We start from the raw sequence: 56,576 nt of genomic DNA on the forward strand, positions 1-56,576 counted from the left end.
CGACTGGTCTCCGCCGCGGTCGCGGCACCGTCCATGCACAACGGGCAGCCCTGGCGCTTCCGGTTCCGTCCCGAGACCACCACGCTGGAGGTCCGGGCTGTTCCCCAGGGGACGCTGCGGGTCACCGATCCCGCGGACCGCGGGATGCACATCTCTGTCGGTGCGGCAGTGTTCAATCTCCGCGTTGCCGTCCGCCACCTGGACCGGGAGCCCGTCGTACGGCTCCTGCCGCATCCGGCGGAGCCGGACCTGTTGGCCGCCGTCCGGCTCGCGGGCCCGTCCCGCACTTTCGCCGATGACCGGCCGGACCTCTACGCGGCGATGTGGCGTCGGCACAGCAGCCGCCTGCCCTTCTCCGACCACCCGGTCCCCGCCGCCGTCCTCACCGAACTCGCCGAGGCCGCCCGCACGGAGGGCGCCGAGCTTGACCTGCCGGACGAGTCGGAGGCCCACCGGCTGCTGGAGGTGACTGCGGAAGCCGAGCGGCGCAACACGACCGATCCCCGGCGCAGTGCTGAAAGTCGCCACGCGATCCAGGGAGCAGCCGACGACCCGTACGGGATTCCTGCTGCGGCCCTCGGCCCGCAGGACGCCCACGGCCGGCCGTCGGTACGGGACTTCTCCGCCATCCGGCCCGCCGAGCACCTGCCCCCGGCCTCCTTCGAGGCACATCCGCGCATCACCCTGCTCTCCACCGCGCGCGATGAGCCCGCCGACTGGCTGCGCGCAGGCCAGGCACTCCAACACGTCCTGCTCCTGGCCACCGCGCGAGGCCAACAGGCGTCCCTGCTGCACCAGGCCATGGAATGGCCGGATCTGAGGTGGTCCCTGCGTGACCCGCGCCACGGCCCCGGCCACCCACAGATGCTGATCCGCCTGGGATACGGGCCCCAAGGGGCCGCGACGCCCCGCAGGCCGGTGGCCGATGTCCTGGAAGGCGGACCCGATGACCCCGCCTGACGCACCGGAGCCGGCACCGGTCCTTACAGGGCTACGGAGTGAACTGGCGGGCAGCCGGACCGGGGACGCCTGCACCCGTGCGCAGAGTCTGGACCTGCTGCGTCAACTGGCGGTCGGACGTCTCATCCACACCGAGGACGCGCTGCCCGCCGTCACCCCGACCTGTTACGTCCTGGACTCCGCCGACGCGGTGGTCATCCCGCTGCCCGCCGGATCCAGGCTGGCCACCTCGCTGGAGAACGCGGTGGTGGGCTTCCAGGCGGACCTACTCGACGGACAGACCCGCCGGGGCTGGACGGTACTGGTCATCGGCCGGTCCCACCTGCTCACGGAGCCCGCCCGGCTCGCCGACCTGCACCAGCACGGCCCGCACCCCTGGGGCCACAGCGATGCGCACTCGTACCTGCGCATCGACCCCGAACTGGTCACTGGCACACGGCTCGGAGCCTGAGATGAACCGACACGCAGTCGCCGCACCCGAAAGCCTTGCCCCGGAGGACGCCGTCGCCCTTCCGACACTGGGCCCCGTGAGGCTGCTCGGCACGTGACAGCACCACGGGTACTCCCCGCCACCGAGCACAGCCACCCAGCGTCCTGAGCTCCTGACCGAGGAGACACGCACCATGCCCCCCGCATCCGCACCACACGGGCGTCCTGCCACTCGGACGACCCTGCGGCACCACCTGCGCCGTGCCCTCGGCAGGGAGACTAACGCGCTGTGCCGCCGCAGCGACCGGGCTCGCAGCCGACTCGTCCTGACTCTGGCGCTCTCGCTCGTCGGATCGCTCGTACTCGCTCTGCTGGCCGCCCTGCTGGTGCTGCACCGCGAGCAGGTCGGTGCGCTGCACGACGCACAGCACCGCCACCACCTCACCGCGACCACCCTCACCCCGGCAACGCAGGACAACACCCGGGGCGTCGGCGACCCCAACAGTGCCCAGGCGCAGGCGACCTGGGAGTACCCACCGAAGGTCCACGACACTGGCCAGGTCGACGTCCCACCCACCACAGGAGCCAGCGCGACCGTGGCCATCTGGGTGGACGACACCGGCCGGCCTGTCGCCCCGCCCCGCCCGGGCACCGCCATCATGGCGAACGCCGCCTTCGCCGGACTCGGAAGCCTGGCCGCCCTGTCCACGACCACCCTCACCCTCTACACCCTTCGACGCCGCACCCTCGACCGCCGGGCCGATCGGGCCTGGGAGCCGGCCTGGGAGCGGGTGGAGCCACTGTGGTCCGGACGGACCGGCCACCGGCCCGGCGGCGGGGACCAATGAGAACCGCCCCCCGACCGGCCACCAGACGTCTTGAGCCGGCGCTACTCATCACCACCTCCGCCGCCCTGGTCGCAGGAGGGATTTCATTCCTCCTCGGATCCCGCAGCACAGCGGACCTCTGCTGGGCGCTCGGGACTGCGGCCGGAATCGGACCGGCCGCGGTCTGGGTCATCGCCGCGCTGCGCCGCAAGCACGCCGGAGTCGATCTGATCGCCGTACTGGCCCTGGTCGGCACGCTCGCCGTGGGCGAGTACCTGGCCGGGGCACTGATCTCCGTCATGCTCGCCAGCGGCAGAACCCTGGAATCGGCCGCCCAGCGCCGCGCCTCGCACGACCTGCGCGCCCTACTGGAACGCGCGCCGCACTCCGCCCGCCGCCGCGAAGGCGGGAGCGTCCTGACCGTCCCGCTGGAGGAGATCACGCCGGGCGACCTGCTCGTGATCGGCCCCGGCGAGGTGGTCCCGGTCGATGGCCAGGCCGCCGGCACCGCGACGCTGGACGAGTCCGCCCTCACCGGCGAGCCCGAGGACGTGGAGCGGGCGGCCGGGGAGGACGTACGCAGCGGCGTGCTCAACGCGGGCCCCGCCTTCGAACTCCGCGCCACCGCGACCGCGGAGAACAGCACGTATGCGGCGATCGTCCGCCTGGCCCGCGAGGCGGGTGCCGAGAACGCGCCACTCGTCCGGATCGCCGACCGAGCGGCCGCCTGGTTCCTGCCGCTCTCCCTTGCCACTGCCGTGCTGGGCTGGGCGATCGGCGGCACGCCCGAGAGGGCGGTCGCAGTCCTGGTCGTCGCGACCCCCTGCCCCCTGCTGCTGGCGGCCCCCGTGGCCATCGTCTCGGGCCTCGCCCGGGCCGCCCGCAATGGCGTGGTGATCCGCGACGGCCGGGCGTTGGAGGTCCTCGGGCGGGCCCGGACCTTGGTGCTCGACAAGACCGGCACCCTCACGGCAGGTAGGCCCCGAGTACTGTCCGTGTCGGCCGCCCCCGGCCGTACCTCGGCCGAGTTGCTGCGCCTGGCCGCCTCCCTGGACCAGGTGTCCCCCCACGTGCTGGCCGAGGCCCTGGTCCGCGAGGCCCACGCACGCGGCCTGTCGCTGATCGCACCACTGGACGCGGCCGAGGAGCCGGGGCGGGGCATCACGGGCCTGGTCGACGGACACCGGCTGGGGGTCGGCCGGGTGGAGCTACCGGGCGATCTGCCGGCCTGGGCACGCGCCGCGTCCAACCGGGCGGCCCTGGATGGCGCGGCGATCGTCTGGCTGACCGTGGACGGCGAGCTGTCCGGCGTCGTGCTGCTGCGCGACCCCGTGCGCCACGACGCACCGCGCACCCTGACGCGCCTTCACGAGGCGGGCCTGACCCGGCTGGTCATGCTCACCGGCGACCACGAGGGGGCAGCCCGGGAGGTCGCCGCGGTCCTGGGCCTCGACGACGTCGCGTCCCGGCAGAGTCCCTCGGACAAGGTCACCGCAGTGCGCGCCGAGCGGGCCCGCGCCGTCACCGTGATGGTGGGCGACGGCGTCAACGACGCCCCCGCGCTCGCAGCCGCGAACGTCGGAGTGGCCATGGGCGCGCGCGGCTCGACCGCCTCCTCCGAAGCTGCCGACATCGTGCTGACGACCGACCGGCTGGACCGCCTCGCCGACGCCATGGAAATCGCCGTCCGGTCACGCAAGATCGCAGTACAGAGCGCAGCAGGCGGAATCGCCCTCTCCCTGGCCGCCATGGCCGTAGCCGCCCTCGGCTACCTCCCGCCGGCCGCCGGCGCACTACTGCAGGAAGCGATCGACGTCACCGTGATCCTCAACGCGCTGCGCGCGCTCGGCGCAGGCCGGGCCGCCCGCCAGGCACTGAAGCCCGACACAGAGGACCTACTGAACCGATTCTCGGCCGAGCACGACGACCTGCGAGACGCCCTCGACATCCTGCGCGACGCCGCCGACCAGGTCGCCACCGGCGACCGCACCCAGGCACTCGCCACCGTACGGCGGGCGCACCACTTCCTTACCGACCGGATCCTGCCGCACGAGGACGCGGAGGAGCACCAGCTCTACCCCGCACTGAGCGAACCACTGGGCAGCACCGAGGCCACCGCCACCATGAGCAGAACCCACGCCGAGATCGGACGCCTCGCCCGCCGGGTGGCCACCCACCTCGAGCAGGCCGACGCGGGCGGGGGCCTGCAACCGGACCAGATCGACGACCTACTGGGCAGCCTCTACGGCCTGCACACCGTGCTGCGCCTGCACTTCACCCAGGAAGAAGAGAACTACTTCTCGCTCGTGCGGTGAGAACCAGGTGGGACACGGTTCCGGTACGGCGCGGCCACCGCCTCGCACTCCGCCGCGCCACGGCGGGGCCGTCGGACGACCGTACCGGCAGGCAGGTACGGCCCTACAGGGAAACAATCATGCGTACCCGTACGGGCAAGGATCGATCAAGGAGGAACCATGGAGTACGGCCGGACGGTGACGGTGGCGACATCCTTCGAGGACACGGTGACGCGAGTGCGTCAGGCTCTCGCCGGGCACGGGTTCGGCGTGTTGACGGAGATCGATGTGCAGGCGACGTTGAAGGTGAAACTAGGCGAGGAGATGGAGCCGTACCTGATCCTCGGCGCGTGCAATCCTGCTCTGGCGAAGCGGGCGCTGGCCGAAGACCGGTCGATCGGGTTGCTGCTGCCGTGCAACGTGGTGGTCCGAGGCAGCGAAGGCCGCACGGTAGTGCAGGTGCTGGATCCACAGACGATGGTGCAGCTGACCGGCCTGTCTACCTTGCAGGTGGTGGCGGACGAGGCCGCTGAGCGGCTTGACGCGGTGCTGGCCTCCCTGCCACAACACTAGCGGGGGCCGTTCGGCGCACTCAAGGGGCCGCTCGGCCCCTGCCGCCCAGCCTGACGTCGAGCCATGCTCGATATCAGGCATGGCCTACGTCCTCGAAGTCGTTCCAGCGACCCGCTCCGGCAGATACGGGACGTTGCATCAGGCCACATACAGAGCCCGGCAAGCGGAACCGGTGCTCCGCCGGCGCATAACTGGACCGCGCGCGGGAGCGGCGGGGTCATCATCCCGAGGAGCAGCACATGAAACTTCTGATCATCCTCTTGGTCATCTTCGTCATCCTGGGCCTGTTGGTATTCGCCATGGCAGTCAGGGTTGTCAAGCAGTACGAAAAAGGGGTGCTGTTCCGGTTCGGTCGGCTCGTCGGAGAACGGCCCCCGGGGTTGCGGATCATTATCCCGGTGGTTGATGTCCTGCATCGGGTGTCGTTGCGGATCGTCACGATGCCGATCCAGTCCCAGGGCATCATCACCCGCGACAACGTGAGCGTCGATGTTTCGGCGGTCGCCTACTTCCGGGTCGTCGACGCGGTGAAATCGGTCATCGCGATCGAGAACGTGTACGCCGCGACCGACCAGATCGCACAGACCACCCTGCGGAAGGTCGTCGGCCAGCACACGCTCGACGAGACGCTGTCGGAGACCGACCGCATCAATCTGGACATCCGCGAGATTCTCGATGTCGCGACTGTCGAGTGGGGCGTTGAGGTCACGCTGGTCGAGCTCAAGGACATCCAGTTGCCCGAGAGCATGAAACGCGCGATGGCCCGCCAGGCCGAGGCGGAGCGGGAGAAGAGGGCGAAGATCATCAACGCTGAAGGGGAATCGCTCGCCGCCGCTGCACTCGGCGACGCCTCGGACACCATGATGGCCCACCCGCTGGCACTGCAGCTCCGCAATCTGCAGAGCCTGGTGGAGATCGGTGTGGACAAGAACACCACGGTCGTCTTCCCCGCTCCCCTCATGAGCACCATCGGCGAACTCGGTTCCTTCCTCGCCCGGGAAACGGCAGCGGCCACATCCTCGGCAGCGCCGATCGACCTCGCCAAGGTGACTGCCGGCCCGGTGCCGAACGGAGCAGCCGAGCCCGCCGAAATCGCCAAGCTGCTCTCCCGATCGGTGGAGAACGGAGCAACCGAGCCCGTCTGATCAGCGTCCGCCCGTCGTGGCCTGCCCGTCCAATGGGCGGGCCAGGACCAGCTGCAGGAGATGCCGACCGTGATCGCCAGTGAGCACAGCAGTCAGTGGTCGGCTTGTGCAGTGGCACGTTGATCACGAAGATCGAGGCGGTCAGCGCTCCGGCGAGGTAGACCAGGCGTAGCGAGAAGCGGCGCGACCTGGAACTCGGTTGCGAGCTGGTGGGTGCTCAGCCCGGCGGCGATCTCGCCTAACGCGGTACGAGCTCCGGTGGCCACCCGGCCGCCTGGTGCCGGGGAGGATCGGTAGGCTGGAGAGGTGCCCCGAAGGGGGCGCGTGCAGCTTGGGACACCCGGATTTCGCCCGTATGAGGCTGAGAAATGATGGGCGTCGGTGAGATCCACGGAGAGTGATTTTCGCAGCTCAGCGATCATGGCGCCGCATCGTTGCAGGTCAGCGGCCCGGCCGAGGAAAACTCCTAAAGCTGGTGTCGCAGGTTCGAATCCTGCCTGGGGCACGTCGCACCGGAGGCCCCCTCGGAGATCGTCCGAGGGGGCCTCAGACGTCTTCCCGGACAACCCTCTCCGGCTCCGGACGTCCCCCGGTCGGGTCGGCCGGCGGGCGGGCGGCGGTGGGGCGGGTTAGACCTGGGACATGGACCATCCCTTGCTGAACGCGTTCTGGATGATGCTCTGGTTCTTCCTCTGGATCATGTGGCTCTTCCTGCTCTTCAAGATCGTCATGGACATCTTCCGCAGCCACGACATGGGCGGCTGGGGGAAGGCCGGGTGGCTGGTCTTCGTGATCGTGCTGCCGTTCCTGGGCGTGCTGGTGTACCTGATCGCCCGGGGCGGGTCGATGGGGGACCGGGACGCGCAGGAGGCGGCCCGGCGGGAGAAGGCGGCGCAGGACTACATCCGGCAGGCCGCCGTAGGCGGCGGTGGCGGGAACGGCGCCGTGGACCAGCTGACGAAGCTGGCCGAGCTCAAGGCCAAGGGCGAGCTCACGCAGGAGGAGTTCGACCGGGCGAAGGCGAAGCTGCTGGCTGCGTGAGGGCCGGGCCCCGCTCCCCGGCAGCCCGGGATACGGGGCCCTGACGCGTGGTCAGGCCACGGTGACCCGGGTGCGCGGGCCGGTGGCGATCGCGGCGTCGCGGGCGGCGAGGTCGGGGACCATGGTGAGCTCGGCACGGACGGCGGCCAGCACCGAGGGCTCCAGGTCGGCCACCGCGAGCCCGGCGTCGGTCCCGCCCGCGTCGGCGAGCAGGGCGGCGTCGGGGCCCCAGACGGCGCTGCCGCCGCAGCCCTGGAGGTCGCCGGCCGACCCGACGTGGTTGGCCAGCAGCACGTACATGGTGTTGTCCATGGCCCGGGCCGGGAACCAGACGGCCCGCTGCCGGCGCCCGACGCCGGTGCCGAACAGGGCGCCGACCAGGTAGGCGTGGCAGCCGTCCAGCGCGGCGGCACGGGCGTGCTCCGGGAAGCCGGAGTCGTAGCAGATGCCCAGGCCGAGCCGCCAGCCGTCCAGCACCAGGGTGAGGCCGGCGCTGCCCGCAGCGAAGACGGCCGGCTCCATGCCGTACTGGTGCTGCTTGTCGTACCGGGCCAGCGGGGCGCCGTCCGGGCCCAGCACCAGGGCGGAGATGCGCAGCACGCCGGCCTCGTCCCGTGTGGCCGCGCCGAGCACGGCGGTGACGGCGTGCGTGCGGCAGGCGGCGGCGATCGGGGCGAGCCGGGGGTCGTCCGCGGTGACCGTGTAGCGGACCGGGTCGGTGGCGATCAGCTCCGGGTCGTACCCGGTGAGGAACTTCTCCGCGAAGACCACCAGGCGGGCGCCGGCCGCCGCGGCCAGGTCGACCAGCTCGGCGGCGCGGGCCGCGTTGGCCTCGACGTCACCGGGCAGCACCGGCGCCTGGGCGGCGGCGATCCGCAGCACCCGGCTGGGGAGGGCGGACGGGACAGGAACGTGCTGAGCGACGGTCATGTCCGGTCAGACTACCGGCGGCGCCGCCGGCTCGGCTCGGGGGCGGTCGGGTACGGGATGCGCAGCTTGCGGGCCAGCGGGGCGACGGCGCCGGCCACGCCGAGCGGCTTGGCGAGCACGAAGAGGGAGGCGAGCGTCAACAGCGAGCCGAGGCCCAGGCCGAGGAAGCTGCCGATCCAGCTGCTGCCCAGGGCGCCGGCCAGGAAGTGGCCGACCAGCGCGCCCGGCAGACAGGCCAGCAGCAGGCCGACGTGCAGGCCGAAGACCCGCCGCCCGTCCAGGCCGCTGTCGGCCGGAGCGCGCATCGCGGTGCGCAGCACCCGGGCCCGGTCCTCCGGGTTCTCCGGGGCCGCGGGCAGCGAGCTGAGCCGGCGGGAGAGCGCGATGCCGGTGACCGTCATCGACACGACGCAGGCGATGCTCTGCGCGGCAGCCATGCCGACCACGCTCCACCGGTCGCTGAGCAGCAGCCAGGCGAGCCAGGAGAAGAAGACGTTGGTCCCGGAGGCGACCGCGGTCAGCCAGAACGGGGTGCGGGCGTCGCTCATCGCGTAGAAGCCGCGGGCCAGGCCGTACTGGGCGCAGAAGAACGGCAGGCCGAAGGCGAAGGCGAGCAGCGCCTCACCGGTCAGGGTCAGGCCGATGCCGTCCTTGGCGTGGCCGTAGCCGTAGGCGACCTGGGTGATCTGGGCGGAGAAGGCGGCGAACAGCACCATGGCCGGGATGATCATCGCGGCCGAGTTGCGCATCACGCCGGCCAGGTCGGTGCCGATCTTGGTGAGGTTGCCCTCGGTGGCGGCCCGGGACATCTGCGGCAGGATCGCCGTCACCAGCGAGATGGTGATCACGCCCTGCGGGACCACGAAGAGCTGGTAGGCGTTGGCGTAGGCGTAGTTCGCGGACTTGTTGCTCACGCTGGTGGTCAGCGCGGTGATGGCGGTGAACGCGAGCTGGGTGACCACGACCAGCAGCAGCGCCCAGGAGGCCGCCCGGATCGGGGCGCTCAGGCCGGCGCCGCGCCAGTCGAAGCGCGGCGTGTAGCGGAACTTGGCCGCCCTGAGCGAAGGCAGCAGGCCCAGCGCCTGGATCACCACGCCGAGCGTGGTGCCGATGCCCAGCAGCATGGTCTGCCCGGGGGTGACCTTGTCGATGTGCCGGGCCTCGCCGCCGATGCCCAGGTACAGGGCGAAGACGCCGATGGCCACCACGTTGTTGAGCGCGGGCGCCCACATCATCGCGGCGAACCTGCCGCGCGCGTTGAGCACCTGGCCGAGCAGGGTGAAGAAGCCGTAGAAGAGGATCTCCGGCAGCAGGAAGCGGGCCAGTGCCACGGCCAGGTCGCGCTGCGCGCCGGTCCAGGTGGGGCCGTAGACGGAGACCAGCAGCGGGGCGGCCAGTACCGCGACCAGGGTCAGCACCACCAGCGCGATCCCGCACAGGGTCAGCAGGCGGTCGGTGTAGGCGACGCCGCCGTCCTTGTGCGTCTTGGCGGCCTTGACCAGCTCCGGCACGAAGATCGAGCTGAGCGCGCCGCCGATCAGCATCACGAAGACGATGTTCGGCAGCGTGTTGGCGACGTTGAAGGTGCTGGCGATGTCGCCGGAGCCGAGCGCGGCGCCCAGCATCGCGGCACGGACGAAGCCCAGCCCGCGCGAGGAGAGCGTGCCCAGCGCCATGATCAGGCCGTTGCGCCCGGTTACCGCCTCCTCGGACGGCTCGCCCTTCGCGGGCTCGCGCTGCTGGGGCAGGGCGGCCGGCGGGGCCGCGGGCGGGGCGGGGTAGCCCTGGGCGGGGATCGGGCGCAGTGCCATGGTCGGCGGGTCGGCCTGCACCGGGGGCGCGGCGAACTCGGCGGCGGCGGCCTGCGGCTGGGCCTGCTGCGGGCCCGGGTAGGGCTGGTAGTACTGCTCGTCCCACGGCCGGCCCTGCTGCGGCTGCTCGGCCGGCGGGTAGGCGGGCTGGACCGGGGGGTACGGCTGCTGGGCGGGCTGGTACGGCTGCTGGGCCGGTTCGTACGACGGCTGCTGGGGCTGCTGGTACGGGTCCGGCTGCGCCTGCTGCTGGTACGGGTCCTGCGGGTAGCTCTGCTGCGGGTAGCCCTGCGGCTGGTACTGGCCCTGCTGGTACGGCTCCGGCGGATACGAGTCCTGCGGGTACTGGCCGTGGCCCTGGCCGTACGGCCCCGGGTCGGCCTGACCCTGCGGGTACCCCGGCTGCTCCTGATACCCCGGCTGCTCCTGGTACCCGGGCTGCGACGGGTGGGGCGCACCGTACGAACCGTAGGGCTCGCCCGTGGTGTGCGTGGTCATCCGGACCCCCGTCGCTCGGTTGGCAGGGCAGTTGCTGCTGCGGGGCTGCTGCAGAGCGGGCGCTGCTCGGTTTCCCCGAGCTAGGCAGGACATGCCCAGCCGAAGCAGTCTGCCCTACCCGGGCACCCGGTGGGGAGCCGGGTGCCATGTGGTGGAGATCTCCGCTGGTCGAACCGCACCTTTTCGGGACAGCGGGACTGACCGAAACTGATCGTCCGTCAGCGCGGTTTGCCCGCGTTTGCGCCTGTTCGTAGCGGCTGGCGATGGATCGGGTCGGTGTGGGTGGAGTGGAACCTCAGGGAGGACCGGCACCGGAGATCCACTCGTGTGAGCTATCTCACTGGTCGTCAGCCGGGCCCCCGGGCCGCCCCGGCGGCCCGGGCTCCTCCGCCGGCTGGTCCGGCAGCTCGGGGAACGGCACCGAGGAGGCGAGCACGCTCTGCACCCGCGGCCTGGTGCGCCAGTTCACCCGCCGCACGTCCCGGGAGAGCGCGCCCGGGCGCCAGAGCTGGACCAGCACCGTGGTGCCGCCCAGTACGCCGGCCGCGAGCAGCCAGCCGCCCAGCACGTCGCTGGGCCAGTGCACGCCGAGCGCGAGCCGGGTGAAGCCGATCAGTGCGGCGCCGGCGCCGCCCAGCGTGCAGCAGATGATCCGGGTGCGCCGGTCGGCGCGCGGCCAGACGAGCGCGACCAGGGTGGCGGCGGTGATCGCGGCGGCCATCGTGTGCCCGGACGGGAAGGCCGGCCCGGCGGCCTGCGCGACCGGATCCGGCCAACTGGGCCGCGGCCGGTCCACCGCGATCTTCACCGCCCACTCCACCCCCCAGCCGACCAGCGCCTGGGCGGCGGTCCAGCCGGCCAGGGTGCGGGCGCCGATCGCCCACAGCCAGGCGGCGGCCAGGCCGAGCACGGTGCGCATGATCAGCGGGCTGCCGAGCATCGTGGTGGTCTGCATCGCGACGGTGAAGGCCAGGTTGTGCCGGGCCACGGCGTGCAGGCCGGTGGCCCAACCGTGGTCGAGTCGGGCCAGCGGGCCCCAGCCGGTCTGGATCAGGACGAGCAGCACCCCGCACAGCGCCGTCGAACCGAGCGCGATCGCCGCGTAGCGCGGGAGGCGGGCCACCGGCGGGCGCGGCCGGCCGGCAGGCGGGCGGTCGGGAGTACTGGTCAGGTGCATGGCTGACACCTTCCCAGGCTGGCGCGACGATCCCATGGGCGTGGGATCGCGGTTTGGCATCTTTTGTGCGGACGAGCTGCGGGGATCGTTCGGGCCGGGTCCGGCGTTGAGGGGGAGAGCGGGGCCGGTGCGACGGCCGTGTGACCGCTTCGTTGACCGGTGCACGTCGTGTGCACAAGCGGTCGCTCAGCGTCCAAAGTCCAGGTGAAAGCAGGCAGGATACTGCATCGCCCGACGAATCTGAGCGACTTGGGAATGTTGTCCGGTTTCTGGTCGTTGGATTGTTACGTGTGCGAGCCGAATGGCCGCGCACCGCAGGAGGGCGTGTCATCGCCCCGGCCACCGGCCGGAGCGATCCGCCCGGACCGGCGTGACCACCGAGACCAGACCCGACCCGGGCATCACCAGCAAGGGAGCAAGCATGGCCACCCGTGCCGTCGTACGCGACAGGGCCGACCGGACTCGTACGGCCCGCCCGACCAACTTCGAGGCCGACCGCGACCTGGTCGGCATGTACCTCGACGAAATCGCCAGGACGCCTCTGCTCGATGCCGCCGAGGAGGTCGAGCTGTCGCTGCGCATCGAGGCCGGCGTCTACGCCCAGCACCTGCTGGAGGAGGCCGACGAGGGCCGGGCCCCGCTCCCCGACGGCGTCACCCACGAGGAGTTGGAGGCGATAGCCGCCGACGCCGAGCGGGCGAAGGACGTCTTCATCCGCTCCAACCTGCGCTTGGTGGTCGCGGTCGCCCGCCGCTACCCGCGCAGCGGCCTGCCCCTGCTGGACCTGATCCAGGAGGGCAACGCCGGCCTGGTCCGCGCGGTGGAGAAGTTCGACTACGCCAAGGGCTTCAAGTTCTCCACCTACGCCACCTGGTGGATCCGGCAGGCGATCACCCGCTCGATCGCGGACCAGTCGCGCACCATCCGATTGCCCGTCCACCTGGTCGAGGAGCTCGGCCGGATCCGCCGAGTCCAGCGTGAGAAGTCGAAGGAGCTGGGCCGCGAGGCCGAGCCCGCCGAGATCGCCGCCGAGCTGGACACCACCGAGGCCAGGATCAAGGACGTGCTGGACTGGGCCCGTGACCCGGTCAGCCTCAACATGGCGGTGGACGACGAGGGCGAGACCCAGTTCGGCGACCTGGTCGAGGACACCGGCGCCGTCTCCCCGGAGGACGCCGTGATGGTGATGCTCCGCCGTGAGGAGCTCGACGACCTGATCGCCCGGCTGGACGACCGGACCGCCTCGATCATCCGCTCCCGCTACGGCATGGAGGACGGCCGTGAGCGCACCCTGACCGAGGTCGGCAAGCAGCACGGCCTGACCAGGGAGCGGATCCGCCAGATCGAGAAGCACGCGCTGGCGGAGCTGAAGAAGATCGCGGGGCACGCGGGGTTCGAGGCCGCGTGACTCCCGCGCAGGGCCCGGGTACCGCATGCGGCGCCCGGGCCCCGCGCGTGCCGGGCCCGGGCGGCCGGGGCCTACCCTGGTGGGTATGACCGACCAGCCCACCCCGCCCGCCGCCGACAAGCCGCACCCCGGGGCGCCGACCGGGGCAGCCGAGCCGACCGGGGCCGCGAAGCCGAAGCTGGTCTTCACCGATCCGTTCGCCCAGCAGACCAGCGACGACACCGACGAGGCCTGGGGCGAGCGCTCCCCGGCCCGCGGCCTGGACTGGTACCTGGAGCAGCGCCCGCCGCACCACGGCGGCTGACCCCGCCTCACCGGTGCACCGGCCACTGCTGGGCGGCCAGCGCACCGCCGGCCGCGAGCACGCCTGCGAGCCCGCCCGCAAGTACGGCCCCCAGGCGCCGCCGCACGGCCCGCCGCACCCGGTGCCGCACCCCGCAACCGCGCCGGATCGGCCGGAACGAGGGCACCGCGCGGCCCGGCGGCACCGGCACCGCCACCGGGGGTGCGGGCCGCCGATGGGAGTGCGCACCGCACGCGTGACCGGCAGCCGCGGCGGGGGCAAGGACGTCTTCGCTGCTCATGCGGCCACTGTGACCCTGCTGCCGCACTATGCCCAGCCCCGTCCACAGGTCTGTGGATAACTTTGCGCCTGTGGAAAACCCGGGCACCGAGCGGCCTGCGGGAACGTCGAAGGCCCCCCGGGCGAACCCGGGGGGCCTTCGCGGCGTAAACGTCAGGTCAGCCGGCGGTCGACGCCGTGCCGGCCGAGCTGGTGGAGGCCGACGCCGACGAGGACGCCGCCGGGGCAGCCGGGGCAGCCGGGGCGGCCGAGGTCGAACCCGGCCCGCCGGTGCCCGAGGAGCTCACCGAGCTGCTCGAGGAGGACCGGCTGTCGGTGCGGTAGAAGCCCGACCCCTTGAAGACCACGCCCACGGCGGAGAAGACCTTGCGCAGGCGGCCCTGGCAGTTGGGGCAGACGGTCAGCGCCTCGTCGCTGAACTTCTGCACCACCTCGAGGCCGTTGCCGCACTCGGTGCACTGGTACTGGTACGTGGGCACTGTGTCTTCCTCCTGGCACTCTCGGCTGGTGAGTGCTAACGACGGTCCATGATGCGGCATTCCGCCGGATCAGTCCAGCGTCGCCGACACGCGGCGGGACTCCAGGGAGCCGCGGCGCCCGCCCCCGCCGCTGGCAACGGTACGGCCACGCGAGGTCGAACCCCGCAGCAGGCCGCGCAACGTGACCAGCGCCACCAGCCCCAGCCCGGCGCCGACCACCGGCACCAGGAACCCGGTGCGCGGGCCGCTCAGGTCGATCAGCTGCCCGGCCGCCACCGAGCCGGCCGCCAGGCCCAGCCCGATCGCCCCGGTCAGCCAGGTGAACGCCTCCGTCTTGGCGCCGTCCGCGACCAGCGTCTCCACCAGCGTGTAGCCGGTGATCAGGGTCGGCGCGATGGCCAGCCCGCAGCCGAGCCCGGCCGCCGCCAGCGCGGTCAGGTCGGGCATCGCCCACAGCGTCGAGCAGCCCAGCACCAGCAGCGCGTAGCTGGCCAGCAGCCGGGTCCGGGCCGAGCGCCGCCAGGCGACCATCCCGTACAGCACCCCGGCCAGCATCGAGCCGCCGGCGAAGACGCCGTAGACGGTGCCGCTCATCCCGGCCAGGCCCTGGGCCTTGGCGAAGGCGGTCACCGAGACCTGCATGGCGCCGAAGACGGTGCCGACCCCGAGGAACGAGCCGGCCAGCAGCCGGACCCCGGGCGAGGCGAGCGCGGAGACCCGCTGCCCGCCCGCGGTACGCGGGTGGCGCACCGGCGCGGTGGCCCGCTGGCCGGCGAAGACCAGGCCGCCGACCACCGTCAGCGCGGCTTCGGTGGCCAGCGCGGCGGCCGGGGCCAGCGTGGTGGCGATCGCGGTGGCCAGCACCGGGCCGATCACGAAGGTGAGCTCGTCGGTGACCGACTCGAAGGCGAAGGCGGTGGACAGGTGGCCGGGCCGGTCGTCGAACCGGGCCACCCAGCGGGCCCGGACCATGGCGCCGATCTGCGGCACGCTGGCCCCGGCGGTGGCGGCCGTGGCGAACAGCGTCCAGACCGGCGCGTGGCCGAGCGCGAGCGCGGTCAGCGCGCCCACCGAGGCGGCGTGCACCAGCACGCTCGGCAGCAGCACGGCGGACTGGCCGAACTGGTCGGCCAGCCGGCCGGTCTGCGGCCCGACCAGGGCCTGGGCCACCGCGGCGACCGCCGCGACGGCGCCTGCCGTGCCGTAGGAGCCGCTGGTGTCGAAGACCAGCAGCACGATGCCCAGGGTGAGCATTGCGTAGGGCAGTCGGGCCACGAAGGCCGGGATCAGGAACCTCCACGCACCGGGGGTGCGCAGCAGCGGGACGTAGCCGACTCGGGCCGGGACTACGGGGCTGTCGACCGTTGGGCGGGACGCCACGGTCGGTCCTTCCTGCTGCCTGGTAGCGACGCCGGGGCGAGGGTGGACCCCGACGGCGCCGAGAGTCGTCCTCTCGCGCGTCGACCGGGGTAGATACCGGGGTCCGGCGGCCCACGATGCGGAAGCGGGGCCGGGCAGCGGACCGCGGCCGCCGAACGGTCGCGCCAACTCTGCATCAGGCAGATATAGCAGTGTGTGAATGTATCTGTGGGTGGAGCTGTCTCCACTTTAGAGGGTACGGGTGAGTACCACCTTGGATTCTACGGAGAATTCACCTGCTGCACAGCGACCTGCGTCACTTTCCGTGCAGCCAGCCCGCCAGCTTGCCGCCCTTGTCCACCGCGCGCAGCCGCCGTTCGGTCGCCTCCGCCACCGTCTCGGTGGTGACCACCAGCAGCTCGTCCCCGGACCGCAGCACGGTGGCCCGGTCCGGCACGAAGCTGCTGCCGTCGCGCACCACCAGGGTGACCGCCGCCCCGGCCGGCAGCCGCAGCTCGCCCACCTCGACCCCGGACATCCGCGAGCCGGGCGCCAGGGCCACCGAGAGCAGCTGGCCGTGCAGCCGCTCCAGCGGGGCCGACTCGATCCCCAGGTCCTGGCCGAGCGCGCCCTCGGAGATCCGCAGCTGCCGGGCCAGCCAGGGCAGCGTCGGTCCCTGCAGCAAGGTGAAGAGCACCACCAGGATGAAGACGATGTTGAACACGTCGGCGGCGTGCGGTACGTCGGCCACCAGCGGGATGGTGGCCAGCACGATCGGCACCGCGCCGCGCAGCCCGGCCCAGCTGAGCAGTGCCTGCTCCCGCCAGGGCAGCTTGAACGGGGTCAGCGTGGCGACCACCGAGAGCGGGCGGGCCACCAGCACCAGCACCGAGCCGATCACCACCGCCGCCCACACCGCCGAGCCCATGGTGGCCGGGTTGCAGAGCAGTCCGAGCAGCACGAACATGCCGATCTGTCCGATCCAGGCCAGCCCGTCGGCGAAGCCGCGCACCGCGGGCCCGTGCGGCAGCTTGGCGTTGCCCAGCAGCACCGCGCAGACGTAGACGGCCAGGAAGCCGGAGCCGTGCAGCAGCGCGCCGCCGGCGTAGGCCAGCACGGTCAGCGCGAGCACCGCGATCGGGTACAGGCCGGAGGACGGCAGCGCCACCTTGCGCAGCCCGAGGGCGCCCAGGCGGCCGACCGCCCAGCCCACCGCGGCGCCGATCGCCAGCTCCGCGAGGATCGAGCCGACCAGCACGTACCAGGCGTCGAACGGCCCGGCGGTGGCGAAGGCGGCCACCAGGATCACCACCGGCGCGTCGTTGAAGCCGGACTCCGCCTCCAGCAGTCCGCTGAGCCGGGCGGGCAGCGGCACCGTGCGCAGCACCGAGAAGACCGCCGCCGCGTCGGTGGAGGAGACGATCGCGCCCAGCAGCAGCGACTCCCGCCAGTCGGTTCCGACCAGGAAGTGCGCCCCGGCGGCGGTGACGAAGACCGAGATCCCGACCCCGAAGGTGGCCAGCACGCTCGCGGCCGGCACCACCGGTCTGATCTCCCGCCAGTTCGTCTTCAGACCGCCCTCGGCCAGGATCACTACCAGCGCCGCGTACCCCAGCACCTGGGTGAGCGAGGCGTTGTTGAAGGTGACGCCCAGTCCGTCCTGGCCCAGGGCGACGCCGATGCCCAGGTAGAGCAGCAGGCTGGGCAGCCCGGAGCGGGTCGACAGGCGCACCGCGACGACCGCGACCAGCAGGATCACGGAGGCTTCGAGCAGGAAGGTGTTCAGGTGGGAGACAGTCACGCAGGGGCACCTCGGGGTCGCGGGCGGCTTTGGCGGGCGGCACGGGAGGGGTCACTGGGGCAGGGGAGGAGAAAGCGGCGCCTGGGCGCCGGCTGACGGATGGTCAGCAAATGGATCGTTACCCAGGCTAACATTTTACCTGATCTTTGAACTTTTGAACAGTGCCGCACTCTCCAGCCACCCACCACCGGAACCTCGCCCTCAGCCGCGCCCGGTAGGGTCCCTCTGACTCAACCGTGGGCGTCCCCCGTGCACCCGCGCCACCTGAGTCGTCCTAATGTGGTGAGCGGTCACCGGCCGCCCCGCTCCCGTGACCTCCCTGCTCCCTGCCGCTAGGACCCAGATGCCCCGCTCGCCCCGCTCGAAGAAGTTCCGGCGCGCCCGTCTGATCGTGGTAGTGCTCGTCGTGCTCCTGGTGGCCCTGGTCGCCGGCGGCGGGTGGTACGCGGTGGACACGGTGCGCGCCTCGTTCCCGCAGGTCAGCGGGACGGTCAAGGTGCCCGGCCTGGGCTCGTCGGTGGACGTGAAGCGGGACGCGCAGGGCGTGCCGCAGGTCTACGCCGACACGCCCGAGGACCTGTTCAAGGCGCAGGGCTACGTGCAGGCCCAGGACCGGTTCTGGGAGATGGACGTGCGCCGGCACATCACCGCCGGGCGGCTCTCCGAGATGTTCGGCTCCGGCCAGGTGGACACCGACGCCTTCATCCGCACCATGGGCTGGCGCGACGTGGCGCAGAAGGAGTGGGACACCCAGCTCAGCGCGGACACCAAGAAGTACCTGCAGGCCTACACGGACGGCGTGAACGCCTGGCTCGGCGGGCACCCGGGCGGGCGCACCGCCTCGCTGGAGTACTCCCTGCTGGGTGCCGTCAACAGCGGCTACCAGCCGGAGCAGTGGACCCCGGTGGACTCGGTGGCCTGGCTCAAGGCGATGGCCTGGAACCTCTCCGGCAACCTGCAGGAGGAGATCGACCGCTCGCTGCTGAGCCAGACCTTCACCCCGGACCAGATCGCCCAGCTCTACCCGGACTACCCGTACCAGCGCAACGGCACCATCCTGCAGACCGGCACCATGGCCGCCGACGGCACCTACAAGCCGCCGACCGCCGCGGTCAACCAGGGCCAGGGCACCGCCGGCAGCGGCAGCACCCAGGCCGCCGCGCTGACCCAGGGCCTGACCTCGGTCTCCGACAAGATGGCCGCGATGCCGCAGCTGCTCGGCCCGCAGGGCCAGGGCATCGGCTCCAACTCCTGGGTGGTGGCCGGCAGCCACACCACCACCGGCAGCCCGCTGCTGGCCAACGACCCGCACCTGGGCCCGGGGCTGCCCAACGTCTGGTACCAGATGGGCCTGCACTGCCGCAGCGTCAGCGCGAGCTGCCCGTACGACGTCACCGGCTTCACCTTCGCCGGCATGCCGGGTGTGGTCATCGGCCACAACCAGAACATCACCTGGGGCCTGACCAACCTGGGCGCCGACGTCACCGACCTGTACCTGGAGAAGGTCACCGGTCCGGACACCTACCTGGTGGACAACCAGGAGGTGAAGTTCGAGACCCGCAAGGAGACCATCAAGGTGGCCGGCGGCGCGGACCGGGTGATCACGGTGCGCACCACCAACAACGGGCCGCTGATCTCCGACCAGTCCACCGAGCAGCAGCAGGTCGGCACCTACGCGCCGGCCGGCAACGCGGCCCCGGACCGCGGCACCTCCGGCTACGGGGTGGCACTGCGCTGGACGGCGCTGAACCCCGGCAAGTCGATGGACGCCATCTTCGAGCTGGACCGGGCCGCCGACTTCACCCACTTCCGGGCCGCCGCCATCGACTTCGCGGTCCCCTCGCAGAACCTGATCTACGCCGACACCAAGGGCCACATCGGCTACCAGGCGCCCGGCCAGATCCCGGTCCGCGGCAAGGGCGACGGCCGCTACCCGGCGCTGGGCTGGGACTCCGGCTACAACTGGAAGGGCTACCTGGACTTCAAGTCCCTGCCCTGGGTCGAGGACCCGGCCGCCGGCTTCCTGGTGACCGCCAACCAGGCCGTGGTGGACCCGTCGTACAAGCCGCTGCTGACCACCGACTGGGAGTACGGCACCCGGGCCAAGGAGATCACCGACCAGATCCAGGCCCGGCTGACCAACGGCGGCAAGATCTCGCCGGACGACATGCAGTCGATGCAGCTGGACAACACCAGCGTGCTGGCCAGAACGCTGGTCCCGATGCTGCTCAAGGTGCAGGTCAGCGACCCGTACGTGAAGCAGGCGCAGGACCTGCTGAAGGACTGGAACTACAACCAGGACGCCGACTCGGCCGCCGCCGCCTACTACAACGGCGTCTGGCGCCAGCTGCTGATCCTGGCCTTCGGGCAGAAGTTCCCGGCCGCGCTGCGGCCGAAGGGCGACTGCCTGCTGGTCCAGCAGAAGGTGGACGTCAACCAGCCGGACGGCACCGTGGGCGGCGAGACCAAGATCGTCACCCAGTGCGGCACCCGCAAGCCCAGCCAGGCCCAGCCGGACGGCGGCGACCGCTGGATGGAGGTGGTCCGCCAGCAGCTGGGCAACCCCGGCAGTCCGTGGTGGGACTACATCGACTCCAACCACCTGCAGCAGCACGGCCTGGACAACCTGCTGAAGGAGGCGATGAAGGACGCCCGCCAGGACCTCACCGCCCACCTCGGCAAGGACGTCTCCACCTGGAGCTGGGGCCGGCTGCACCCGCTGAACCTCAAGGAGCAGACCCTCGGGGTGGACACCTCCTCGATCGCCTCCGGCATCGTGCACCGGCTGCTCAACCGCGGTCCGTACCAGATGGGGGGCGGTTCGGCGGCGGTCGACGCCACCGGCTGGACCGCGGTGGCCGGCTACGACGTGGACTGGATCCCGTCGATGCGGATGGTGGTCGACCTGAGCGACTTCAACGCCTCGCACTGGATCAACGTGGGCGGCCAGTCCGGCCACGCGTTCGACGACAACTACGACGACCAGACCGAGCTCTGGCAGCAGGGCAAGCTGCTGCCGTGGTCCTACTCGGCCGCGGCGGTCAACCAGTCGACGAAGAACACGCTGTCCCTGACGCCCTGACAGCCGGATCGGTCGTCAGAACCGGTGCACGCCCAGTGGGGTGACCACGGCGTGCACCGGCCGGTCGTGCGGCTCGGCCGGCACCCGGTCCAGCAGCTCCGGCGGGTAGAGCAGGGTGGCCAGCAGCGGCTCGGCCCCGGCGGCGGCCAGCCGGGCCAGCACCCGGTCGTAGGAGCCGCCGCCGCGCCCCAGCCGCAACCCGCGCCGGTCCACCGCCAGCCCGGGCAGCAGCACCAGCCCGGCCGCGCAGACCGCCGCCGGCCCCAACCGCTCCCCGGTCGGCTCCAGCAGCCCGCGCCCGGCGGGCGCCAGCTGCCGCGCACCGCCGTAGTACGCCCAGTCCAGGTCGTTGTCGGGCAGCAGCACCGGCAGCAGCACCGGGACCGCCCGCGCGTGCAGCGCCGCCAGCAGCTCCCGGGTGCCCGGCTCGGCGCCCACCGAAACGTAGGCCGCCACCGTCACCCCCGGCGCCACCAGCTCCAGCGCCCGCTCGGCGATCGCCGCGGCCGCGGCCGACCGCTCTTCGGGGGACAGCGCCCGGCGCTGCGCCAGCAGCCGTGACCGCAGGGCCGCCTTGTCGTTGTACAAGAGATCGTCAGACACGGCTCGATCTTCCCGCAGTCGCTCCCCCGAGGGAGTCCCATGGCACTCCTGCTCCCGTCGCTCGCCCTGCTCGGCCTGCTGCTGACCGCGCTCGCCGGCCTGCTCGCGACCCGGCTGCGCCGGCTGCGCCGCACCTCCGCCGCCCGCGAGGCCGAGCTGACCGGCCAGTTGGCCGAGCTCGCGGCCGAGTGCGCGGAGCTGGCCCGCACCGCCGCCCGGGACCCGCTCACCGGCGTCTGGAACCACCGCCACCTCCAGCTGGCCCTGGAGCGCGAGGTGCACCGCTGCCAGCGGGCGAACGGTGATCCCGGCCCCGAACTGGCCGTGGTGCTGCTGGAGATCGAGGGCTTCGAGGCGATCAACGCCGAGCACGGCCGGCACCGGGCCCAGGCGGTGCTGCGCGACCTGGCCCAGCGGCTCTCGCTGGAGGTGCGCCGGTCCGACACCCTGGGCCGGTACGGCGGCACCGAGTTCCTGGTGGTGCTGCCGGACACCGGCGCGGCCGGGGCGGCCAAGGTGGCCGAGCGGCTGTGCTGGGCGGTACGCCGGCACCGGCTGCTGGACTGGGCCGGCGAGCCGTGGCAGGCCCAGTCCCGGGCCGCGGGCGGCAACGGGCTGCGCGCGGTGGCCGGCACCGCCGTGCTGCCGCTCGGCGGCCACCCGGTGCCGCTGCTGCGGGCCGCGGACCGCTCGCTGGCCGAGGCCAAGCGCGCGTCGGGGCGGGCGGTGGCGCCGTCCGGGCACGGTAACCTGTCGGCCTGTGCCGACCCGGGACCCACAGCCCCGACCGGCGCCGCCCGTCCCGTAGTCGCGGTGACCTGCACCGACGAGGTCCGTTCATAGCCGATTCACCTCGCTCTCAGGCAACGCGGTCAGCAGCCTTAGTAAGGTCCACGCATGATGACGAATCCCCGCATGTCCGTCACCAAGGCCGTCGTGCCTGCCGCCGGACTCGGAACCAGGTTCCTGCCGGCCACCAAGGCCACGCCGAAGGAGATGCTGCCGGTCGTCGACAAGCCGGCCATCCAGTACGTGGTGGAGGAGGCAGCGGCCGCGGGGCTGACCGACATACTGATGGTCACCGGCCGCAACAAGCGGGCGCTGGAGGACCACTTCGACCGCGCCTACGAGCTGGAGGAGCTGCTCGCCCGCAAGGGCGACGCCGACCGGCTGGCCCGGGTGCAGGAGTCGGTCTCGCTGGCCAACATGCACTACGTCCGCCAGGGCGACCCCAGGGGCCTGGGCCACGCGGTGCTGGTGGCCGAGCAGCACGTGGCCGGCCAGCCCTTCGCGGTGCTGCTGGGTGACGACCTGATCGACCCGCGCGACCCGCTGCTGTCCCGGATGATCGAGGTGCAGCAGGAGCTCGGCGGCTCGGTGGTGGCGCTGATGGAGGTCGAGCCGACCCAGATCCACCTGTACGGCTGCGCGGCGGTCGAGTCCAACGGCTTCGGCGACGACGTCTTCCACGTCACCGACCTGGTGGAGAAGCCGGAGCCGGCTGACGCCCCGTCGAACTACGCGGTGATCGGCCGTTACGTGCTCGACCCCGCGGTCTTCGACGTGCTGAAGAAGACCGAGCCGGGCCGTGGCGGCGAGATCCAGCTGACCGACGCGCTGCGTACGCTGGCCACGCTGCCCGCCGAGGAGGGCGGCCAGGTGCACGGCGTGCTGTTCGACGGCCGCCGGTACGACACCGGCGACCGCGCCGACTACCTGCGCGCGATCGTCCGGTTGGCCTGCGAGCGCGAGGACCTCGGTCCGGAGTTCCGCGGCTGGCTCAAGCAGTTCGTCGACGGCGGGATGCAGGGCTGAGCTCAGCCCGGTGGAGTGAAGGGCGGTGCGGCTGATGGGCCGGCAGGACGACGCGTGCGGGACCGAGACGGCGGGCCACCGGCACTGGACGGTGGACGAGCACCTGGCCGACGTGCTGGCCGGGCTGACCGCGCTGCCCGCGATCGAGCTGCAGCTGCTGGACGCCCAGGGCTGCCGGCTGGCCGAGGACGTGGTGGCCGGCGGCGACCTGCCGCCCTTCGACAACAGCTCGATGGACGGCTACGCGGTGCGCACCGCCGACACCGTCGGGGCCACCGAGCAGTACCCCTCGGTGCTCGCGGTGGTCGGTGAGATCGCGGCCGGCGCCGACGAGCTGCCCAAGGTCGGTCCCGGCCAGGCGGCCCGGATCATGACCGGCGCCCCGCTGCCGCCCGGCGCCCAGGCCGTGGCCCCGGTGGAGTGGACCGACGGGGGCACCGGCTCGGCCCAGGCCGCGACCGCGATGACCGCCGAGGCCGGCCCCGAGGTGCGGGTGCGTCAGGAGGTCGCCGAGGGCGCGCACATCCGCCGGGCGGGCAGCGACGTGCGGGCCGGCAGCACGGTGCTGAGCGCCGGCGCCGAGCTCGGCCCGACCCAGCTCGGCCTGCTGGCCGCGATCGGCCGCGGCGAGGTGCGGGTGCGCCCGCGCCCGCGGGTGGTGGTGCTCTCCACCGGCAGCGAGCTGGTGCAGCCGGGCGAGCCGGTGGGGCCCGGGCAGATCTGGGACTCCAACAGCTACACCCTGACCGCCGCCGCCCAGCAGGCCGGGGCGATCGCCTACCGGGTCGGCGGGGTGCCGGACGACGCGGCGGTGCTGCGCCGGGTGCTGGAGGACCAGCTGGGCCGGGCCGACCTGATCGTCACCAGTGGCGGGGTCAGCGTCGGCGCCTACGACGTGGTCAAGGAGGTGTTCGCCGAGTACGGCGGCGTCGACTTCCGCAAGCTGCGGATGCAGCCCGGCAAGCCGCAGGGCTTCGGCCGGATCGGCGAGGCGGGCGTCCCGCTGCTCGCGCTGCCGGGCAACCCGGTCAGCGCCTACATCTCCTTCGAGCTGTTCGTCCGTCCGGCGATCCGCACCCTGCTGGGCGCTCCGGACGTGCACCGCCCGGTGGTACGCGCGGTCTGCACCGCCGACCTGGTCTCCCCGGCCGGGCGCCGGCAGTTCCTGCGCGGCTGGTACGGCGACGGCACGGTGGCCCCGGTGGGTGGCGCCGACTCGCACCTGGTGGGGGCGCTGGCCCGGGCCAACTGCCTGATCACGGTCCCCGAGGAGGCCGTGGCGGTGACGGCCGGCCAGCCGGTGGACGTGGTCCTTCTGACGGACTGACAGCTGCCCGTCGGTCGGACCGGCCGCGGTTCCAGGAGGCATCGGGGGTACGGTAGCGCGGTATTCACCCCGTTCTGCTGGAGTACTGACGTGACCACACCCCCCGGCGACCGCCTGACGCATGTGGACGAGACCGGCGCCGCGCGCATGGTCGACGTCTCCGAGAAGGCCGCCACGGCCCGCACGGCGGTGGCTGCCGGGCGGGTCCGGGTCGCCCCGCGGGTGGTCGAACTGCTGCGCGGCGAGGGCGTGCCCAAGGGCGACGCGCTGGCCGCGGCCCGGATCGCCGGGATCATGGGCGCCAAGAAGACGCCCGAGCTGATCCCGCTCTGCCACCCGATCGCCGTCTCCGGCGTCACAGTGGACCTGGCGGTGACCGACGAGGCGGTGGAGATCACCGCCACGGTGCGCACCGCCGACCGCACCGGGGTGGAGATGGAGGCGCTGACCGCGGTGGCGGTGGCCGCGCTGACCGTGATCGACATGGTCAAGGCGGTGGACAAGGCGGCCGCCATCGAGGACGTCCGGGTGCTGAGCAAGACGGGCGGCAAGAGCGGCGACTGGGTGCGCGACCGGCCGGCGGCCGGGGACTCGGCCGACGGGGACCCGGCATGAAGGCGCTGGCGATCACCGTCTCCAACCGGGCCTCGGCCGGGGTCTACCAGGACAAGGGCGGCCCGCTGCTGGTCGAGGGACTGGCCGGGATGGGCTTCTCGGTCGACGGGCCCACTGTGGTGCCGGACGGGGAGCCGGTGCTGGCGGCGCTGCGCGCGGCGGTGGCGGCCGGCTACGACGTGGTGCTGACCACCGGCGGTACCGGCATCTCGCCGATGGACCTGACCCCGGAGATGACCGCCCAGGTGATCGACCGTCAGATCCCGGGCATCGCGGAGGCGATCCGCGCCCACGGGCGGGACAAGGTGCCCACGGCCGCGCTCTCCCGGGGCCTGGCCGGTCTGGCCGGTCGGACCGTGATCGTCAACCTGCCCGGGTCCACCGGCGGGGTGAAGGACGGCCTGGCGGTGCTGGCGCCGCTGCTGCCGCACGCGGTGGACCAGCTGGGCGGCGGGGACCACCCGCGCCCGGCCGAGGGCTCGGGCCAGGGCTCGGAGCAGGACCCCGAGCAAGGGAGAGCGAGCTGAGCGCCGGCTGGCCGGTGGAGCTGCGCGACGGGGAGGTGCTGCTGCGCCCGATCCGGATGCGTGACCAGAAGGCCTGGCAGGAGGCCAGCCGGCGCAACCGGGACTGGCTGCGGCGCTGGGAGGCCACCGTGCCGCCGCCCCCGCCGGGCCGGATCCCCGGCTCCCGGCCGACCTACCGTCAGATGGTCCGCTACCTGCGCGGCGAGGCCGGTGCGGGCCGGATGCTGCCGTTCGTGGTGGTCTTCCGCGACCAGCTGGTCGGCCAGCTGACCGTCGGCGGGATCACCTGGGGCTCGATGTGCTCGGCCAACATCGGCTACTGGATCGACGAGGGGGTCGCCGGGCGCGGCATCATGCCGACCGCGGTGGCGCTCGCCGTCGACCACTGTTTCCAGTCGATGGGGCTGCACCGGATCGAGGTGTGCATCCGGCCGGAGAACGGGCCGTCCCGCCGGGTGGTGGAGAAACTCGGCTTCCGGTCCGAGGGAATGCGCCCGCGCTATCTGCACATCGACGGGGACTGGCGCGACCACCTGGTGTACGCGCTGACCGCCGAGGAGGTCCCCGGGGGCCTGCTGCGGTCTTGGCGCACAAGGTAATTGAATACATGTTCGAAATTCATATCAATATGGCATCGTCGTACCGAGAAGCGGTCGCAACTGACGACAAAATAGTCAGAGAATCAGCTTGGCAGCGCGACACGCCGTTCCAAATTGCTGCCCGCCCTTATCCATCGCCCGTACGGTGTGAAACGTGAGCAGTAGCGGCCTCATCTACGCGGTCATCGTAGGGGCCTGGGCTGCCTATCTGGTGCCCATGTGGCTCCGCAGGCAGGACGAGCTCAATGAAGCGCGCCCGACCGAGCGCTTCAGCACCGCCATCCGCCTGCTGGCCGGGCGGTCGGGGCTGGAGCGCCGGGCGTCCCGGGTCCTCGACGATGCAGCCGTGCCCTCCGAGTCGAACGAACCGGCGGATCCCACCGCGGACCGGCCGGCCCCGTCCGAGCGCCCCACCGGCGCCGCGACGCTGGTCGGCCTGCCCGCCGACGAGCCGTCACCGGGCGACGCCCCGTCGGTCCCACCGGCCCCGCCGGTCCCGTCGGCCGTGGTCGCGGAGCACCTGGCGGCCGCGCACCCGGCCCGGGCCCGACTGCTGGCCCGCCGCCGGCGGATGGTCACGGTGCTCTTCCTCGCGTTCGCGCTGGGGGCGATCGTGGCGGCGGTGGCCGGGTTCTCCTTCCTGTGGGTGCCGCTGCTGCCCGCCATGCTGCTCACCCTCTACATCGGCCACCTGCGCCGACTGGAGCGGCAGCGCTGCGTGGTCAAGCTGGACCGGGGGCGGGCCGCCACGGCCGCCCAGCGCCTGCGCGAGCGCGAGCAGGCCCGGTCGGCGGCCGACCCGGTCGCCGCGCACCCCGCCGAGGCCGAGCCGCAGGCCCAGGCCGAGCCGGCCCACCGCCCGCCGCTGCGGGTCGCCCCGGCGCCGCAGCAGGCCCTGGTGGAGGCGACCGACCACGAGGAGTGGGTGGACGGCCTGCGCGAGCGCGCCGCGGCCGGCCGGGACTCCTGGGAGCCGGTCCCGGTCCCGCTGCCCACCTACGTCACCGCCCCCGTGGCCCCCCGGGTCTCCCGCGGGCTGGACCTCGGCGCCCCCGGCACCTGGAACTCCGGCCGCACCACCGAGCCTGCCCACACCCCCCTCTTCGACCAGTACGAGGAGCCCCTCGCCGACCCCCGCCCCCGCGCCGCCAACGAATAGGACCTCGGGCGCCGGACCCCGCCCCACCAGCAGGGGCGGTCACGGGCCCCCTCGAAAAGGTGCTAGAGTTTCTTCTCGTTGGGGCTGTGGCGCAGTCCGGTAGCGCACCTCGTTCGCATCGAGGGGGTCAGGGGTTCGAATCCCCTCAGCTCCACCCAACGACTGTTCACGAGTCAGACTCGTGAGGAGTCACGAGATCCCGCCCGATCGTTCTGATCGGGCGGGATCTTTGCGTTAGGAGGGCCTGTTCGAGGGCGTGTCCGAACTCGGTTGGCCTTCGCTGGTGGTGTTCGGCGGTCCGCTGGGTTGGTTCGGGGGTGGTCCGGGATGCGGTGGGCATGCCGGGGTCGCCGCTGGGATGGGGTTCAACGGCAACCGGGGAACGGGCTTTTCGGGACGCGGGCGGAGTGCTCGTCAGGCGGGCGGCGGGGGAAGCCCGTTGGCGGTGAGTTGCATCGGGGCGAGTCCGTCGTAGTCCCGGTCGTTGCCGTCCGCTGCGGGTTCGGGGCTGTTGGTGGCGATCCAGTCGTGGATGATCTGCAGATTGATCATGAGGATCATCAGGGCGAGAAGGATCGTCTGGGCGACGCGGCCGTGGGCGAGGCGCGTCTTGGGGTCGGCGATGTCGATGTGGTGGCCCTTGGCGCGGCCGTTGAGGCCCTCGTTGTGGGCTCGCATCGGCTTGTAGGCGTCGTGCCAGGCGGGGCTGAGGTAGGGGCGGTCCTGGCGGAACTTGTCGATCTTTCCCAGGTCGCCGGGGCGGACGGTGATCGTCGGCTTGCGGCAGATTCGCGGCAGTTCGTTCTTGTCCGGTGGCCGCAGGCGTTCTGCGGGGCTGATCTGGATGCTCGGCCGCGGTGGAGCGTGTGTTGGTGAGGTCCACCACGGCAGGGGCGTCGGCTTGCGGGCGGTGCAGGCGGTTGAAGCGAGCGCAGGTCACCGAGGGGGACGGGCCGGCGGCGGGGCACTGGAGCCGGATGGTCCCGTTTGGGTCGGGTCCCTGCTTGAGCTTGGCGAAGTAGGGGCCGCGCTTGGCCAGGCGCTCTTCCAACTGCTGATCGAGGTCCCGGACGGCCTTGTCGTCCAGGCCAGCGGTCGCCTGCGCGAGTGCTTGCGGGATCGCGGGGCAGGTGAGGGTGCCGTCGACGAGGAGGGCACCGAGGTGGGTGCCCTGAACGCCGCGCTGGTCCTGCTTGTAGTCGAGTGCGAGCTGGTAGCCCAGGCGGCGGGCGGGTTGCTGGAAGTGCTCGGACTTCTGGTCGGTGTAGGCGCGGTCGGCGGCCAGCAGGCCTACGGGAAGACCGAGCGGGGCCAGCGTGGTGAGCGCGTGGACGGTGTTGGGCCCGATGCGCTTGCCGGGGGTGTCCAGGACGGCGCCGAGGGCGAGTTGGGGATGCTTGCTCACACGCTTCCCAACGTGAGCGTGGCCGACGGGGTGGCGACGGCTGGCGGCGACCAGGAGGGTCGCGCTGTGACCGAAGGTTCCCTCGTCGCTGCCGCCGCTGAAGTGCCAGCCGGCGGTGAGTTCGACGGAGGCCAGGCCGCGTCGGTCGCTGGGCTCGTGGTGCCAGGCCGGGACGGCGGTGGTGTCGGCGCCGATGTCGCCGTGCCACCCCTTGAAGAGGCCGCGGCGCTGGGCGAGCCGGACGGTGACCAGCACCAGGCGGTCGCTGATCTCCTGCAGCAGGGCCCGGCGCCGCAGGTGCTCCGGCTCGTCGTCCTCCCAGGCGCTGGCCTGGACTGCGGCGTCGGTGAGGGGGAGCCTTCGCCTGCGGTCGGCGCGGGAGGGGTCCAGGGCCGTGGTCAGGCGGTCGAAGGAGCGGTAGACGCGGCGGCAGAACGCGGTCCGTGCCCACGGGTCGTCCGGATCCACCTCTGGGACGTCGAGCCAGCTGCGGGCAGAGGGCTGGAGCTGGTCGAGCAGGATCCGGCACGCGTTCGCAAGGCTCGCGCTCTGGTGGTAGTGCAGGGACAGCAGCAGTCCGACCGGCACAGTGCGAACGGGCAGGCCGCTCGGGCCCGGACGGCCCGCCAACTCGGCGTCGATCAGGTCGAGGACCCCGGAGCGTTGCAGCAGGAAGTCGAGCTGGCCGACCTTGGAATCCGGGACCTTGGCGGGTGCGTCGGTCAGTGGCCGGGGCCGGCAGTGCTTGATCTTCTCCGGGTTCCGCCAGGCGCGCGGGACGGTCATGCCGGGCGGCCTCGCAGGAGCCGGATCGCGGTGGCGTCGTCGAGCGGGGGAACGAGGTGCTGGTAGCGGGCCAGGGATGCGGCGGAGGCGCGCCCGGCGGCCTTGGCGATCAGGTCGTGGTCGATGCGGTCGCACATCAGCTCGACGATCCAGCCGGCCCGCAGCCTGCCGACCGACAGCGGGGGAAGCCCGCTGGACGGCTGGTGCAGCAGTGACCAGGAGCCGATGAGGTTCTTCGCGTAAGGAGTCGTTCGGCGCGGTCGGAACAGGTAGTTCCCGCCTGCCAGTTCGGCAAGTTCGGCCAGCTCCTCCTCCCACTGGGCGCGGGCGGCCACCGGGGTGCGGCGGATGCCGGCGTGGATCAGCGGATGTCCGGCCCTGGGGCGTCGCAGGTCCCGGCCGCGGGTGGCGGCGAGTTCCCTGGGCATGAGACGGAAGCCGGCCCCGAGCCCCATCAGCGCGAGCGCGTCGGTGCGCTGCTGTCCGCGAAGGTGCGAAGCCCAGTGTCGAAGTCCAGCCAACTCCTGGCTGCTGTAGGGCTCGTGGGGATTCGCAGGTGCGTGCAGTTTTGGTGGGACGGGCTCGCCCCGGTCGGTCCAGGCCAGCGCGTCACGCACTCGCCGAAGCCAGGTCCGGTAGGTCTGCACCGACGTCGGCGCCAGGACCCCCGCCCGCGACAGCACGAACGCGTCGATAACCTCGCCGCGCAGCCAGCTGTCCGGATCACGCGGCAGGCCGTTCGCCTCCGCCCACAGGGCCAGGCCGGCCACCGCGTGCAGGAGCCGCTCGACGTCGTACGGCACCGCTGTGACGGTCGCGGCCACCACCGACCGCACCAACGGCGCGACGTCCTCCCAGGTCGGCGGCGCCTCGCGGGGCCGGTAGCGGGTGATCTTCGCGGACGTGTCTGGATCAAGGACCACGCTCCACGAATACCGGCTGGTCAAGCAGCCGTCAGGGGATTGATCCACTTCAACGGACAGGATGGTGCGGACATGGTCGGCGGAAGCGCCCGCGTACGCCCCCCTCGGGAGCTGACTGAGGATCCGGAAGCCTGGCCCCAGCTGGCCAGCGGCGACATCGGGGCCGAGGCCGTGCGGGTCATCGCCTGCCGCCTGGCCCAGTCGTTGGCCGAACGGCGACTGAGTCTTCGTCAGGCCGCCGCCGGATCCGGGGTGAACCGGCAGGCGATCGCCGACCTGCTGGCGGGCCGGTCCTGGCCGGACGTGGCGACCGTCGCCCGCCTCGAAGCATTCACCGGGGCGAGGCTGTGGCCGGTTGGTACCGGAGTTGAGCGAGACGGAGGGCATTGAGTCTCGATTCCGCCCGGCCGCAGGAGCATTCGCGACCGGGGCACGCTGAAATCGCGCCTCCCGCCGCGAGCGCGTGACACCTCAACTACGCTCGGACATGCGGAAGGCACCTTGATGGGAGCTCACGCAATCTGGGTGCCGTCGAGCTGATCCCTCGACGGCACCCGCTTGTGACGCCGGCCCGCATACGCGGCCGGCGAATCCGGTCACTTCATCGCGACCACCCCGCCATGGACGTACTCGCTCGCCGCGACAGGAGCGGGCTCAAGGGCAGGACGCGCCGGTGCGATCCGGAACCACCCCGGATGGCCCTCGACGACCTTGCCCTGCTTCGCCAGGGCCTTCAGCCTCGACCGGGTCGTCTCGATCCGCCGGTCCTCGGTGTTCTCGCCGATCGCCACCGCGATGTCGCGGACCTTCATCTCCCGGCCGACCGTGGTGAGGATGACCAGCATCCGGTCCACGGCCTCGTCCAGGTGGATCCCGACCGACGGTGTCCGCTTCGGGTGCTTCGCCTTTGCCTTCGGCTTCTGCATCGGCCTTGGCCTGGGCATCGGCTGGGGCTGCGGCGCTGAGGCCGGATCCACCTGCGGTTCGGGACGAAGCTCCGCAGGCTCGGGCTCGGGCGCTGGCCGCTGCCCCGGAATCAGTCCGCCCTCCTCTACGACATTCCCCTTGGGGAGAGCGTCCTCATAGGGGGCGTCCTCAAGAAGGGACTGGACCGTCTCCCGAGTGATCGTCAGCCGGGTCAGACGCTCCTCGGCGGCCGCCATCCTCTCCCGCAGAACGGCCATCTCGGCGTGCAGCGCTTCCAAATCGCCACGCGCGACAGCCTCTTCCGCGTCCGCCGCTCGAACAGCGTCGCCATCGCCAGCTCCTGATCCTCGCCGGTGGCCTGCGGGTTCTGGCAACCAGAACCCAAGCTCAGAGTAGGGCCAGAAGCCAGGACGTGAAGGGATGCTTACTGACATGCACTGATATGGGCAGCCTCCTCCAAAACACGGTATTTGGTGATCCGTCACCAACCCCTGAACGACAGATCTTGGCCGCGCCGAAACGGAGGCAACCTTGCCTGGCCGCCAAGGAGCCAGGCGCGGCGCCGGAGGCGCTCGACCTGATCCACCGCAGGACGCAGGCTCGGACGGTGCCCGTGAGACGGTCCGAGTCCGGCTCCGTCCCGACCTGCCCACCAGCCACGACTTCATGCGGGCCGACGTCCTGGTGTCCGCGAGCTTCGTCGACGCCCGCCTGGAGCTCTACCTCTCCCCGGACGAACGTGACCGCCTGGCAAGGCGAACTTGGTGGGGCGGAGCCCGTGTACCGGACTCCGCCCCATCCCGTGTTCTCGTTGTTACTTCACTGCCTCGACCCCGATCGCTTCGATCACAAGCGTGCCGGTCGCTGCATCGATGACGTCCGTGTAGACGTTATCGGTGACAGGGGGACGGCCCGGGAGCGCGTCGGTGGTCATGCTCCCGTGGACCGTCACCACCCAGACAGACCGGTCCGGCGCAATGTCGTTGTCGGCCCCGATGTGCTGCAGCTGGTCGAACTGGCTGATGGTCATCTTGACCGCGACCGCAGGAAGACCACTGGCGAGCGCGGGTGAGAGCTTCCCGCCCGCCGGGTTCTCGGCGTGCCGGCGGGCTGCGGCCAGAGCCGCATCCTGGGTCATGAGTGCCGTTCCAGGCGCGATGGGCCGGGCCGGCGGGAACTGTGCGGCGCGGGCCGCCTTAGCGTCGTCCTTGCACTGCTGTGTGGTGCAGGTGTGGGGTGCGGCGGTGGGGGTGTCCTTGGCGGATGGCTGCGCGCCGGATGCCGCCGCAGCGGTGGTTACCCCGCCGATGGTCAGGGCGACGCCGACGATGGCAAGGGCGATCCGCCGGACGAGCCAGTGTGACGTCACGGTGCGTGCTTTTGCCATGACCACTCCCCGTCTCCCCGTTGAAGTAGTGAATTCCCTCGAAACCGCAGCCAGAGTCCATATACTGACTGGTCCATGCCGGCTGCATCCAGTTGCTATTGGTGTCTTCGAGCATGGCGTACATGTCGAAGTTGTTCGCCCAGCCGGCTCCCTGTACGCACGTGCTGTTTACGTATTCCCCACCGATCTGGTCGAACCATCCCGTCCAGTCACCGGTCACCGTACTGGTGCTGATGATGGTGTCGTTGAAGTAGACGTCCCATACGTTCGTCGCACCGGACCGGCTGAACTTGTATGTGTCGAAGACATTGTCGTTGGGCGCGACATGAGAAATGATGTGCCGATACTCGGTGTCGCCGTTAGGAGCGCCAGAGTGGTCGGCCCAGAACGCGTCATATGCGACACATCCACAACTGCCACTACTGGAACCCGAGTCGTCCCCGTCCCGCAGCCCGGCTTCCAGGTAGTTCCCGTTGCCCAGCTCCAACCAGAACTCGCTGTTGATGTGTGCGCCCGGCAGGCCGTATCCGGTGCCGATCGACAGATAGTTGCGACGAATCTGCGCCCAAGCCCCTGCGTACCCCTGGCCCGAATACCTGGCTACGGAGTAGCAGTGGTACTGGCAGTTTGCATCAGCACTGGCCGGCACAGTCAACGCCACCGTGCCCACCAGTGCGAGCAGCAGGGCCAGCACCGCCGTCCAGCAGCGCCGCGCAATTCCCTCAAATACTTGCATCGGCCCCCCTTCAATTTCAAAAATGGATCGACCCTAGGCGATCCATCCTTCCAGCACCCCTTCCGCCGGTCTATTGCCCATCAGGACAATGATATTTGGAATATATAGGACATTATGCATATTCGGGTCCGATTGCACATTTTGAACTTCCTCATGATCTGCGCGATATGAGCCTTTACGGTCCGCTCGCTGATGCCCATATTCGTAGCAAGCTGGCGATTCGATCCACCCGAAGCCAGACCGAGGAAAACCTCTAGCTCCCGCGGAGTCAGCGCCGATGCGATTGCACCGATATGTGGCGCAAATTCCATGGGATCCCGCGGCGGCAACCACGCCCCTCTTTCGGCCTGCCATGGACCCGTCACCGCAGGACTGCGACGCCCCCTGTCAGTCGAAATGCAGGCGCCAAGATGTGAATCTTCAGAGAACATGAATCACTAAATGCCCAGGCGGGCCGCCAGTTGCACATGCCCGCCGCCCGGTAGGGATAAATCGTAGATTTTTATATATCTGGCAATATACGCATTTCAGATATGATGGCGCTCTGGTGCCATTTCCATCCACGCGGCGCCAGTATCGGCCTACGCGCTCGGCCAGCGCAGCGGCGCCGCTGTACCTGCTCGGCCCCGTACTCGCCTGGGCACCCGCTCCACCTCAGAGCAACACATCCGCAGCGGCAGTCCTGGCAACCCACACGCCAGCCCCCGGGCCTCGCCTGCGTCACCCCCTCTGGGCCCAATAGTCCGACGTAGGGATCTGCCTGAGGAACGTTGCATAGTCCCCTGGCCCGACGACCGAATCCACCCTCGAGAGCCCCGGTGCTGCTGCGCCGGGCACAGAGCTGCGAGGCGGCAATCCTCTCCGGGCACCCTCGGCATCCGGCCAGCCTCAGCAACGAGGTAAAGCGCACCGTAGTAGCGGCACCTTGCACGGCCGGCTGTCCTCAGCAGTGCCGAAACGAGTGCCCTGCTGAGGACCAGCCACGCCCCTCAGCAGCGCCCGATGAGGGTGGCAGGGCGCCACCGTCCCAAGCTGGCCCGATGATCCGGTCCTCGGACCAGTGGACTCCGATGCCCCCGTTCGGGGCCGCCGCTGGACAGCCCCGAACGGTCCGTCATAGAGCCACGATCAGCCACCCCGCCTGGCCGGGAGGGCACCCTCGTACCTCCGCAGCACCCGTCATCGGCGTTTGAGCGCAGCCCAGCCTGCTACGAACCGATCCTGTGGTTGGAGACAGTTGCGCCGTCCCGCTTCACGAACACCTCTGTGCCGTCCGCTCCTGCGGTGCGCTCGACGAACACCCCCTCCGGCCCCAGCTTTTCTCCAGGAAGCAGTTCAGCGCCTAGAATTGACGGCACCACAACGGTCATGCCAGGCGCCGCCAGATCGAATGCCGTCCACTGCTGTGTTCCGCCGACACTGGTCCGGACGACAAACCCGACGTCGACCGTCGCGGACGGATCGGGCGCCGGCCGGTCGGTCCGGACCGTCAAACCACCCGACTGCCCCGCCCCGGAGTCCCCCGTGGTGACCCAGGCGATCCTGAGCTCGCCGTCCTTGGCCATGCCTTCGAGCAGGAAGACAGCGGGGACGCTCCCGCCCGTGTCGACACCCGCCTTGCCGGTCCCGTACAGGACCCGCACCTCGCGGTGCGCGCCGCCACCGGCCTCGTCCCAAGCCCGGACTGCCTCCGCCCGTGCCGCCTGGTCATCGCCCAGCTCACCGCGGGACGGCCAAGGAAGGTACTCGGTCGTGGTGGCACGGGTGGCTGACGGAGCGGGGGCGCTGGCGCGTGATTCGGCCAGCACAGTGCCGGCCACGGCCACGGAGGCGACCAGCACCGAGACACCGGTGACGATCCCCGCGCGGCGGCGGCGCAGCCGGCTCGCGTGCCGCAGCGCTCCCGCCACGGGGTCTATCGGAGGCGTGCAGTCGTCCGCCAGATCCGCAAGGCGCGTGGACAAGTCGTCATATTCCATGGGATTCCTCCTGGAAACCGGACTTCTCTCCGAACTCCCCGGCGGTCGTCGTCAGCAGCATGCGCAGGCGCGCGAGCCCCCGTGAAGCGAGTGTCTTGACCGTCCCGGTGGAGCAGTTCAGAGCCACGGCCGTGTCCTGCTCGCTCAGGTCGGTGTAGTAGCGCAGCACCACCACGGCCCGTTGCCGCGACGAGAGCTGCATCAGCGCCGCCTGGAGCACCAGCCGGTCGTCCGCCCGGTACGTGCCGCTCCCGCCGTCCCCCGTCTCCACGGCCACCGCGGTCGGAACCTCCCGGCGCCAGTGCCGGCGCAGGTTGCTGCGGTGCGTCGTCACCAGCACACGACGGACGTAGGCGTCCGGACTGCCCAGCGCGGTAACCCTGGGCCAGCGCAGGTAGAGCTTGGCCAGCGCGGTCTGCAACAGGTCCTGCGCGTCGGCGTCGTTGCCGGTCAGCAGGTAGCAGACCCGCTTCAGCCGATGGGCGTTCCCCGACACGTACTCGGTGAACTCATCGCGGTCCCCCACCACTGCCTCCCGTTTGTACAAGCAACGCCGACGACAACACGCTTCAGGCAGCACACCACGTTGACACCGTTACCAAAACGTGTCTGACACACGATCAGAGCTCGGGCACGACTCCCAAGCACATCCACAGTCCCATGTGCCCCATGAGATGGCCTCCCACCGAATCGCTGCCTCTCGGGAGGCAGGTACCTGGCAAGTGGCACGCTGACTGACCTGACCGGCCGCGACCAGGCCCGCGTGGTCCGGGACCTGGACCACGTCACGGCCGTCGTCACACTCGATGTGCGCGCCATACGCACCATTCGCACCCTCCGCCGCAGTTTCGACGAGGCTGCTCCGGCCGCTTACCGGCAGACCAGCACCGCCGCCTCCTGTATCGCCCCTCTGATCAGGTGACAGCCCGCAGGACTGCCCAAGTCCATCCGCTGCTACAGGTTGTGGAGGTAGGCGAGCTGGACGGTGCGGGCGGCCTGCTCGGGGGTGTCGTGCTGCAGGGCCTCCTGGGTGGCGTGGTCGCCGATGAAGTAGCCCTCGGTGAGCGAGCGCTGGCCCTCAACGTTGAAGCGGTAGGCGCCAGCAGCGGCAGGGCCGACCAGCAGCCACCAGGACAGTTGGGTAGGCGCTTTGACGAGCTGCGCTCAAAATTTGGGAAACGATCACCCGCCATCCGGGAAGCGATATTTCCAACCCGGCTGTGATGTCGCTGGTAGGCGCTACTCGTGAACACCCCACCCAACGGGATCCCGTCCAGAGCAACTCTGGGCGGGATTCTGCGTTTTGCGGGTCCGTCAGCCGCGCCGGGGTGGCGGGCAGCAGTGACCCGGCCGGCCCGCTGGGTGCGGGTCGGCCGGGTCGGCCGGGGCGGCCGGGTCGGGTGGGGGCCGGGGAGCGGTCACGCGCGGTCGCGGTGGGCTTGGTGGATCGCGTCGACGCTCCTGTTCGTTTCCGTCTGCTTCTGTGGCAAGTGATCAGGGCCGGTAGGCCGGCAGGCCCGGGGTGGCGACCGTCGGCTTCGGGGTGTGCGAGCCGTCGGCGGGCACCAGCACGATGCCGTCCGGGGTCCGCGCGGCGATCTCCTTGCCGGAGGGCGCCCAGGCCGGCTCGGTGTAGTCGGTGGCGGCCTGCGGGGTGAGGTCGCGCGGCTGCGGGTTCTGGGTGTCCAGGTCGAGGGCGAACAGGTGGTCGTGGCCCTCGACCGAGCGGACGAAGACCACCTCGTGCTCGTCGGGCGACAGTGCCGGCTCGGAGCCCTGGGTGAGCTTGCCGCCCTGCTGGCGCAGCGAGTCGTCACGGATGTAGACCAGCCCGTCCCCGGTGTTGGCGTACACCGCGGTGCCGTGGCTGCCGCCCACGTTGGGCCAGACGTTGCCGGTCTTCGGCAGCGGCTGGGCGTTGTCCTCGGCGCCCTCGGCGTTCAGCGACAGCGGCGTCACAGTGGCGCCGGTGGCGTCCGCCGGAACCCCGGCCAGCGTGGTGCTGCCGCCCTGGTCCACGGTCAGGAAGATGCGGTTCTTGGCCGGGTTGCCGAGGTCGGGGTCGCTCTTGACCACCTGCCAGCTCGGGTGCGACCAGGTCTGCCGGCCCGGGTTCTCGGCCACCGTCACCTGGCCGGTGCCGTCCGGCCTGCTGACCACCAGGTTGCCGTTGCCGTCGATGAAGGCGGCCCTGCTGCCGTCCGGGGACCAGGCGAGGTCGCGCACCGGGGTGTGGAAGTCGACGGTGCTGGAGTCGAGCAGCACGATCGGGGTCCCGTTGCTCACGGTCAGGTGCGGGACGCCGGTGCCGTGCGCGGGTGGGGCCGGACGGCTCGGCGAAGCGCTGGTGCCGGGGCGGCCGCCGGGGGTGCCCGAGGCGGTCGGCCGGCCGGCGGCGCCGCTGCTGCTGGGCGGGGCCGGCCGCGGCCGGGACCTCGTCCGGGCCGCAGGCGGTGAGCAGCAGGGTGGACGAGACCCCGAGCGCGGCGGTGAGGGCGAGGGTGGCGGCGCAACGGCGCCGACCACGAGCGGCCATGGGAACTTCCCCCCGGAAGAGCAGGTGTGGTCGGTGGCACCAGCATGGCGAGCCCGGGTCCGGATCGGGTCGGTCCGGCGTCACGTTCCTGCAACAGGGGGAGAGGTGAGGGGATGTCAGAGTCCCAGCTGGCGGGCCCGCAGCGCGGCCCGCTCCAGCAGCCGGTGGATGTCCGACTGCCGGGTGCTCGCCCGGTCGTTGTACTCGTCGGGCGAGGCGACCGGCCGGCCGGTCGCGTGCAGCACCTCCATCACCTGCGTCCGGGCGGTCTGCACGGTGCGGGGCGAGCCGTAGCCGTGCGCCAGCACCGCGGCCTGGGCGCCGAGCAGGCAGACCCGGCCCGTGGCGTCCCACATCGCGCCCTGCAGCCAGCCGTGCTGGGTCAGGTACCGCGAGGTCAGCCCGAGGTGCTGGGCCGCGCTGACCGGCACCGGGCGGGCCGGGCGGTGGGCCAGCCGGTCCAGCATGGTGCGCCGGGGCAGCGGGTGCTCGGCGTTCCACGGCTGCAGGGTGCGGCCGTACGGGCACACGTACGGGACCGGGTGGCGGGCCGGGGCGGGCAGCGAGGCCAGGTACGCCTCGATCTCGGTGACCAGGCCCGAGTCGTCGGGGCTCAGGGTCAGCGGCGCGGCCGGCAGCAGGGTCAGGCGCACGGGCGGGCTCCTCTGTCCGAAATGTGGCATTTGAATGCCTTTCATCCTGCGTCCCGGAGCGGCCGCCTCCGGGGAACCCTGAGTCGGGGGCGTGTCGTGGTCAGCCTGAAGTCGGAGACCCTCGGTCCTCCGGCGGGGGGAGCGGCTCCTGCGGCGGGGGGACGCGCGCGGGGGGCGCGGGCCAGCACCATGGGGAGGGTCACTTCGGGAAGGGGAGCGCCATGCGGCTCAGGACCAGCAGCATCGTCGGGATCACCGCCACCGCCCTCAGCGTGGCCGCCATCGGGTACACCGTGCTGCCGGTGGTCGGCGAGTTGCTCGGCGGGCCGGGCAGGCCGCAGGCCGGCTACGTCTCCGGCGCCCAGGCCAAGGCGGCCCGCCCCTCGCTGCCGCACTGGCTGCCGGACAGCGCCACCGAAGTCGACTACAAGGCGTCCAGCGACGGCGGCAACCGCCTGCTGCACGCCCGCCTGACCGACGGTGCGCTGCCCGCCGCGTGCACCACCGCGGTGTCGTCGGCCAGGCCGGCCAAGCTGACCGCCCGCTGGTTCCCGGCCGGCATCGACGTGCGGCCCACCGCCAGCTGCGGCCAGTACCTGGTCGTGCTGGACGGTGAGCAGCTCTACGCCTGGCAGACCGACGCCGCCCGGGTCCCCGTGGCGGAGGCCGCCGCCGCTCGCTGAGGCGGCGTCAGGGTGCGTGAGTGTCAGGGCGCCTGCGCGTCAGGCGCCTGAGGGCCTGAGGGCCTGAGGGCCTGAGCGCCTCGGTGTCAGAGCGCCGCAGCGGCACTGAGCGCGGCGCGCAGCTCGGCGGCCGGGTCGCCCTCGTGGTAGCGGCGCTCGCTCGGCTCGATGGCGTCCAGGAACTCCTGGTACCGCACCGCGTACGCCAGGTGGGAGAGCGGCGCGGCCAGCCGCAGCGCGCCTGCCGGGTCGCTGCCCGGGGCCAGCGTGCGCCAGGCCTCGCACCACAGCTCGGCCGCCTCGGCCCACCGCTCCTGGTTCAGGAAGTCGGCCGGGCGCAGCCCGTCGAAGGCCGGGTGGCCCCAGTAGGCGTCCGCGAAGTCCACCAGCACGCTCTGCCGCCCGGCCGAGCGCCAGTTGCCGGGGTGGAAGTCGCCGTGCACCACGGTGAGCGGCAGCCCGCAGGCGGCCAACTGCTCGACCAGCTCGGGCAGCCGCTCGACCAGCGCGCGGGCCCGGTCCAGCTCCTCGGCGGTCAGCTCGGCGCCCGCCTCGCCGTCCAGCAGCAGCTTCACCGCGGGGACCAGCGTGGCCGGGCTGCGGTCGGCCAGGCCGTCCGGGGCGCCGCCCGGGTAGCTGGCGGCCAGCGCGGCCTGGGCCCGGGCCAGTCGGGGCAGGGTGGCCGCGACCACCTCGCGGGACGGGCCCCAGCAGTCCTCGCCCGGCACGTGGTCCATCAGCAGCAGCCGGCGCTGCGGGTCGGCGGCCAGCACGGTCGGCACGAACTGCGGGTCCACCCCGCCGAGCAGCTGGACCACCAGCGACTCGTCCACCGCGAAGTCGCGGCCGGTCTTGAGCCAGACCGGGCCCTCGGCGGTGGGCAGCCGGAACAGGCCGGCCAGGTTCCAGGTCTTCATCTGCGCGACCGGGCCGGTGACCGGGCGGCCGGCCGCGGCCAGCGCCTGCTCGGCCCACTCCAGCGCGGCGCGGACCCCGTCGGCGGTGGCGTAACCGGCGCGCAGCGGGTGCGGGCGCAGGCCCGCCGGGTCGGCCTCGGCGGGGGCCGCCAGCTCGACGGCCGGCAAGGCGAGCGCCTCGGCGTGGTACGTCACCAGGCCGCCGCGGCCGCTCCCGCCGCCCGCCACGTCCACCAGCCGCAGCACCACGGTCGGCACTCCCAACACCTCGGCCAGGTGCTCGTTGACCGGAGCGACGTCGTGCCAGCGCGGTCGCTCCAGCGGGAACGGGCCGACTACCCCCAACAGTTGTTCCCGATGGGAGACCCACACCTGCGCCGTACGATCGTTTGCACTGTTCACCGGGGCAGTCTGAGGGGTGTTCAGCTTCCTGGCGATCGAATTTCCGAACAGGCGACCGTCCGCCACCTCTGGCCCGACCTGGCAGAAACCGGACACACCGGATCAAATGATGGATAAATATGTCAATCCATCACTACGGTGGCGTCAGATGCCCGTCGAGTCGGAAGGACCCCACCCGTGAGCAACCTGTTCGCGCTTGCATACCCGGACCTCGCCACGGCCCAGCAGGTCCGCAACGAGGCGATCAGCCTGCAGAAGCAGCAGTTGCTGGACCTGGAGGACATCGTCGTCGTCGAGCGGCGCCAGGACGGTCGGATCAAGCTGCACCAGGCCACCAGCACCACCGGCCTGGCCGCCGCCTCGGGCGCGCTGTGGGGCGGGGTGATCGGCCTGCTGTTCTTCATGCCGTTCCTGGGGGCGGCGGTCGGCGGGGCCACCGGTGCCGCGGTCGGCGCGTCCACCGACATCGGGGTGGACGACGGCTTCATGCGCCAGGTCGGCGAGCACCTGCGGCCCGGCGCCGCCGCGGTCTTCCTGCTGGTGCGCAAGGCCACCGCCGACAAGGTGGTGCCGGCGCTGGCCAAGTACCAGGGCCAGATCATCCAGACCTCGCTCTCGGCCGAGGCCGAGGAGCACCTCAAGGAGATGGCCAAGGCCGCGCAGCCCGCCTGACCCCGCGCCGCACCTGCCGCCATGGCCACCCCCGCTGCCCTCGCCAACGCGGGGCGCGAAGGCCCCGCCCCGCGGCCGCGGACCGGCCGGAACACCGAACTGCTCCTGCTGGTAGGCGCGGTGGCGGTGGCGGTCTTCGGCTACGTCGAGGTCGGTGTCAACATCGACGGCCACGCCCCGGCCGACGCCGCGCGCTACGGAGCCGCGCTCGGCGGTCTCGCGCTGGCCGCCCACGTGCTGGTGCGCTGGCGGGCCCGGTACGCGGACCCGCTGCTGCTGCCCACCGGCGTGCTGCTCAACGGGATCGGACTGGTCGTCATCTACCGGCTGGACCGGGCCACCCCGCGCAGCCACGCCGCGCCCACCCAACTGCTCTGGTCCACCCTCGGAGTGGCGCTGTTCGCCCTGGTGGTGGTGCTGCTGCGGGACCACCGGTGGCTGCGCCGGTACGCCTACAGCGGCGCGCTGGTGGCCCTGGTGCTGCTGGTCGCCCCGATCTTCTTCCCGGCCGTCTACGGCTCGCGGATCTGGATCACCGTCGGCTCCTTCTCCATCCAGCCGGGCGAGTTCGCCAAGATCCTGCTGGTGGTCTTCTTCGCCGCCTACCTGGCCACCCACCGCGACGCGCTGGCACTGACCGGCAAGCAGCTCTGGAAGCTGCGACTCCCGCCCGGCCGGGTGCTCGGGCCGATACTGCTGGTCTGGGCCGCCTTCGTCGGGGTGCTGGTGCTGGAGACCGACCTGGGCACCTCGCTGCTCTACTTCGGCATCTTCGTGGTGCTGCTCTACGTGGCCACCGCCCGGACCGGCTGGATCGCGATCGGCCTGCTGCTGGCCGCGGTCGGCGTGGTGGCGGTCGGCTGGCTCTCCCCGCACGTGCACGGCCGGGTCGACCAGTGGCTGCACCCGCTGGCCTCGATCGGGGCCGGGCAGGGCGCCAACCAGATCGCCCAGTCGCTGTTCGCCTTCGCCTGGGGCGGGCTGCTCGGCGAGGGGCTGGGCAGGGGCCATTCGATCCTGATCGGCTTCGCCGCCAAGTCGGACTTCATCCTGGCCACCGTCGGCGAGGAGCTCGGCCTGGTCGGCCTGCTGGCCGTGTTCCTGCTCTACTCGGTGCTGGTGGCCCGCGGCTACCGGACCGGGATCGCGCTGCGGGACCCGTTCGGGCGGCTGCTGGCGATCGGCCTGGCCACCATCATCGGCCTGCAGGTGTTCGTGGTGGCCGGCGGCGTGCTGGACCTGATCCCGCTGACCGGCGCCACCCTGCCGTTCGTCGCCCAGGGCGGCTCCTCGGTGGTGACCAACTGGATCATCGTGGCGCTGCTGGTCCGGCTCAGCGACACCGCCCGCCGCCCCGCCCCGCCGGCCCTGGAGGGCTGATGCTCCGTCGACGACGCCGACCTCCCGGGCCGGGGACCGGTGGCAGCGGTCCGCAGGGCCCGCCCGGCATCTCCACCACCGGGCGCCGGGCCGGCCTGTTCTGCGTGCTGCTCACCGTGCTGCTGGGCGTGCAGGCCACCCGGGTGCAGTTCTTCCAGGCCAAGAGGTACGACCACAACCCGGCCAACCAGCGCCCCGCGATCCTCCGATACGACCAGCCGCGCGGCCCGATCCTGGTCGGCAGCGACCCCGTCACCGGCTCGGTGCCCACCGGCGGCCGCTTCGACTACAAGCGCAGCTACCCCGACGGCCCGCTGTACGCGGCGGTCACCGGCTACTCCTCGCAGATCTACGGCAACACCCAGCTGGAGGGCACCGAGGACGCACTGCTCTCCGGCACCGACTCCCGACTGGCGGGCTGGGCGCTGTGGGACGCGCTCTCGCGCCACCAGGACCCCGGCGGCCAGGTGCACACCACCATCAACAAGGCCGCCCAGCAGGCCGCGATGCAGGGCCTGGGCAACCAGAAGGGCGCGGTGGCCGCGATCGAGCCGGCCACCGGGCGGATCCTGGCGCTGGCCTCCACCCCCTCCTACGACCCGGGCAGCTTCGCCGGCTCCGCCAACGCCGACCAGGAGGCCTGGACCAAGCTGCAGGCCGACCCCGACCAGCCGATGCTCAACCGCGCGCTTCGCCAGACCTACCCGCCCGGCTCCACCTTCAAGGTGGTCACCGCGGCCGCCGCGCTGACGGCCGGCGTGGTCACCGACGTCAACGCCCCCACCGGCGCCCCCTGGCCCTACGTCATGCCCGGCACCACCACCACGCTGGTCAACGACACCACCGCCTGCGACCGGCCGAACCTGGACCTGGACACCGCGATGACGCTCTCCTGCAACAGCGTCATGGGCTACCTGGGCGTGCAGACCGGCCTGGACAAGATGGTGGCGACGGCCCAGAAGTTCGGCTTCAACGACGCCCGCCTGGACACGCCGGTGCGCGCCGCCCGGAGCAACTTCGACACCGGCATGAACCAGTCCCAGCTCGCGCTCTCCTCGATCGGCCAGTTCGACACCGCGGCCACCCCGCTGGTGATGGCCATGGTCGCGGCGGGCGTGGCCGACAACGGCACCGTGATGTATCCCCAGCTTGTGGACAAGCTCACCAGGTCCGACGGCAGCACGGTCCAGCTGATGCAGCCGCGCAGCTACTCCCAGGCGATGAGCCCGGTGGTGGCCGGCCAGGTGCAGCAGCTGATGACCGACGTGGTGGACAACGGCACCGGGCGCAACGCCCGGATCGACGGCGCCACGGTCGGCGGCAAGACCGGCACCGCCCAGCACGGAGTGGACAACTCCGGAGTGCCGTACGCGTGGTTCATCTCCTGGGCCAAGCCGAGCGGCTCCACCCAGGTCCCGCCGGTCGCGGTGGCCGTGGTGATTGCGGACAGTGACGCCACCGACGTCACCGGCGGCGGCCTGGCCGCGCCGATCGCCCGTAGCGTGATGCAGGCGGTGCTGGGCGGCGGATCGTGAACGTTACTGCCCAGTAAGGGGATGGCGGGGGCGCATAGCCGATGGGACACCATCTGAGAAGCCTCCGCGGACGGAGGACAGCGGCACCGTCGCCGCCCTAACCTTCCACCATGGTGACCACCCGTTCGTCCGGAGCGCCCCGAGCCCGCGGCCGCTTCGGTGTCCGGCGCGGCACGCCGAACGCCACCGGGCCGACCGTCCGGCACCCCGGCGGCCACCCGGTGGGTCACCGCCCGGGCAGCGCCGATCCCACCTACCCGCGCCCCCTGGCCGGAGTGCCGCAGCAGCGCCCGTTCACCCGGACGGACCAACAGGTGCACCCGCGCCGGGCCCGCCTCGCCGCCTTGGCCACCCGGTGCACCGGCCGGGCCACCCGGCTCGGTGACCGGCGGCTGGTCCACCTGCTCGGCTGCCTGGTCGCGGCCGGCTGGGCGGCGGCCTTCCCGCTGGTCTCCAACCTGGGCAACCAGCGGCTCTGGGGCGAAGTCGCGGCCCCCGCCTACCTGCTGGCCGGCCTCGCCGTCATCACCCTGCCGCGCCGGGTGGCCGGCCGGGTGGCCGCCGCCGTCGCGCTGCTCGGCGCGGTGCTGCTGCCATTGGGCGTGCTCGCGGCGCAGGGGCGCCACCAGTCCGAGGTGATGGTGGTCGAGCGCTCGGCCCGGCTGCTGTTGCACACCGGCACGCCGTACCTGCCGCACCCGGTCGCCGTCACCGACTTCAACCCCTACCTGCCGTCGATGGCGGTGTTCGGGCTGCCCCGGGCGGTGCTCGGCGACGCCAACCCGGTCACCCAGGTGCTGGGCGACGCCCGGATCTGGTTCGCCCTCACCTTCCTCGGCTGCCTGACCGTCAGCTGGCGGCTGCTCAGGCCCGCCCCGCAGCGCTCCCCGCTGCTGCCGCTGGGCGTCCTCACCGGCTCGCCGCTGATCGCACTCACCCTGGCGGTCGGCGGGGTGGACCTGCCGCTGATCGGGGTCTGCTGCCTGGCCATGGCACTGGCCGCCCGCGAGCGCACCCTGGCCGCCGGCCTGGTGCTCGCACTGGCCTGCACCCTCAAGTGGACGGCCTGGCCCGCGCTGCCGGTGGCCGCCCTGCTGCTCTGGCGGGTGCACGGGCGCCGGGCCGCCGCCCGGACCACCCTGACCACGCTGCTGGTCGGCGGCGCGGTGGTGCTGCCCTACCTGCTGACCCGGCCGCAGGACCTCAAGGAGCAGGTGGTCCGGTTCCCGCTCGGGCTGGCCGCGGTCCGCACCCCCGCCGGCAGCCCGCTGCCCGGCAAGGTGCTCGCCGACCTCGGGCCGACCGGGCACACCCTGTCGCTCGTGCTGCTGGTGCTCGGCGGGATCTCGGTGGCGGGCTGGCTGCTGCTGCGCCCGCCCACCACCGCGGTGGCGGCCGCCGACCTGCTGGCCGCCGGGCTCACGGTGGCCTTCATGCTCGCCCCTGCCGGGCGGTTCGGGTACCTCGCGCTGCCCGTGGTGCTGGCGCTGTGGCCCCGGCTGGCCGCGCGCAGCTGGCGCGGGCGGCCGGTCGCCGATCCCCGTACGGTGGGGAGCACGAGCCTGGTCGCCACCCACTAACCGGGGCCTGACGGTGTGTGGGGGACCATGGAAGCCTCCAGACCCCGACACCCAGGAGTGGCGCATGTCCGAGCAGCGGTCCCCCGACGGTGCGCGGGGGAGCGGGCGGCGGCGGTTCCTCGGCCTGGCCGGCGGTGCGGCGGCGGGCCTGGGGCTGGCCGCGTGCGGTGCCGCCGACAGCGGCGGCGGCACCGGCCCGGGTGCCTCGGTGCGTGCGGGTTCGCCCGGAGCCGCGGGCTCCTCGCCCTCCTCGTCGGCGCAGCGGGAGAACGACCGGCCGGGCAACCCGGACTGGCGGATCGGCAACGCGGGCGCCGACCGGGCGATCGAGGGTTGGGCGGACCGGGTCAGCGTGCTGCCCGGCGAGAGCTTCGGCCTGCACGTGTCCACCACCGCGCCCGGTTACCAGGTGACGGCCTACCGGGTGGGGTACTACGGCGGCGCGCGCGGCCGCAAGGTCTGGCAGTCCGCGCACCTGCCGGGCAGCAGGCAGTCGGCGGCCGTGGTGGACAAGGCGACCCGGATGGTGTCGACCGGCTGGTCCAGGAGCACTGCGGTGGACACCACCGGCTGGCCCGAGGGCAGCTACCTGCTGCGGCTGGACGCCGACGGCGGGGCGGGGCAGCGGTACGTGCCGGTCACCGTCCGCTCGGCCGACACGGCGGGCAAGGTGGTGGTGGTCAACGGGGTGGCCACCTGGCAGGCCTACAACGAGTGGGGCGGCTACAACCTCTACAACGGGCCGACCGGCGGCTATCCGACCCGCTCGCTGGTGGTCTCCTTCGACCGGCCCTACCAGTACGCGGACGGCGCCGGGCTGTTCCTGGTCTACGAGGCGCCGCTGATCGCGCTGGCCGAGAAGCTCGGGCTGCCGCTGGCCTACACCACCAGTACCGACCTGGCCGGGTCGCCGGACCTGCTGAAGGGCGCCCGGGCGGTGCTTTCGCTCGGGCACGACGAGTACTGGTCGCAGGAGCAGCGCGCGCACGTCACGGCGGCGCGCGACGCCGGGACCAACGTGGCGATCCTGGGCGCCAACTGCTGCTACCGGCGCGTGCGTTACGAGCCATCACCGACCGGGGCGGACCGGCAGGTGGTCTGCTACAAGACCTCCTTCCAGGACGACCCGGGCTTCAGGGCGGGCAAGCCGCCGACCAACGACTTCCGGGCGGCACCGCAGGCCGACCCGGAGTCCTCGCTGCTCGGGGTGATCTACGACGGCTACCCGGTGGACGCGCCGTACGTGGTGACCAACCCCGGGCACTGGCTGTTCGCCGGCACCGGGGTCAAGGCGGGCGACAGCTTCCCGCACCTGGTGGGGGTGGAGTACGACCGGGTCAACGCCTCCTTCACCACGCCGCGCCCGATCGAGGTGCTGGCCCACTCGCCGGTGGTCTGCGAGGGGCGCAAGAGCTTCAGTGACACCGCCTTCTACGCGGCCCCGAGCGGCGCGGGGGTGTTCGCGAGCGGCACCATGCGCTGGGTGGAGGCGCTGGACGCCACCGGTGACGGCAAGTCGGGTGCCGACCACTCGATCGACGGTCAGGCCGGGGCGCTGGTCCAGAAGGTGACCGAGAACCTGCTCACCGCGTTCGCGGCGGGGCCGGCGGGCAAGGCGCATCCGCCGCAGGACAATGTGGCGGCGGTGTACGGGGGGAAGCACTGACGCGTGGCGTGACACTCGAAAAGCGATGACAGCTGACAGATTTCAATATCTGTCAGCTGTCATCGCATGCTGAGTCGGGGTCAGCCCACCACGCAAGAGGCGAACCGAGACACCGTCAGCCCGCGTTGCCCACCTTCAGCACCTCAGCCACCGCCGGCGCCGCCGTGTCCGCGCCGAAGCCGCCCTGCAGCACCTCGGCACAGACCGCGAGGTTGTCGCGGTAGCCGGTGAACCAGCTGTTGGTGGGCGCGTTCGGGGTGGTCTCCGCGGTGCCGGTCTTGCCGCCGAACTGGGTACCGCTGATCCCGCCCATAACCGGAGTGGCGGTCCCGTTCGGGTCGGTCACCACGCTGTGCATCATGGCGCGCAGCTTGCTCAGCACGTCCGGCGCGAGTTGGCGGGCGGCCGGCACCTGCTGCTGCCCCTCGACCAGGATCGGCTGCTTGAACTGCCCGCTCTCCACGGTCGCGGCCACCGAGGCCATCGCCAGCGGGTTCATCAGCACCTTGCCCTGGCCCATGAACTCGCCCGCGGTCTCGTCCTTGCTCTGCCCCGGCCCCGGCACTGTGCCGTCCACCGTGCTGATCCCCGGCGCGATCTTCCACGGGGTGCCGATCCCGTAAACCTCCTGCGCGACCTTGGCCAGCTGCCCGGACGGCAGCGAGGTCAGGCCCTGCTTGATGAAGGCGGTGTTGCAGGAGACGGTGAAGTCCTGCATGAAGGTGTTGTCGAGGTGGTCGCCCTTGAAGTCGTTCTTGTAGGTCTGACCGGTGGTGATGGTCTCCGGGCAGGGCATCGTGCTGGTGGTGTCCAGGCCGGCCTCGAGCAGTCCGGTGGCCGTGATGACCTTCATGGTGGAGCCGGGCGCGGTCGCCCCGAGCAGCGCGATGTTGTAACCGCCCAGCGGCGCCCCGGCGATGGCCAGGATGTTCCCGGTGCTCGGCTCGATCGCCACCAGCCCGGCGCCCTTGTTGGCCTTGGCGTTGCCGTCGTTGACCGCCTTCTCGGCGGCGGCCTGCAGCCCGGCGTCGATGGTCAGCTTGAACGGCTTGCCCGGCTTCGGGTCGACCACCGTGAACAGCGGCTCCGGCTTGCCCTTGCCCGAGTCGCTGGTGATCACCACGCCGGACCCGGCGTCGGCCGGGTCGCCCGCGCTGGAGCCGGTCTGGAAGACCTTGACGATCTGGTCCAGCGAGTGGAGGTTGGCCAGCGACTGGCCCTTGCGGTCGGTCACCTTGGTCGGCGGGTTGAAGACCGGCTGGACGGTGATGGTCTCGCCCGGGCCCAGGTGCGGGTGGATCACGGTGGGGGCCCAGTGCACGGCGGCCTTGCCGTCGCTCATCTTCACCAGGCCCGCGTACCCGGTGTACTGCCACACGTTGGTGGTGCCCGCGAACTCGACCTTGGACTTGAAGTTCAGCAGCACCTGGCCGGCCGGCGTCGGCGCGGCCGAGGGCGCGGCGCTGGCCGACGCCCCGGGGCTCGGCGAGCCCGACGGCTTGGCGCTCGGCGCGCCGGACGGCCCGGCGGTGGCGGAGGCGAAGGCGGCGGGGGTGGCCGCGGTGCCGGGGGTCAGCGTCAGCGCGCTCGGCTTCACCTTGTCCCGGAAGGCGGTCAGTGCCGCCAGCGCGGTCGCCGGGTCGTCGGTCGCCTTGCTGGCCGCGTCCAGGTCGCCCTTGGCCCAGGCGTCCAGGAACTCCTTCTCGCCGGCCGCCGCCAGTTCCGGCGAGGGCGGCTCGGCGACCACCGTGCGCTGCTTGGGCGCGGCCGAGGCCTTCCCGTCCGAGCCGAACAGCGCGTACGCCCCGTACCCGCCGCCCGCGATCATGGCGACTGCGACGGCACTGATGACGGCGGCCTTGGCGCCCTTCTGCATGAGGTACTCCCCCTGGTGGCGGCTGGTTGAGGACAGCCCAGCCTAAGCGGAGCCCATCGGTGCGCCCACGAAAGGGGACCCCTCGTGACAGAGCTGGTACAGATCGGGCGCTTTCGAGCGGCGCCCGGTCAGATCCAGCTGACGAACCACATCCGGGACCGCCAGTCCTGCATCGGGATCACCTGGCCGGTGTACAGCGGGTAGAAGTACAGGAAGTTCCAGACGATCAGCAGTACCAGGACCCCGGCCGCCGCCCCGCCCACCAGCCGCCGCTCGTAGCTCGCCCCGGCGGGCCCGATCAGCGCCCCCACCAGCATGGTCGCGGCCAGCACCACGAACGGCACGAAGGCCACCGCGTAGAACAGGAAGATGGTGCGCGCCTGGTAGTCGAACCAGGGCAGCAGCCCCGCGCCCAGCCCGCACAGGATCGCGCCGGCCCGCCAGTCGCGCCGCAGGACCCACCGGTACAGGCAGTACACCAGCCCGATCAGGCCGGCCCACCAGAGCAGCGGGGTGCCGATCGCCAGTACCTCGGAGGCGCACTGGCCGGCCCGGCAGCCGCTCTGCCCGAAGGTGGGCGACTCGTAGTAGAAGGAGACCGGCCGGCCCAGCACCAGCCAGCTCCACGGGTTGGACTGGTACATGTGCGGGCTGTGCAGGTTGACGTTGAAGTCGTACATCTGCCGGTGGTAGTGCCACAGCGCGCGCAGCCCCTCGGGCACCCAGCTCAGGTCCACCTGGAACGGCATCCGCACCTTGCCCAGGAACGGCAGCGAGACGAACTCCGAGGAGAGCCCGTGCCGCCCCACCGCCCAGTCGCGTCCGTAGCCGCCCTTGCCCGGCACCGTGCTGGAAGCCAGCCAGCCGGACCAGGAGGAGATGTAGACCACCACCGAGACCAGCACGACCGAGGCGAAGGCGGGCAGCGTGTCGCGGCGCAGCGTGGTCCACACCGGGCGCCGGGCACCGGCCACCCGCCGGGCGCCCAGGTCCCAGAAGACGGTGAGCAGCCCGAAGAAGGCCGCCACGTACATCCCGCTCCACTTGGTCGAGCAGGCCAGGCCCACGCAGACCCCGGCGGCCAGCCGGTAGGGGCGCAGGCCCAGCTTCATCCGGTGCGCCCGGGCGGCGTCCGGCACCTCGTCCAGCAGCCGGGCGATCCTGGCCCGGGTGCGGTCGCGGTCCAGCAGCAGGAAGCCGAAGGCGGCCAGGATCCAGAACATCACGATCAGGTCGAGCAGCGCGGTGCGGCTCATCACGAAGTGCAGGCCGTCCACCGAGAGCAGCAGGCCGGCCACGCAGCCCAGCAGGGTGGAGCGGAACAGCCGGCGGGCGATCCGGGCCAGCATCAGGATCGACACGGTGCCCAGCAGCGCGACCATGAACCGCCAGCCCAGCGGGTGCATGCCGAACAGCTGCTCGCCGACGCCGATGATCCACTTGCCGACCGGCGGGTGCACGATGAACGCCGGGTCGGTCTTGTAGGGGATCACCTGCGGGTTGCCGAGGATCTGCGAGTTGGCGTTGTCGGCCCAGTTGGTCTCGTAGCCGTGCTGCCAGAGCGCGTAGGCGTCCTTGGCGTAGTAGGTCTCGTCGAAGATGACGCCGCCGGGCCTGCCCAGGTGCCAGAACCGCAGCAGGCCGCCGAAGAGCGCCACGCCGAGCGGGCCCAGCCAGCCCGCCCAGCGGCACAGGAACGCCCACAGCGGGTCGGGCAGCCGGATCCCGGCGCGCAGCAGCACCGGCGAGGGCGGCACCTGGCGGGGCGTCACCCCGGGTCCGTCGGGCATCGGCGGGACCAGCCGCGCGGCCACCGTCGGCCGCAGCGGCGCGCGGTAGCCGAAGCCGGCCAGCAGAGCCGCCCAGCCGGTGCGGCCCTGCTCGTCCTCCTGGCCCTGCGGCTCCCCCGCGCGCGGTGCGGGTATCGCCGGATCGCCGAGGTCGCCCTGGTCCGCGTGGACCGGGCCCCCGAGGGTCTGCGCAGTGGTCTCGACCACTGTCGCCTCAGCCGCCGTCTCGCCATTCACCCGCACATCGTAGGGGCGGGGCCCGAAAGGAGAACCCTCCGACCGAAACCTGCCCGGTTCGTCACGATTCCGCGCCGGCAACCGGACCTGACAGGATGGGCGCCGTGACTGGTGTACTCGTGCTGGCAGGGACCCCCATCGGAGACGTGGCGGACGCGCCGCCCCGGCTGCTCACCGAGCTGGCGGCGGCGGACGTGATCGCGGCGGAGGACACCCGGCGGCTGCGCCGGCTCACCCAGGCGCTCGGGGTCACCCCGACCGGCCGGGTCCTGTCCTACTTCGAGGGCAACGAGCAGGGCCGCACCCCCGAGCTGGTCGAGGCGCTCACCGGCGGCGCCCGGGTGCTGCTGGTCACCGACGCTGGCATGCCCTCGGTCTCCGACCCCGGCTACCGCCTGGTGGCCGCCGCCGTCGAGGCCGGCATCACGGTGACGGCGGTGCCCGGGCCCTCCGCGGTGCTCACCGCGCTGGCGCTGTCGGCGCTGCCGGTGGACCGGTTCACCTTCGAGGGCTTCCTGCCGCGCAAGGCCGGCGACCGGGCCCGCGCGCTGGCCGAGGTCGCCGCCGAGCCGCGCACCATGGTCTTCTTCGAGGCCCCGCACCGGATCGCCGAGACGCTGGCCGCGATGGCCGAGGCGTTCGGCACGGAGCGGGCGGCCGCGGTCTGCCGCGAGCTGACCAAGACCTACGAGGAGGTCAAGCGCGGCCCGCTGGGCGAGCTGGCCGCCTGGGCCGCCGAAGGGGTGCGCGGCGAGATCACCGTGGTGGTGGCCGGCGCACCCCCCGCCGCGCCCGGCCGGCACAGCGCCGCCGAGCTGGCCGCCCTGGTGGCCGGACGGGAGGCCGCGGGGGAGCGCCGCAAGGAGGCCATCGCCGCGGTGGCCGCCGAGCTCGCACTGCCCAAGCGGGAGGTCTTCGACGCCGTGGTGGCCGCCAAGCACGCGGGCTGATCGGCGGCCGGTGAGCACCGGGCGGCCGGGCCGCCCGGCGACTCCCTCGCCGCTTTTCCGGCACGCGCGTACGGTGGAGTGGCAAGACTCGAAAAGTAATCCGAAAGGTAAAGCGAGACCCAGATAAACCCCTGGTGAGCTGCGGTTTTCGGTCCTCTTCGTACAGAGATTCCCAACTCCCGTCCAAGTCTTCGCAAGCCGGGCATCGGGTCGGGAGCGCTGGGCATTCCCTCGGATGGAAAGACCCGGACCGGACGAACGTCCGGCGGGCGCTGGGAGACTGAGATGAGCGAGACCATCGGTAGCCCCTTGACCGGCGTGACCGACCCCGTCACGCACTCCGGCCCGCACGAAGGAACCGGCGGCATGGCCGCGGCGCACCTGGCCGGCGCGGGCCGCCCGGGCGCCGACGCAGTCCACGAGGCGTACTCGTTCGCCTGCCTGAACTGCGGCTACGGCTGGGAGCAGGGCTACGAGATCGAGCACCACCGGGCCCGCGACGGCCACCTGGTGATCCAGTACCGCGCCAACGGGGTCCGGGTGCCCTCGCCGCTGCTCAAGCCCGCCTGCCCGGGGTGCGGCGGCCACACCGTGCGGATCATGCGGGCCGGGCGGATCGCCACCGTGGAGAACTCCTGGCACCACGCCCCGGGCTACGCGGGCCACGCCGAGCCGGACTCGGCCGCCCCCGCGGCCCCGCCGCTGCCGCGCGAGCACTGGTACCAGTTCTGGCGTCCGCACGCCTGAGCACCCACCCCCTGGACGGTGGCCCGGCCGGTCCGGCCGGGCCACCGTCTACGCTCTGCACCATGGCTGCCAAGGACGACGACCGCTCGACCCCGCCCCCGCTGCCCGCTCCGCTGGCGGTCGCGGTGGCCGACTCGCACACCCACCTGGACATGCAGTCCGGCACCCCGGCCGAGGGGCTGGCCAAGGCCGCCGCGGTGGGCGTGACCACGGTGGTCCAGGTCGGCTGCGACCTGCCCGGCTCGCGCTGGGCGGCCGAGCTGGCCGCCGAGTTCGAGCAGGTGCACGCCGCTGTCGCGCTGCACCCCAACGAGGCGCCGCGGATCGTGCTGGGCGACCCCGACGGCTGGAGCGGGCAGCGCCGCACCCCGGGCGGCGCCCGGGCGCTGGACGAGGCGCTCGCCGAGATCGACCGGCTGGCCGCCCTGCCCCAGGTCCGCGCGGTCGGCGAGACCGGCCTGGACTACTTCCGCACCGGGCCCGAGGGCGTGCAGATCCAGCAGGAGTCGTTCCGCCGCCACATCGAGATCGCCAAGCGGCACGGCAAGGCGCTGGTGATCCACGACCGGGACGCCCACCAGGACGTGATCGAGGTGCTGCTGTCCGAGGGCGCTCCCGAGCGGACCGTCTTCCACTGCTACTCCGGCGACGCCGAGATGGCCAAGCTCTGCGCCGAGCACGGCTGGTACCTCTCGTTCGCCGGACCGGTCACCTTCAAGGCCAACCAGCCGCTGCGCGACGCGCTCGCCGTCACTCCGCCGGACCGGGTGCTGGTGGAGACCGACGCCCCCTTCCTCACCCCGCACCCCTACCGCGGCCGGCCCAACGCGCCGTACCTGATCCCGGTCACGGTCCGCTCGATGGCCGCCACCCTGGGCCTGGGCGAGGACGAGCTGGCGGCGGCGATCGCGGCCAACACCGCCCGCGCCTTCGACTACTGAGCGGCCTGCGCAGCCGTACGAGCCGCATATCCTTACCCGGTGAGCAGCACCGACCCCACCTCTGACAACCTCCCCCAGCCTTCGGCCGGGGGTGCCGCCATGCTGGGCGCCGCCGACATCCGGGAACTGGCCGCCGCCTTCGGGGTCCGCCCGACCAAGCAGCGCGGGCAGAACTTCGTCATCGACGCCAACACGGTGCGCCGGATCGTGCGCGCCGCCGGGGTGACGCCCGAGGACGCGGTGGTGGAGGTCGGCCCCGGGCTCGGCTCGCTGACCCTGGCGCTGCTGGAGGTGGCCGCGCACGTCACCGCGGTGGAGATCGACCCGTTGCTGGCCCAGCACCTGCCCAGCACGGTGGCCGCCCGGATGCCCGGCGCGGCAGGTCGGTTCGACCTGGTGCTCAGCGACGCGATGGAGGTCGCCGAGCTGCCCGGCCCCGCGCCGACCGCGCTGGTGGCCAACCTGCCGTACAACGTCGCCGTCCCGGTGCTGCTGCACATGCTGGCCACCTTCCCCAGCATCGAGCGCAGCCTGGTGATGGTGCAGTCCGAGGTCGCCGACCGGCTGGCCGCCAAGCCCGGCAACAAGGTCTACGGGGTGCCCTCGGTCAAGGCCAACTGGTACGCCGAGGTGAAGCGGGCCGGGGCGATCGGGCGCCACGTCTTCTGGCCCGCGCCCAACGTCGACTCCGGCCTGGTCTCGCTGGTCCGCCGTCAGCCGCCGGTCACCACGGCCACCCGCACCGAGGTCTTCGCGGTGGTGGACGCCGCCTTCGCCCAGCGCCGCAAGACGCTGCGCGCCGCGCTGGCGGGCTGGGCCGGCTCGCCGGCCGCCGCCGAGCAGGCGATCGCCGCCGCCGGCCTCGACCACACGCTGCGCGGCGAGATGCTGACGGTCGAACAGTTCGCCGCCATCGCCGAGCACAAGCCGAAGGTCTCCTGAAGTGATCACTGTCCGGGTGCCCGCCAAGGTCAACGTCCAGCTGGGGGTCGGCGGCCTGCGCGCCGACGGCTTCCACGACCTGGCCAACGTGTTCTTCGCCGTCGCGCTCGGCGACCAGGTCACCGCCACCGCCGCCGAGCCCGGCACCGGGGTCACGCTCAGCTGTGCCGGCCCGGACGCCGACCAGGTGCCGCTGGACGGGACCAACCTGGCCGCCCGCGCCGCCCGGCTGCTGGCCGCGCACCACGGCGTGCCGGCCGACGTGCACCTGCACATCGACAAGTCGATCCCGGTGGCCGGCGGGATGGCCGGCGGCAGCGCCGACGGCGCCGCGGCACTGGTCGCCTGCGACGCGCTCTGGGCGCTGGCCACCCCGCAGCCGGTGCTGCTGGAGCTCGCCGCCGAACTGGGCTCGGACGTGCCGTTCGCGCTGCTCGGCGGCGTCGCGCTGGGCCGCGGCCGGGGCGAGCTGCTGGAGGCGCTGCCGGTGTCCGGCACCTTCCACTGGGTCTTCGCGGTGGCCGAGGGCGGGCTCTCCACCCCGGCGGTCTTCCGCGAGTGCGACCGGCTGCGTGAGCAGGCCGGCACCGGCAGCGGGATCGACCAGGTGCCCACCCCCGACCCGTCCGCCGCCCTGCTCACCGCCCTCGCCGAGGGCGACCCGGTGGCGCTGGCCGCAGCTCTGGGCAACGACCTGCAGGCCGCCGCCCTCTCGCTGCGCCCGGCGCTGACCGGCTGCCTGGAGGCGGGCCTGACCGCCGGTGCGCTGGCCGCGCTGGTCTCCGGCTCCGGCCCGACCTGCGCCTTCCTGGCCAAGGACGCGGCCGGCGCCGAAGCCGTCGCCGCCGCCCTCGCCGCCTCCGGAACCTGCCGCGCCGCCCATGCCACCCACGGCCCGGTCGCGGGCGCCCAGGTGATCGACGGGGGCTGACGCGCGCGGCACTAGGCTGGAAGCTCCATCGTCCGACCCCAGGAGCGCAGCGCACGTGGCCGTCAACCTCGCCACCATCGAGTCCGTCACGAAGGTCTACGGCACCCGGGCCCTTCTGGACGGGGTCAGCCTCGGCGTCAGCGAGGGGGACCGGATCGGTGTGGTCGGCCGCAACGGCGACGGCAAGACCACCCTGATCCGGATGCTCGCCAAGCTCGAGGAGCCGGACACCGGCCGGATCACCCACTCCGGCGGGCTGCAGCTGGCCGTGCTCACCCAGCACGACTCGCTGGACCCCAAGGCCACCATCCGGCACGAGGTGATCGCCGACCGGGCCGACCACGAGTGGCTCGGCGACGCCCGGATCCGCGACATCATCCAGGGCCTGTTCGGCGGCCTGGACCTGCCCGGCTTCCTGGACGGCCTGGACACCGTGATCGGCCCGCTCTCCGGTGGCGAGCGCCGCCGGATCGCGCTGGCCAAGCTGCTGCTCGGCGAGCCGGACCTGGTCGTGCTGGACGAGCCCACCAACCACCTCGACGTGGAGGGCATCGCCTGGCTCGCCCAGCACCTGCAGAACCGCCGCTCCGCGCTGGTCTGCGTGACCCACGACCGGTGGTTCCTGGACCAGGTCTGCACCCGGATGTGGGACGTCCAGCGCGGCGAGGTGCGCGAGTACGAGGGCGGCTACTCCGACTACGTCTTCGCCCGCGCCGAGCGGTCCCGGATCGAGGCCACCGAGGAGCAGAAGCGGCAGAACCTGGCCCGCAAGGAGCTGGCCTGGCTGCGCCGCGGCGCCCCCGCCCGCACCTCCAAGCCGCGCTACCGGATCGAGGCGGCCAACGCGCTGATCGCCGACGTCCCGGAGCCGCGCGACAAGTCCGAGCTGATGAAGTTCGCCAACGCCCGGCTGGGCCGCACCGTCTTCGAGCTGGAGAACGTCGGTGTCACCG

General features: G+C 72.2%; 52 protein-coding genes and 1 tRNA gene (1 of these 53 cut by a window edge). 32 read left to right on the forward strand and 21 right to left on the reverse strand.

All coding sequences use genetic code 11. The features are described from left to right. Positions 1-33 precede the first annotated feature (33 nt). The 7 genes from C7C46_RS09865 (at position 34) to C7C46_RS09895 (ending at position 7,269) form a co-directional block, all read left to right on the forward strand. Positions 34-960 carry an Acg family FMN-binding oxidoreductase gene (locus C7C46_RS09865; protein ID WP_342775391.1) on the forward strand — a complete coding sequence of 309 codons (927 nt, stop codon included), beginning with the start codon at positions 34-36 and terminating at the stop codon, positions 958-960. Next, complete coding sequence (locus tag C7C46_RS09870; RefSeq protein WP_181442278.1) at positions 947-1,411, forward strand: pyridoxamine 5'-phosphate oxidase family protein; 465 nt, start codon at positions 947-949, stop codon at positions 1,409-1,411. Before C7C46_RS09865 ends, C7C46_RS09870 begins: the two co-directional genes overlap by 14 nt. A gap of 172 nt (positions 1,412-1,583) precedes the next feature. Next, the gene (locus C7C46_RS09875) at positions 1,584-2,237 is read left to right on the forward strand and encodes an Rv1733c family protein (RefSeq protein WP_146259038.1); all 654 of its coding nucleotides are present in this window, start codon (positions 1,584-1,586) and stop codon (positions 2,235-2,237) included. Next, on the forward strand, positions 2,234-4,531 hold the full coding sequence (locus tag C7C46_RS09880) for a heavy metal translocating P-type ATPase (RefSeq protein ID WP_110667908.1): 2,298 nt from the start codon (positions 2,234-2,236) through the stop codon (positions 4,529-4,531). Before C7C46_RS09875 ends, C7C46_RS09880 begins: the two co-directional genes overlap by 4 nt. 159 nt (positions 4,532-4,690) lie before the next feature. Continuing rightward, entirely contained in the window at positions 4,691-5,083 is a 393-nt protein-coding gene (locus C7C46_RS09885; RefSeq protein ID WP_110667911.1) for a DUF302 domain-containing protein, read from the forward strand. 239 nt (positions 5,084-5,322) lie between these two features. Further along, complete coding sequence (locus C7C46_RS09890) at positions 5,323-6,228, forward strand: slipin family protein (RefSeq protein WP_110667913.1); 906 nt, start codon at positions 5,323-5,325, stop codon at positions 6,226-6,228. Between the two features lie 642 nt (positions 6,229-6,870). Further along, positions 6,871-7,269 (forward strand): SHOCT domain-containing protein, encoded by a 399-nt coding sequence (locus C7C46_RS09895; RefSeq protein WP_110667916.1) that lies wholly within the window; start codon positions 6,871-6,873, stop codon positions 7,267-7,269. A 51-nt stretch (positions 7,270-7,320) separates the two neighbouring features. Here the strand turns inward: C7C46_RS09895 and C7C46_RS09900 are convergent, their stop codons facing one another. From C7C46_RS09900 to C7C46_RS09910, 3 genes are all read right to left on the reverse strand, one after another. Then, positions 7,321-8,199: a carbon-nitrogen hydrolase family protein gene (locus tag C7C46_RS09900; protein ID WP_110667919.1), complete on the reverse strand. Its 879-nt coding sequence runs from the start codon at positions 8,197-8,199 to the stop codon at positions 7,321-7,323. An 11-nt stretch (positions 8,200-8,210) separates the two neighbouring features. Beyond that, positions 8,211-10,508 carry a murein biosynthesis integral membrane protein MurJ gene (gene murJ / locus C7C46_RS09905; RefSeq protein WP_245984320.1) on the reverse strand — a complete coding sequence of 766 codons (2,298 nt, stop codon included), beginning with the start codon at positions 10,506-10,508 and terminating at the stop codon, positions 8,211-8,213. Positions 10,509-10,845: 337 nt separating this feature from the next. After that, complete coding sequence (locus C7C46_RS09910) at positions 10,846-11,685, reverse strand: phosphatase PAP2 family protein (RefSeq protein WP_181442279.1); 840 nt, start codon at positions 11,683-11,685, stop codon at positions 10,846-10,848. Positions 11,686-12,106: 421 nt separating this feature from the next. Between C7C46_RS09910 and C7C46_RS09915 the strand changes: the two genes are divergently transcribed. Together C7C46_RS09915 and C7C46_RS09920 are read left to right on the forward strand one after the other, a co-directional pair. Further along, the gene (locus C7C46_RS09915; RefSeq protein ID WP_110667923.1) at positions 12,107-13,093 is read left to right on the forward strand and encodes a sigma-70 family RNA polymerase sigma factor; all 987 of its coding nucleotides are present in this window, start codon (positions 12,107-12,109) and stop codon (positions 13,091-13,093) included. Positions 13,094-13,178: 85 nt separating this feature from the next. Continuing rightward, positions 13,179-13,397 (forward strand): hypothetical protein, encoded by a 219-nt coding sequence (locus tag C7C46_RS09920; RefSeq protein WP_110667925.1) that lies wholly within the window; start codon positions 13,179-13,181, stop codon positions 13,395-13,397. A gap of 7 nt (positions 13,398-13,404) precedes the next feature. Here C7C46_RS09920 and C7C46_RS09925 read toward each other — a convergent pair whose 3' ends face one another. The 4 genes from C7C46_RS09925 to C7C46_RS09940 all read right to left on the reverse strand — a co-directional run bounded on the left by C7C46_RS09925 (position 13,405) and on the right by C7C46_RS09940 (position 17,315). After that, on the reverse strand, positions 13,405-13,677 hold the full coding sequence (locus C7C46_RS09925) for a hypothetical protein (protein WP_146259039.1): 273 nt from the start codon (positions 13,675-13,677) through the stop codon (positions 13,405-13,407). A 157-nt stretch (positions 13,678-13,834) separates the two neighbouring features. Continuing rightward, a complete protein-coding gene (locus tag C7C46_RS09930) occupies positions 13,835-14,155 on the reverse strand; it encodes an FmdB family zinc ribbon protein (protein ID WP_110667930.1) in 321 nt (106 codons plus the stop codon). A gap of 69 nt (positions 14,156-14,224) precedes the next feature. Continuing rightward, positions 14,225-15,535 (reverse strand): MFS transporter, encoded by a 1,311-nt coding sequence (locus C7C46_RS09935; protein WP_110667933.1) that lies wholly within the window; start codon positions 15,533-15,535, stop codon positions 14,225-14,227. A gap of 295 nt (positions 15,536-15,830) precedes the next feature. After that, complete coding sequence (locus tag C7C46_RS09940; RefSeq protein WP_110667935.1) at positions 15,831-17,315, reverse strand: potassium/proton antiporter; 1,485 nt, start codon at positions 17,313-17,315, stop codon at positions 15,831-15,833. 343 nt (positions 17,316-17,658) lie between these two features. On the opposite strand from C7C46_RS09940, the gene C7C46_RS09945 reads away from it, so the two are divergent. After that, the gene (locus C7C46_RS09945) at positions 17,659-20,397 is read left to right on the forward strand and encodes a penicillin acylase family protein (RefSeq protein ID WP_110667937.1); all 2,739 of its coding nucleotides are present in this window, start codon (positions 17,659-17,661) and stop codon (positions 20,395-20,397) included. Positions 20,398-20,412: 15 nt separating this feature from the next. Here the strand turns inward: C7C46_RS09945 and C7C46_RS09950 are convergent, their stop codons facing one another. Further along, a complete protein-coding gene (locus C7C46_RS09950; protein ID WP_110667939.1) occupies positions 20,413-21,000 on the reverse strand; it encodes a 5-formyltetrahydrofolate cyclo-ligase in 588 nt (195 codons plus the stop codon). 39 nt (positions 21,001-21,039) lie between these two features. Here C7C46_RS09950 and C7C46_RS09955 point away from each other — a divergent pair, with 39 nt between their 5' ends. The 8 genes from C7C46_RS09955 (at position 21,040) to C7C46_RS09990 (ending at position 27,196) form a co-directional block, all read left to right on the forward strand. After that, positions 21,040-21,843, forward strand: a complete 804-nt coding sequence (locus tag C7C46_RS09955; RefSeq protein ID WP_110667942.1) for a GGDEF domain-containing protein — start codon at positions 21,040-21,042, stop codon at positions 21,841-21,843. Positions 21,844-21,915: 72 nt separating this feature from the next. After that, on the forward strand, positions 21,916-22,815 hold the full coding sequence (gene galU / locus C7C46_RS09960; protein ID WP_245984321.1) for a UTP--glucose-1-phosphate uridylyltransferase GalU: 900 nt from the start codon (positions 21,916-21,918) through the stop codon (positions 22,813-22,815). 34 nt (positions 22,816-22,849) lie between these two features. Next, positions 22,850-24,142 (forward strand): molybdotransferase-like divisome protein Glp, encoded by a 1,293-nt coding sequence (gene glp, locus C7C46_RS09965; protein WP_110668165.1) that lies wholly within the window; start codon positions 22,850-22,852, stop codon positions 24,140-24,142. 147 nt (positions 24,143-24,289) lie between these two features. Further along, positions 24,290-24,757: a cyclic pyranopterin monophosphate synthase MoaC gene (moaC, locus tag C7C46_RS09970; protein ID WP_245984330.1), complete on the forward strand. Its 468-nt coding sequence runs from the start codon at positions 24,290-24,292 to the stop codon at positions 24,755-24,757. Next, positions 24,754-25,284 (forward strand): MogA/MoaB family molybdenum cofactor biosynthesis protein, encoded by a 531-nt coding sequence (locus tag C7C46_RS09975; RefSeq protein WP_110667947.1) that lies wholly within the window; start codon positions 24,754-24,756, stop codon positions 25,282-25,284. The genes moaC and C7C46_RS09975 overlap by 4 nt, the downstream gene beginning before the upstream one ends. Positions 25,285-25,298: 14 nt before the next feature. After that, a complete protein-coding gene (locus C7C46_RS09980) occupies positions 25,299-25,883 on the forward strand; it encodes a GNAT family N-acetyltransferase (RefSeq protein ID WP_110667950.1) in 585 nt (194 codons plus the stop codon). A gap of 154 nt (positions 25,884-26,037) precedes the next feature. Further along, positions 26,038-27,042 (forward strand): divisome protein SepX/GlpR, encoded by a 1,005-nt coding sequence (sepX, locus tag C7C46_RS09985; protein WP_110667952.1) that lies wholly within the window; start codon positions 26,038-26,040, stop codon positions 27,040-27,042. A gap of 80 nt (positions 27,043-27,122) precedes the next feature. Further along, positions 27,123-27,196 (forward strand) — tRNA-Ala (locus C7C46_RS09990). A gap of 260 nt (positions 27,197-27,456) precedes the next feature. Here the strand turns inward: C7C46_RS09990 and C7C46_RS09995 are convergent. Further along, positions 27,457-27,720, reverse strand: a complete 264-nt coding sequence (locus tag C7C46_RS09995) for a hypothetical protein (protein ID WP_110667954.1) — start codon at positions 27,718-27,720, stop codon at positions 27,457-27,459. A gap of 88 nt (positions 27,721-27,808) precedes the next feature. Here C7C46_RS09995 and C7C46_RS10000 point away from each other — a divergent pair, with 88 nt between their 5' ends. Then, positions 27,809-29,299 carry a hypothetical protein gene (locus C7C46_RS10000; protein WP_110667956.1) on the forward strand — a complete coding sequence of 497 codons (1,491 nt, stop codon included), beginning with the start codon at positions 27,809-27,811 and terminating at the stop codon, positions 29,297-29,299. Here the strand turns inward: C7C46_RS10000 and C7C46_RS10005 are convergent. Next, entirely contained in the window at positions 29,230-30,156 is a 927-nt protein-coding gene (locus C7C46_RS10005) for a hypothetical protein (protein WP_245984322.1), read from the reverse strand. The genes C7C46_RS10000 and C7C46_RS10005 overlap by 70 nt on opposite strands. A gap of 72 nt (positions 30,157-30,228) precedes the next feature. On the opposite strand from C7C46_RS10005, the gene C7C46_RS10010 reads away from it, so the two are divergent. Next, positions 30,229-30,546: a helix-turn-helix domain-containing protein gene (locus C7C46_RS10010; protein WP_110667961.1), complete on the forward strand. Its 318-nt coding sequence runs from the start codon at positions 30,229-30,231 to the stop codon at positions 30,544-30,546. Between the two features lie 206 nt (positions 30,547-30,752). Here the strand turns inward: C7C46_RS10010 and C7C46_RS10015 are convergent, their stop codons facing one another. From C7C46_RS10015 to C7C46_RS10050, 8 genes are all read right to left on the reverse strand, one after another. Then, entirely contained in the window at positions 30,753-31,361 is a 609-nt protein-coding gene (locus tag C7C46_RS10015) for a hypothetical protein (protein WP_110667963.1), read from the reverse strand. 536 nt (positions 31,362-31,897) lie between these two features. Continuing rightward, the gene (locus tag C7C46_RS34245) at positions 31,898-32,221 is read right to left on the reverse strand and encodes a hypothetical protein (RefSeq protein ID WP_146259040.1); all 324 of its coding nucleotides are present in this window, start codon (positions 32,219-32,221) and stop codon (positions 31,898-31,900) included. 58 nt (positions 32,222-32,279) lie between these two features. Beyond that, a complete protein-coding gene (locus C7C46_RS34250; protein ID WP_146259041.1) occupies positions 32,280-33,206 on the reverse strand; it encodes a hypothetical protein in 927 nt (308 codons plus the stop codon). Between the two features lie 80 nt (positions 33,207-33,286). Continuing rightward, complete coding sequence (locus C7C46_RS37705) at positions 33,287-33,637, reverse strand: response regulator transcription factor (RefSeq protein WP_110667968.1); 351 nt, start codon at positions 33,635-33,637, stop codon at positions 33,287-33,289. 777 nt (positions 33,638-34,414) lie between these two features. Further along, complete coding sequence (locus C7C46_RS10030) at positions 34,415-35,185, reverse strand: hypothetical protein (protein WP_110667971.1); 771 nt, start codon at positions 35,183-35,185, stop codon at positions 34,415-34,417. After that, entirely contained in the window at positions 35,175-35,711 is a 537-nt protein-coding gene (locus tag C7C46_RS10035) for a SigE family RNA polymerase sigma factor (protein ID WP_245984323.1), read from the reverse strand. Before C7C46_RS10035 ends, C7C46_RS10030 begins: the two co-directional genes overlap by 11 nt. A 968-nt stretch (positions 35,712-36,679) precedes the next feature. Then, a complete protein-coding gene (locus tag C7C46_RS10045) occupies positions 36,680-37,471 on the reverse strand; it encodes a TolB-like translocation protein (protein WP_110667976.1) in 792 nt (263 codons plus the stop codon). 366 nt (positions 37,472-37,837) lie between these two features. After that, complete coding sequence (locus C7C46_RS10050) at positions 37,838-38,374, reverse strand: DUF6197 family protein (RefSeq protein ID WP_110667978.1); 537 nt, start codon at positions 38,372-38,374, stop codon at positions 37,838-37,840. Between the two features lie 221 nt (positions 38,375-38,595). Here C7C46_RS10050 and C7C46_RS10055 point away from each other — a divergent pair, with 221 nt between their 5' ends. Beyond that, positions 38,596-39,057 (forward strand): hypothetical protein, encoded by a 462-nt coding sequence (locus C7C46_RS10055; RefSeq protein ID WP_110667980.1) that lies wholly within the window; start codon positions 38,596-38,598, stop codon positions 39,055-39,057. 86 nt (positions 39,058-39,143) lie between these two features. Here C7C46_RS10055 and C7C46_RS10060 read toward each other — a convergent pair whose 3' ends face one another. Next, positions 39,144-40,319 (reverse strand): phosphotransferase family protein, encoded by a 1,176-nt coding sequence (locus C7C46_RS10060; RefSeq protein WP_245984324.1) that lies wholly within the window; start codon positions 40,317-40,319, stop codon positions 39,144-39,146. 234 nt (positions 40,320-40,553) lie between these two features. Between C7C46_RS10060 and C7C46_RS10065 the strand changes: the two genes are divergently transcribed. The 5 genes from C7C46_RS10065 (at position 40,554) to C7C46_RS10085 (ending at position 47,209) form a co-directional block, all read left to right on the forward strand. Beyond that, a complete protein-coding gene (locus tag C7C46_RS10065; RefSeq protein ID WP_110667984.1) occupies positions 40,554-41,048 on the forward strand; it encodes a DUF1269 domain-containing protein in 495 nt (164 codons plus the stop codon). Between the two features lie 21 nt (positions 41,049-41,069). Continuing rightward, the gene (locus C7C46_RS10070) at positions 41,070-42,428 is read left to right on the forward strand and encodes an FtsW/RodA/SpoVE family cell cycle protein (RefSeq protein WP_110667986.1); all 1,359 of its coding nucleotides are present in this window, start codon (positions 41,070-41,072) and stop codon (positions 42,426-42,428) included. Continuing rightward, entirely contained in the window at positions 42,428-43,963 is a 1,536-nt protein-coding gene (locus C7C46_RS10075) for a penicillin-binding transpeptidase domain-containing protein (RefSeq protein WP_110667988.1), read from the forward strand. The genes C7C46_RS10070 and C7C46_RS10075 overlap by 1 nt, the downstream gene beginning before the upstream one ends. A 110-nt stretch (positions 43,964-44,073) precedes the next feature. Then, positions 44,074-45,543 carry a glycosyltransferase 87 family protein gene (locus tag C7C46_RS10080; RefSeq protein WP_110667991.1) on the forward strand — a complete coding sequence of 490 codons (1,470 nt, stop codon included), beginning with the start codon at positions 44,074-44,076 and terminating at the stop codon, positions 45,541-45,543. Between the two features lie 64 nt (positions 45,544-45,607). Next, complete coding sequence (locus C7C46_RS10085) at positions 45,608-47,209, forward strand: N,N-dimethylformamidase beta subunit family domain-containing protein (RefSeq protein WP_110667993.1); 1,602 nt, start codon at positions 45,608-45,610, stop codon at positions 47,207-47,209. Between the two features lie 115 nt (positions 47,210-47,324). On the opposite strand, the gene C7C46_RS10090 is transcribed toward C7C46_RS10085, so the two are convergent. Next, positions 47,325-49,085, reverse strand: a complete 1,761-nt coding sequence (locus tag C7C46_RS10090) for a penicillin-binding transpeptidase domain-containing protein (protein WP_110667995.1) — start codon at positions 49,083-49,085, stop codon at positions 47,325-47,327. 128 nt (positions 49,086-49,213) lie between these two features. Beyond that, complete coding sequence (locus C7C46_RS10095) at positions 49,214-51,010, reverse strand: dolichyl-phosphate-mannose--protein mannosyltransferase (protein WP_425470047.1); 1,797 nt, start codon at positions 51,008-51,010, stop codon at positions 49,214-49,216. Between the two features lie 206 nt (positions 51,011-51,216). Between C7C46_RS10095 and rsmI the strand changes: the two genes are divergently transcribed. The 6 genes from rsmI to C7C46_RS10125 form a co-directional block, all read left to right on the forward strand. Beyond that, positions 51,217-52,062, forward strand: coding sequence for a 16S rRNA (cytidine(1402)-2'-O)-methyltransferase (gene rsmI / locus C7C46_RS10100; protein ID WP_110667997.1), 846 nt, complete (start codon positions 51,217-51,219; stop codon positions 52,060-52,062). Positions 52,063-52,347: 285 nt separating this feature from the next. Next, on the forward strand, positions 52,348-52,809 hold the full coding sequence (locus tag C7C46_RS10105) for a hypothetical protein (protein WP_110667999.1): 462 nt from the start codon (positions 52,348-52,350) through the stop codon (positions 52,807-52,809). A 62-nt stretch (positions 52,810-52,871) separates the two neighbouring features. Beyond that, positions 52,872-53,750, forward strand: coding sequence for a TatD family hydrolase (locus C7C46_RS10110; protein ID WP_110668001.1), 879 nt, complete (start codon positions 52,872-52,874; stop codon positions 53,748-53,750). Positions 53,751-53,849: 99 nt separating this feature from the next. Continuing rightward, the gene (gene rsmA, locus C7C46_RS10115) at positions 53,850-54,692 is read left to right on the forward strand and encodes a 16S rRNA (adenine(1518)-N(6)/adenine(1519)-N(6))-dimethyltransferase RsmA (protein ID WP_110668004.1); all 843 of its coding nucleotides are present in this window, start codon (positions 53,850-53,852) and stop codon (positions 54,690-54,692) included. Between the two features lies 1 nt (position 54,693). Then, entirely contained in the window at positions 54,694-55,623 is a 930-nt protein-coding gene (locus C7C46_RS10120; protein ID WP_110668006.1) for a 4-(cytidine 5'-diphospho)-2-C-methyl-D-erythritol kinase, read from the forward strand. Between the two features lie 55 nt (positions 55,624-55,678). Further along, positions 55,679-56,576 carry the 5' end (the start) of an ABC-F family ATP-binding cassette domain-containing protein gene (locus C7C46_RS10125; RefSeq protein WP_110668008.1) on the forward strand. 923 nt of this gene lie beyond the right edge of the window, so 898 of the gene's 1,821 nt are visible here — the first part of the coding sequence; it begins with the start codon at positions 55,679-55,681; its stop codon lies beyond the right edge, outside the window.

Source organism: Streptomyces tateyamensis (assembly GCF_003205575.1).
Classification (GTDB): Bacteria; Actinomycetota; Actinomycetes; order Streptomycetales; family Streptomycetaceae; genus Kitasatospora; species Kitasatospora tateyamensis.

What these genes read in the sequence shown, in the direction of transcription:
- C7C46_RS10080 (WP_110667991.1), top strand. Translation starts at nt 44,074, where the DNA reads ATGGTGACCACCCGTTCGTCCGGAGCGCCCCGAGCCCGCGGCCGCTTC.
- murJ (WP_245984320.1), bottom strand. Translation starts at nt 10,508, where the DNA reads ATGACCACGCACACCACGGGCGAGCCCTACGGTTCGTACGGTGCGCCC.
- glp (WP_110668165.1), top strand. Translation starts at nt 22,850, where the DNA reads ATGGGCCGGCAGGACGACGCGTGCGGGACCGAGACGGCGGGCCACCGG.
- C7C46_RS09910 (WP_181442279.1), bottom strand. Translation starts at nt 11,685, where the DNA reads ATGCACCTGACCAGTACTCCCGACCGCCCGCCTGCCGGCCGGCCGCGC.
- C7C46_RS09900 (WP_110667919.1), bottom strand. Translation starts at nt 8,199, where the DNA reads ATGACCGTCGCTCAGCACGTTCCTGTCCCGTCCGCCCTCCCCAGCCGG.
- C7C46_RS09870 (WP_181442278.1), top strand. Translation starts at nt 947, where the DNA reads ATGACCCCGCCTGACGCACCGGAGCCGGCACCGGTCCTTACAGGGCTA.
- galU (WP_245984321.1), top strand. Translation starts at nt 21,916, where the DNA reads ATGTCCGTCACCAAGGCCGTCGTGCCTGCCGCCGGACTCGGAACCAGG.
- C7C46_RS34245 (WP_146259040.1), bottom strand. Translation starts at nt 32,221, where the DNA reads ATGACCCAGGATGCGGCTCTGGCCGCAGCCCGCCGGCACGCCGAGAAC.
- C7C46_RS09890 (WP_110667913.1), top strand. Translation starts at nt 5,323, where the DNA reads ATGAAACTTCTGATCATCCTCTTGGTCATCTTCGTCATCCTGGGCCTG.
- C7C46_RS10105 (WP_110667999.1), top strand. Translation starts at nt 52,348, where the DNA reads ATGAGCGAGACCATCGGTAGCCCCTTGACCGGCGTGACCGACCCCGTC.
- C7C46_RS09865 (WP_342775391.1), top strand. Translation starts at nt 34, where the DNA reads ATGCACAACGGGCAGCCCTGGCGCTTCCGGTTCCGTCCCGAGACCACC.
- C7C46_RS37705 (WP_110667968.1), bottom strand. Translation starts at nt 33,637, where the DNA reads ATGTTCTCTGAAGATTCACATCTTGGCGCCTGCATTTCGACTGACAGG.
- C7C46_RS09915 (WP_110667923.1), top strand. Translation starts at nt 12,107, where the DNA reads ATGGCCACCCGTGCCGTCGTACGCGACAGGGCCGACCGGACTCGTACG.
- C7C46_RS09955 (WP_110667942.1), top strand. Translation starts at nt 21,040, where the DNA reads ATGGCACTCCTGCTCCCGTCGCTCGCCCTGCTCGGCCTGCTGCTGACC.
- C7C46_RS09880 (WP_110667908.1), top strand. Translation starts at nt 2,234, where the DNA reads ATGAGAACCGCCCCCCGACCGGCCACCAGACGTCTTGAGCCGGCGCTA.
- C7C46_RS34250 (WP_146259041.1), bottom strand. Translation starts at nt 33,206, where the DNA reads ATGCAAGTATTTGAGGGAATTGCGCGGCGCTGCTGGACGGCGGTGCTG.
- C7C46_RS09975 (WP_110667947.1), top strand. Translation starts at nt 24,754, where the DNA reads ATGAAGGCGCTGGCGATCACCGTCTCCAACCGGGCCTCGGCCGGGGTC.
- C7C46_RS09945 (WP_110667937.1), top strand. Translation starts at nt 17,659, where the DNA reads ATGCCCCGCTCGCCCCGCTCGAAGAAGTTCCGGCGCGCCCGTCTGATC.
- C7C46_RS10010 (WP_110667961.1), top strand. Translation starts at nt 30,229, where the DNA reads ATGGTCGGCGGAAGCGCCCGCGTACGCCCCCCTCGGGAGCTGACTGAG.
- C7C46_RS10085 (WP_110667993.1), top strand. Translation starts at nt 45,608, where the DNA reads ATGTCCGAGCAGCGGTCCCCCGACGGTGCGCGGGGGAGCGGGCGGCGG.
- C7C46_RS09925 (WP_146259039.1), bottom strand. Translation starts at nt 13,677, where the DNA reads ATGAGCAGCGAAGACGTCCTTGCCCCCGCCGCGGCTGCCGGTCACGCG.
- rsmA (WP_110668004.1), top strand. Translation starts at nt 53,850, where the DNA reads ATGCTGGGCGCCGCCGACATCCGGGAACTGGCCGCCGCCTTCGGGGTC.
- C7C46_RS09885 (WP_110667911.1), top strand. Translation starts at nt 4,691, where the DNA reads ATGGAGTACGGCCGGACGGTGACGGTGGCGACATCCTTCGAGGACACG.
- C7C46_RS10070 (WP_110667986.1), top strand. Translation starts at nt 41,070, where the DNA reads ATGGCCACCCCCGCTGCCCTCGCCAACGCGGGGCGCGAAGGCCCCGCC.
- C7C46_RS09875 (WP_146259038.1), top strand. Translation starts at nt 1,584, where the DNA reads ATGCCCCCCGCATCCGCACCACACGGGCGTCCTGCCACTCGGACGACC.
- C7C46_RS10030 (WP_110667971.1), bottom strand. Translation starts at nt 35,185, where the DNA reads ATGGAATATGACGACTTGTCCACGCGCCTTGCGGATCTGGCGGACGAC.
- C7C46_RS10090 (WP_110667995.1), bottom strand. Translation starts at nt 49,085, where the DNA reads ATGCAGAAGGGCGCCAAGGCCGCCGTCATCAGTGCCGTCGCAGTCGCC.
- C7C46_RS10075 (WP_110667988.1), top strand. Translation starts at nt 42,428, where the DNA reads ATGCTCCGTCGACGACGCCGACCTCCCGGGCCGGGGACCGGTGGCAGC.
- C7C46_RS10110 (WP_110668001.1), top strand. Translation starts at nt 52,872, where the DNA reads ATGGCTGCCAAGGACGACGACCGCTCGACCCCGCCCCCGCTGCCCGCT.
- moaC (WP_245984330.1), top strand. Translation starts at nt 24,290, where the DNA reads ATGGTCGACGTCTCCGAGAAGGCCGCCACGGCCCGCACGGCGGTGGCT.
- C7C46_RS10055 (WP_110667980.1), top strand. Translation starts at nt 38,596, where the DNA reads ATGCGGCTCAGGACCAGCAGCATCGTCGGGATCACCGCCACCGCCCTC.
- C7C46_RS09895 (WP_110667916.1), top strand. Translation starts at nt 6,871, where the DNA reads ATGGACCATCCCTTGCTGAACGCGTTCTGGATGATGCTCTGGTTCTTC.
- C7C46_RS09995 (WP_110667954.1), bottom strand. Translation starts at nt 27,720, where the DNA reads ATGCGAGCCCACAACGAGGGCCTCAACGGCCGCGCCAAGGGCCACCAC.
- C7C46_RS09920 (WP_110667925.1), top strand. Translation starts at nt 13,179, where the DNA reads ATGACCGACCAGCCCACCCCGCCCGCCGCCGACAAGCCGCACCCCGGG.